Below are 57,671 nucleotides of genomic sequence, written 5' to 3'. Positions count from 1 at the left end.
TCCGGGTAATCCTGGTCAAGCTGGCCGACCGGCTGCACAACATGCGCACGCTGGAAGTGCTGTCCGGCGAAAAACGCCGGCGCATCGCCAAGGAAACCCTGGAAATCTACGCGCCCATCGCCAACCGGCTGGGCATGCACGCCATTCGCATCGAATTCGAAGACCTCGGCTTCAAGGCCATGCACCCGATGCGTTCGGCGCGCATCTACCAGGCGGTCAAGCGCGCCCGGGGCAACCGCAAGGAAATCGTCAACAAGATCGAAGAGTCTCTGAGCCATTGCCTGGCGATCGACGAAATCGAGGGCGAAGTCAGCGGCCGGCAGAAGCACATCTACGGCATCTACAAGAAGATGCGCGGCAAACGCCGGGCCTTCAACGAGATCATGGACGTGTATGCGTTCCGGATCATCGTCGACAAGGTCGATACCTGCTACCGCGTGCTGGGTGCTGTGCATAATTTGTACAAACCCCTGCCGGGCCGCTTCAAGGACTATATCGCGATCCCCAAGGCCAACGGCTACCAGTCGCTGCACACCACGCTGTTCGGTATGCATGGCGTGCCCATCGAGATCCAGATCCGCACCCGCGAAATGGAAGAGATGGCCAACAACGGCATCGCCGCGCACTGGCTGTACAAATCCAGCGGCGACGAGCAGCCAAAGGGGACGCATGCCCGCGCCCGCCAGTGGGTCAAGGGCGTGCTGGAAATGCAGCAACGTGCCGGCAATTCCCTGGAATTCATCGAAAGCGTGAAGATCGACCTGTTCCCGGACGAGGTCTACGTGTTCACGCCCAAGGGCCGCATCATGGAGCTGCCAAAAGGCTCCACGGCGGTCGACTTTGCCTACGCGGTGCACACCGACGTCGGCAACAGCTGCATCGCCTGCCGCATCAATCGGCGTCTCGCGCCGCTGTCGGAACCGCTGCAAAGCGGCTCCACGGTTGAGATCGTCAGTGCTCCAGGCGCACGCCCAAACCCGGCGTGGCTCAACTTCGTGGTCACCGGCAAGGCACGTACGCATATTCGCCATGCCCTGAAACTGCAGCGTCGTTCCGAGTCCATCAGCCTGGGCGAACGCCTGCTGAACAAGGTGCTCAACGGCTTCGACAGCGCCCTGGACAAGATCCCGCAGGAACGCGTGCAAGCGATGCTCCACGAATACCGCCAGGAAACCATCGAAGACCTGCTGGAAGATATCGGCCTGGGCAACCGCATGGCCTACGTGGTCGCCCGCCGTCTGCTGGGCGAAGGCGAACAGCTGCCGAGCCCGGAAGGCCCGCTGGCGATTCGTGGTACCGAGGGGCTGGTGCTCAGCTACGCCAAATGCTGCACGCCGATCCCTGGCGACCCGATTGTCGGGCACTTGTCCGCGGGCAAAGGCATGGTGGTGCACCTGGACAACTGCCGCAACATCACCGAAATCCGCCACAACCCGGAAAAATGCATCCAGCTCTCGTGGGCCAAGGATGTCACCGGCGAATTCAACGTCGAACTGCGGGTGGAGCTGGAACACCAGCGCGGGCTGATTGCCTTGCTGGCCAGCAGCGTCAACGCCGCCGACGGCAACATCGAGAAAATCAGCATGGACGAACGTGATGGTCGCATCAGCGTGGTCCAACTGGTGGTCAGCGTGCATGACCGCGTGCACCTGGCCCGCGTGATCAAGAAACTGCGTGCCTTGACTGGAGTCATCCGCATCACCCGTATGCGCGCATGACCCTTCAGATCACTCATCACCCATTACAAGGAGTCACTCATGACCAAGACAGTTATCACCAGCGATAAAGCCCCAGCCGCCATCGGCACCTACTCCCAGGCGATCAAGGCGGGCAACACCGTCTACATGTCCGGCCAGATCCCACTGGACCCAAAGACCATGGAACTGGTTGAAGGCTTCGAAGCCCAGACCGTACAAGTCTTCGAAAACCTCAAGTCCGTGGCCGAGGCCGCCGGCGGTTCGTTCAAGGACATCGTCAAGCTGAACATCTTCCTCACCGACCTGAGCCACTTCGCCAAGGTCAACGAGATCATGGGCAAGTACTTCGAACAACCCTACCCAGCCCGCGCCGCTATCGGCGTCGCCGCCCTGCCAAAGGGCGCACAGGTTGAGATGGACGCCATTCTGGTCATCGAGTAAAACACCCGGCGCAGCTCCCAACAGGCTGCGCCGACTTCGTTTCAGAAGGATTTCGTAATGCGCAAAGCGCTTGTAGCCTCTTCGTTGCTCGCCCTGTTGCTGGGCGGCTGTGCCAGCAATCCCGCCGACCTGGATGTGAGCGGTACCTGGATCAACCAGGCCGCCATCGATGCGGCAGCCAAGGGCGGCCCTTTGCGTGAAGCCCTGCAGTCCTATGGCCCCAACCTTGAGTGGGAGGTCAACACCAAGGCTTTGCAGGCGCGTTACTACAATGGTTTTGAAGTAGCGGAAGGGAAGTTGTCGGGCGAGAAGCCCGGCGCCTGGAGCGTGGATTTCTACGGCAGCTCCGCCACCGAACTCAAGCGCAAAGGCAAACAACTGCTGCAAGTGGCCAATGACAATGAGCCAGAGCAACTGTTCGGCCGCGCTGAAGCGCCAGCCCCCGAAGGCGCGCCATTGGGCGCCAACTTCGAGCGGTCACTGTACGCAGCCTACATGGGTGGCGACTGGAAGATCACCGACGGTACCGGCAGCGGCGCCACGGTGCAGTTCCAGGCTGATGGCAAGGTCGCCGGCCTGCCTGGCGTTGATCGTTACTCGCTGTGCCTGGCGGGTGATTGCGCCTCCATGAGCGGCGGCTACGACAGTATCTGGCTGCAACTGAACGGCCAGGGCAACCCGTGGATCTTTGCGCGCAAAGGTGAGCAACTGGAAATCTTCCAGGCGATCAATACCGCGCAGGCCGATGAAGTGCCTCAGTTCACCCCAGGCCCGCGCCAGTGGCTGCTTGAAAAGCCATAACAGCATCACCTGAATCCAAATGTGGGAGGGGGCTTGCTCCCTCCCACATTCTCAGATTGATTTCAGCCCTTGAGTATCGCGGCATACCCTTCACGATAGGTCGGATACTTGGGCACCCAACCAAGGGCCTTTACCCTGGCATTGCTGCATTGCTTGCTGCCCGCACGCCGCACACTGGCGTCATCAGCCCATTCGGTCACACCCAGGTACTCGCGCAACCAGCCCACCACCTCGGCCAATGGCGCCGGCGCATCGTCGACACCGATGTAGACTTTGTCCAATGTACCGCCCTGCTCTACGTGGCGCAGTAAAAACGCCAGCAGCCCGGCCGCATCGTCGGCGTGAATCCGGTTGCCATATAAAGGCGGGTCAATCGCCACCCGATAACCTTGGCGCACCTGGGTCAACAACCACTCACGCCCCGGACCGTAAATCCCGGTCAGCCGCACGACACTGGCGGGAATGCCGCTGTCGAGCGCCACTTGCTCTGCCTCCAGCATCACCTGCCCGGAATAACCCTTCGCTTGCGTCTCTGACATTTCGTCGACCCACTCACCGTTCTGCTGCCCATACACGCTGCTGCTGGATACGAACAACAGGTGTTTCGGCTCCTGGCCGTAGTCCTTCAACCACTCAAGCACATGCTGCAGCCCTTGCACGTAAGCGGCGCGATAGCCGGCTTCGTCGTGGTCGGTGGCAGCGGCGCAATACACCAGATAATCCACTCCACCAATGGGCCAGGTGTCAGGGCAGTCTTTGTCGAACAGGTCGCCGGCGATGCCAATCACCCCCTCGGGCAGGCGCGAAATATCGCGGCGCAGGCCATGAACCTCCCATTCCGAGGCCAGCAATTGGCTAGCCAGCCGACTACCCACATCGCCGCAACCGGCAATCACAACAGAAGGCACAGACATCACAAAACTCCGTTCTTAAAGGCGCAGATTAGCCGCCAGACATGACCAGCGGCCAGAAAAAGCACAAATAAAGTTACTGTATTACTTCTGTTAACAAGAATTACTTGCAATAATAACCACCCATTTGTCCTCGACCCCTTGGGTCTGGAAGGACGATCACCCATTTTTTCTCTCAGGTCCGGCCAGCATGACACGTAATACAAACCCCGCTTCGCCAACCAAGCCTCACAGCCCATCCCGCGCCTGGCGTGCGATCGCTGCGATGCTGTTCAGCGTACTGCTGGCACCGACCGCCGCATTCGCAGATGCCACCGCCCCCGCAGCTCCGGCTGCCACTGAGCAAAATGCTGCCGCCCCGGCGGCAGCTCCAGCTCCGGCGCCAGCCGCTACCGACCCGGCCCAGGCTGCGGGCGATGCCGCTCCCGCCAATGAAACCGGCGTCGTGCTGGAAGAAGACAACACCCTGGGCATGGCCCACGACCTTTCGCCATGGGGCATGTACCAGAATGCCGACGTGGTGGTGAAGGCCGTGATGATCGGCCTGGCCATTGCCTCGATCATCACCTGGACCATCTGGATTGCCAAAGGCTTCGAGCTGCTGGGCGCCAAGCGTCGTCTGCGTGCTGAGATCGTCCACCTGAAGAAAGCCACCACCCTCAAGGAAGCGAGCGAAACCGCGACCAAGAAGGGCACCCTGGCCAACACCTTGGTACACGACGCACTGGAAGAAATGCGCCTGTCGGCCAACACCCGCGAAAAAGAAGGTATCAAGGAGCGCGTGGCATTCCGCCTTGAGCGCCTGGTTGCCGCCTGCGGCCGTAACATGAGCAGCGGCACCGGCGTACTCGCCACCATCGGTTCCACTGCTCCGTTCGTCGGTCTGTTCGGCACCGTATGGGGCATCATGAACAGTTTCATCGGCATCGCCAAGACCCAGACCACCAACCTCGCCGTCGTTGCCCCCGGCATCGCCGAAGCCCTGCTGGCGACCGCTTTGGGCCTGGTTGCGGCGATTCCTGCGGTGGTGATCTACAACGTCTTCGCCCGTTCGATTGCCGGCTATAAGGCCCAGGTATCCGACGCGTCGGCAGAAGTCCTGCTGCTGGTCAGCCGTGACCTCGATCACCAGCCTACCGAGCGCAGCTCGCAACCGCACATGGTGAAAGTGGGGTAATCGGCCATGGGCCTGCATTTGAACCAAGGCGACGACGAGCTCGTCGAGAACCACGAAATCAACGTCACGCCGTTTATCGACGTGATGCTGGTGCTGCTGATCATCTTCATGGTGGCGGCACCGCTGGCCACTGTGGACATCAAGGTAGACCTGCCCGCATCCAGCGCCAAGCCGGCGCCGCGGCCGGAAAAACCGATCTTCCTCAGTGTCAAGGCAGACCAGCGCCTGTTCCTGGGCGAAGAAGAAGTCAAGGCTGAAAGCCTGGGCCCGGTGCTCGATGCCAAGACTCAGGGCAAGAAAGACACGACGATCTTCTTCCAGGCCGACAAAGGCGTGGACTACGGCGACCTGATGAGCGTGATGGATGCCCTGCGGGCAGCCGGCTACCTCAAGGTGGGCCTGGTCGGACTTGAGACGGCAGCCAAGAAATGATCACGACGCGCCACAAACTGACGCGTTATGGCACCAGCCTTGCCGTCGTGCTGGGCGTGCATGCCGTCGCGATCATCATCGCGCTCCAATGGTCCGCGCCGCAGGTAATCCAGCTGCCACCCGCCGCCATGGTCATCGACCTGGCGCCGATGCCAGCGCCGCCGCCTCCGGCACCGCCCAAGGTGGTGACGCCGCCGCAGCCGCCTGCCCCGGTGGAAGAGCTGCCCCTGCCGAAAATGGCCGAGGCGCCCAAGCCAACGATCCAGGTGCCCAAGCCGGTCAAGCCCAAGCCTAAACCGAAACCGCCCAAGCCGGTGGAGAAGAAGCCCGAGCCACCCAAGGAAAAACCTTCCGAGGAGCCACCGAGCGAAACTCCACCGACCAATACACCGGCGGAAAAATCGGCCCAGCCCGCGCCTGGCCCATCGGCACAGCAGATAGCGGCCCAGGCGTCCTGGCAAAGCACCCTGCTGGCGCACCTGCAGAAGTACAAGAAGTACCCACCTGCTGCACAACAGCGCGGCAAGGAAGGTATGAACCGCTTGCGCTTCGTGGTCGATGCCGAAGGCAACGTATTGTCCTACGAGTTGGAAGGCCGCTCCGGCAACGCCGATCTGGACCGTGCGACCCTGGAGATGATCCGCAAGGCCCAGCCGCTGCCCAAGCCACCGGCCGACCTGTTGAAAAACGGCAGCGTCGAACTCGTTGCGCCGTTCGTCTACAACATCGACAAGCGCCGCCGTTAAACACATCTACAAGCAATGCGGGAGGAAGTTTTACTCCCGCATTCGCCGTCGGCAAATCAGCAAAATTTCCGACATTCCCCACTCAATCCCCAGCAAACTTCTGATAACGTGCGTCTATCGATTGCAGCCGGTATGCTTGGCCTGCAACCTCATGGACGCCCGCTATGACCCTTACAGAATTACGCTACATCGTGACCCTCGCCCAGGAACAGCATTTCGGCCACGCGGCCGAGCGTTGCCATGTCAGTCAGCCGACGCTGTCGGTGGGCGTGAAAAAGCTTGAAGACGAACTCGGTGTGCTGATTTTCGAGCGCAGCAAGAGCGCCGTGCGCCTCACTCCGGTGGGCGAAGGCATCGTGGCCCAGGCGCAGAAGGTCCTGGAACAAGCGCAAAGCATTCGCGAACTGGCCCAGGCCGGTAAGAACCAGCTCACCGCACCGCTCAAGGTCGGCGCGATCTACACTGTCGGCCCGTACCTGTTCCCGCACTTGATCCCGCAACTGCACCGCGTCGCGCCGCAGATGCCGCTGTATATCGAAGAAAACTTCACCCACGTGCTGCGCGACAAACTGCGCAACGGCGAATTGGACGCGATCATCATCGCCCTGCCGTTCAATGAGGCGGACGTACTCACGCTACCGCTCTACGACGAGCCGTTCTACGTGCTGATGCCGGCCTCCCACCCGTGGACCAAGAAGGACACCATCGACGCCGCCCTGCTCAACGACAAGAGCCTGCTGCTGCTGGGCGAAGGCCACTGCTTCCGCGACCAGGTATTGGAAGCCTGCCCGACCCTGACCAAAGGCAACGACGGCGCCAAGCACACCACGGTGGAATCCAGCTCACTGGAAACCATTCGCCATATGGTCGCTTCCGGTCTGGGCATCTCGATCCTGCCGCTGTCAGCCGTAGACAGCCATCACTACGCCCAGGGCGTAATCGAAGTGCGCCCGCTCACACCTCCGGTGCCGTTCCGTACCGTAGCGATCGCCTGGCGCGCCAGCTTCCCGCGCCCCAAAGCGATTGAGATCCTCGCCGATTCGATCCGCCTGTGCTCGGTGGCCAAGCCGCCCGTTGCGAGCTAAGCAACCGTATGACTGAGCTGTCGCAGGTGCCGGTGACGGCACTCAAGGGTGTCGGTGAGGCCATGGCCGAGAAGCTGGCCAAGGTCGGCCTGGAAAACCTCCAGGACGTGCTGTTCCATTTGCCCCTGCGCTACCAGGATCGGACTCGCGTGGTGCCCATCGGCCACTTGCGCCCAGGGCAGGACGCGGTGATCGAAGGCACCGTCAGCGGCGCTGACGTGGTGATGGGCAAGCGCCGCAGCCTGGTGGTGCGCCTGCAGGATGGCACCGGCGGCTTGAGCCTGCGCTTCTACCATTTCAGCAACGCGCAGAAAGAGGGCCTCAAGCGTGGTACCCGCGTGCGCTGCTACGGCGAGGCGCGCCCTGGCGCTTCGGGCCTGGAAATCTACCACCCGGAATACCGCGCCATTACTGGTGACGAGCCGCCACCGGTAGACACCACCCTCACGCCAATCTACCCGCTGACCGAGGGCCTGACCCAGCAACGCTTGCGCCAATTGTGCATGCAGACGCTGACCATGCTCGGCCCGCAAAGCCTGCCCGACTGGCTGCCCCTGGAGCTGGCTCGCGACTATCAGCTGGCGCCCCTGGCTGATGCGATCCGCTACCTGCATCACCCGCCCGCCGATGCCGACGTGGACGAACTCGCCCTCGGTCATCATTGGGCCCAGCATCGCCTGGCCTTCGAAGAGCTGCTGACCCACCAACTGTCCCAGCAGCGCCTGCGTGAAAGCATGCGTTCCCTGCGCGCCCCGGCAATGCCAAAGGCCACCCGGCTGCCGGCGCAATACCTGGCTAACCTCGGCTTTGCCCCGACCGGCGCACAGCAGCGCGTGGGCAATGAAATCGCCTACGACCTCAGCCAGCAAGAACCGATGCTGCGCCTGATCCAGGGCGATGTAGGCGCAGGCAAGACCGTGGTGGCTGCCCTCGCCGCCTTGCAAGCACTGGAGGCTGGTTATCAAGTGGCGCTGATGGCGCCCACTGAAATCCTTGCCGAACAACATTTCATCACCTTCAAGCGCTGGCTCGAACCCCTGGGCCTGGAAGTGGCGTGGCTGGCCGGCAAGCTCAAAGGCAAGAACCGCGCAAGCGCCCTGGAGCAGATCGCCGCGGGCGCCCCTATGGTGGTGGGCACCCATGCGTTGTTCCAGGACGAAGTGCAATTCAAGAACCTTGCCTTGGTCATCATCGACGAACAACACCGCTTCGGCGTGCAACAGCGCCTGGCCCTGCGCCAGAAAGGTGTGGGCGGACGCATGAACCCGCACCAGTTGATCATGACCGCCACCCCGATCCCACGCACCCTGGCCATGAGCGCCTACGCCGACCTCGACACCTCGATCCTCGACGAACTGCCGCCCGGGCGTACGCCGGTCAATACCGTGCTGGTCACCGACACCCGGCGCGTCGAAGTGATAGAACGCGTGCGCGGCGCCTGTGCCGAAGGCCGTCAGGCCTACTGGGTGTGCACCTTGATCGAAGAGTCCGAAGAGCTGACCTGCCAGGCCGCCGAGACCACCTATGAAGACCTCACCAGTGCGTTAGGCGAACTCAAGGTCGGGCTGATCCATGGGCGCATGAAACCTGCGGAGAAGGCCGCAGTGATGGCCGAGTTCAAGGCCGGCAACCTGCAATTGCTGGTGGCTACCACCGTGATCGAAGTGGGCGTGGACGTGCCCAACGCCAGCCTGATGATCATCGAAAACCCCGAGCGCCTGGGCCTGGCGCAACTGCACCAACTGCGCGGCCGGGTCGGCCGCGGCAGTGCTGCCAGCCATTGCGTGTTGCTGTATCACCCGCCGCTGTCGCAGATCGGTCGACAGCGCCTGGGGATCATGCGCGAAACCAACGACGGTTTTGTCATCGCCGAAAAAGACCTCGAACTGCGCGGTCCGGGTGAAATGCTCGGCACGCGCCAGACCGGCCTGCTGCAATTCAAGGTCGCCGACCTGATGCGCGACGCCGACCTGCTGCCTGCGGTGCGCGACGCGGCGCAAGCCCTGCTCGAACGCTGGCCCGATCACGTCAGCCCGTTGCTGGATCGCTGGCTGCGACACGGGCAGCAATACGGCCAAGTGTGACGCCGGACGCACTTATCCGACCAACACCTGTATCAAGCTGGTTATACTCCAATGAATGTAAGAAATTGGAACAGGCCATGTCAGAAGTTGCCCTCGCCACAGCCCCACTGACCGCCCCGCCGGTCATTCGGGCGCTGCTCGCCAAGCTCGCCATCCCCTACACGGAAGTCATCGAACAACCTGGCATGAACCCTGCGCAAAAGGTCCAGGCGGTGTTGCTTGAAGATGCGGTTGGCGCACTCATGGTGCTGTTCCCCCAAAGCCAGTTGCTCGACCTCAACCGCCTCGCCGAACTCACGGGTCGCCGCCTCACGGCCGTTGCCCCTGAGCGCGTCGAACGCATGCTCGGCAAGCATGCCCTGAGTCTGCTGCCGGGCCTGCCGGCACTCACCAGTTCACCGTGCCTGTATGAAGGCAGCCTGCTCAACGAGCCGAGCCTGCTGGTGCATTCGGGCGAAGCCGGACTGTTGCTGGAAATCCCCGGCGACGCGTTCAAGGGCATGCTGACCAAGGCCAGCGCCGCGCAGTTTGGCGAACCGCTGAGCAATATCCGCCCAAATCTCGACCGCCCCAATGATGACCGCGAGGAAATCACCCAGGCGATGCAGGCGTTCACCGCCCGCCGTATCCAGCAACGTCTTGAGGCGACCATCGAGATTCCACCGCTGGCCGACACGGCGCAAAAGATCATCAAGCTGCGCGTCGACCCCAACGCCACCATCGATGACATCACCGGCGTGGTGGAAACCGACCCGGCCCTCGCCGCCCAGGTGGTGAGTTGGGCCGCGTCGCCCTACTACGCATCGCCGGGCAAGATCCGTTCAGTCGAAGATGCCATCGTGCGCGTACTGGGCTTCGATCTAGTGATCAACCTGGCGCTCGGCCTGGCCCTGGGCAAAACCCTGAGCCTGCCCAAGGACCGCCCGCATCAGTCCACGCCGTACTGGCACCAATCGATCTACACCGCTGCCGTGATCGAAGGCCTGACCCGTGCCATGCCCCGCGCCCAGCGCCCGGAAGCCGGCCTGACCTACCTGGCGGGCCTGCTGCACAACTTCGGCTACCTGCTGCTGGCCCACGTGTTCCCACCGCACTTTTCGCTGATCTGCCGACACCTGGAGGTCAACCCGCACCTGTGCCACAGCTATGTCGAACAGCACTTGCTGGGTATCACCCGCGAGCAGATCGGTGCCTGGCTGATGCGCTATTGGGACATGCCGGACGAACTGTCCACCGCCCTGCGCTTTCAGCACGATCCGACCTATGACGGGCAATACGCTGAGTATCCGAACCTGGTGTGTTTGGCCGTACGCTTGTTGCGTAGCCGGGGGATTGGCTCGGGGCCGGACGAGGCGATTCCCGACGCACTGCTTGAGCGGCTGGGGTTGAGCCGTGAGAAGGCTGAGGAAGTGGTCGGCAAGGTGCTGGATGCCGAGGTGTTGTTGCGCGAACTGGCTTCCCAGTTCAGCCAGGGCTGAATGTGTAGCCCCTCAGGTCGCTATCGGGAGCAAGCCCCCTCCCACATTTGACCGAGTTCCAACTTTGGAATGCAGACAAATGTGGGAGGGGGCTTGCTCCCGATGAGTCCAACTCGGTTTTACTGAAAAACTTCAGCTCTTCTTTTTCTTCGGCTTCAAATACTTGGTCAACCCCTGGAACCAGATCACCAGCGCGGGGTTGCCCTTGATCTGGATCGACTTGTCCTGAATCCCCGTCATGAACGCCAGTTGCTTGTTCTTCGCCTGCATCGTGGCAAACCCGTAGGCGGCATCCTTGAAGGCAATCGCAAAGGCAGGCTCAGGGTGAACACCTGAACGGCTGGTGATGCGCTGGTTTTTGACAATGAAGTGACGGGCAACCTTGCCGTCGAGGGTCTGCAGCTGGAAGGCCAGGTCTTTGTCACCCAGTTGCTGCTGGAAGGCGGGGTTGGTGCGGCTGGCTTTGCCCATCATCAGGCCAAGCACCCACAAGAGAAGACGAAATTTCATGCACACGGCCTCGGTGTATTTATTGGAGTGGCCGCAGCAGTGTAACGATTTGAAAAAACGAACGCCACCGATCTCGCGCTTTAGACGCAGATCGGCGGACGTTTAACGCTTATAGCAACAAGTGCTTAGACGTTAGGGCAAGGCACCGGCGCCCAGTCGACCAGGTTCGGGTTGGTGCAGTTGAGCTTGAGCTGCGAATCACCTGCATTGGCAACCTGCTTGCTTTCAGCCTGCTTGGCCTGGGCTGTCTGGAAGGTTTTCTCGGTGGTGACCGCTTCTTTCGGCACGGTTGGCAGCACCGGCTTTTTCGGTGGCTTGGTGCCGCCTTTCTTCTTCGTCGACGTCACAACGGGGGCTGCATCGGCCTGGGCCACGGTGACCACGTCGGCACGCTGTACGCCGACTTGTTGCAGGTCTTTTTCGTAGGCCTGGGTGTAGTTGTTCAGGTCTTCGCTGGCTTTGCCGTTGACCGCAACGATCAGGTCATTGGATTCCTTCAGGCCCGCAACGATTTCCGCCAGGCGCTTGCGGCCTTCGGTGTCGTTGACGGTCTTGGCCTTGCGGTCGGCCACCAGCTTGGTGAACGCGCTCTGGTAGCACTGTTGCGAGGCCTTGGCGTAGGCGGTGCTGCGGTCGATGTCGGAGACGCTTTTGTTCACATCAGCGGCATAGGAGGCAATGCGCTGGTTGTCATCGGCGATCTGCTTTTGACGCTCGGTGTAGTAGCCCGCCGCGCCGCCAGCCAGGGCGCCGCCCGCAGCGCCGATGGCGGCGTTACGGCCACGCTTTTCCTTGTCGCCGGTCAAGGCGCCCAGCAAGGCACCGCCGGCCGCGCCGATGGCGGCACCGGTTACCACCGACTTGGTCATGTTCGAATCGGTAGCGCGCAGGTGCTGCACCGGCTCGTAGCAGTTGGGGTAGTACTCGACCTTGGTGCTCGACGCGACCTTGGACGCAGGCGACGTAGCGCAACCAGTCAACACGGTGCTGAAACCGGCTGCGATCAGCAGCAGGTGACGCTTGGAAACCGCCTTACGGGAAAAAAGCATAGGTGTGATCTCTATTAAGTTTGACTTGCCCAGCACGGCCCACCGCCGCCTGAGTCCCTTCCAAGCTCGCTAGACAGCCAACGATCAAGACCGCTGACCGCTCGCTGCGAGCAATTCCTTCAAGATCGTTGCCGGGTCGGCCCGCTGTTGCTTGCGGTAGTTGCCGACATGGCGAACGAACAGTGTCGCGCGCGTCACCAGACTCTTGCCGAGCACTGGCTTGCGATCCAACTCTTCCTTGATTCGTTGAAACTGCGCCTGGATCACCGCATCGGTATAGCGCGTGCCGGTGGCCAGGTTGTCGATATAGATAGCCACCGCGCCGTCGAGAGCGCTGCGTCCATTGGTAATGGCCGTGGCGAACAGCTGCGCACTGGCCTCGTCCTTGCTGTCCACAGCCTGCTGGCGACTCTTCTGCAGGTTGGCCAGGCGGATGTTGTAATTGCTGATGGTCTCGGCCACCAACGCCGCCGACTGGATCAGGTTGCCCGCCGCTTCTTCACGTTGCTGGGCGATCAGCGAAACGTTGCGCTTGAGTTCTTCGTTGACCAGGCCCAGTTCGGCTTGCAGCTTGGGGTCGACGCTGGCGGCGATGATGCTGTCCAGGCGCTTGGTCGGGTCCTGGGTATCGTCGATGGCGTCGGTCAGTGACGCCAAACGACCTTCCTTCTGCCATTGGGCAAACAATTCCTTGTAGCGCGAGCGCGGCGCCGACAACGCGCCGATCGCCACGCGAAAGCCGGTGGTCTCGTTGCTTTGTTCGGTGCCGTCGGCGGCGAACAACGGATACTCTCGGCGCATGCCGGTAAACAGCGTGCCCTCGCCTTCCAGGTAGTTGCCGCCCTTGACTACAAAGCCGCCATAGGTGCCCTGGCGCCGGCCGGCATGCACCAGCTGGAAGGATTCCTGGACCATTTCCGCAGCGTTGCCGATCACGTCGAACAGGCCGATGGGGTTGGGCAACTTGGTGCCGATGGGCATCAGTCGTGCTGCCTGACCAGTGCCGCCGGCCACCTGGTTGAACACTGCGTAGTCGGCCAAGGGGCCATCGCTTTCGCTGCCCTCTGCGCGGCGTGGGTACAGGCGCCCTTCCAGGTCCTGGCGGCTGACCGCCTGGGCACCGCGCGCGGCGTACTCCCATTCCACTTCGGTGGGCAGGCGTACAAAGCCCAGGCCGCCGTCTTCGGCCGACGAACCGCGCCCACTCACCGGCAGCAATTCACGGTGGTATTTCATCAGCCAGGCGCTGTACACCGCCGAAAACCGCTCGGCTTCAAAGCGCGACAGCTTCACCTTGGGTAAACGCCCGGCCATACCGGCAGGCGCGTCACAGGCCGGGGCCGGCTCGCCGCTGGCCAGGGACTGCGCCTGGGCCATCACCTGGGCGTACTGGCGCGCGGTCACTTCGTATTTGCCGATGAAATACAGCATGGGCTTGAGCGGGGTCTTGGCGTCGGTCTTCGGCATCAGCGGCGCAATGACTTTATTCCAGTCCTTGGGCAAGTCCTTGAGGGTGAACTGGCCATTGATGAAGTCGCGGCGATAGCCGGAAATAAACGACTGCTGATAACCGGCCTCGCCTTCGGCAAAGGGGTAGCCGAGGCTGATCTCGCGGTCATCCAGGGTGCCCTGGGCCAATACATAGGCGTAGCGGAACACCATGTTGCCGTCGCAGGGCAGCGGCAGGCTGACGTCATCGGGCAATGGCTTGGGGTTGTCGAGCTTGTCACTTGCCTCATCCGCCCAGGCCAGCGAGGCCAGGCTCAGCGCCACACAGGCGCCCAATAACTTATACATCTCTGATTCCCTCAGAAGCCTGGATACGCGCCACCCGCCAACCACCACTGGCAGCCGCCACGGCGCTGACGCCGAGCACAGCAGCCAGGGCCAGGCCGTAATGACGCGCCAACAGGTGGCTGGCGTATTCGCCCGGCACCTGCACAAAAAGCTTATTCAGCGCGGCCTCGGCCAGGCCATACAGCCCACCACTGAGCACGGCGGCAAAGCCCGCGCTGTACAGCGCCTGCAGCAGCACAAACAACAACAGCGCCCCGGTGGAAAACCCCAGCAGACGCAACACCGATAATTCCCGGCGCTTGCGCGCAACCGCCGCGAGGGTTGCGGCGAAGATCGCCGCAAATGCACCGGCCAAGGCCAACCCGGCGATGATCCAGAACACAATCGACAGGTTGCGGCTCAACGATTGCACCTGGGCGATGGTGTTCGCCTGGGTCGACACCAGCAGATTCTGCCCGGTGAAGAACACCCGCAACGGCTCTACATCCGCGAGGCTGCGCGCATACAAGCGAAACGCCGGATACACTCGCTGCTCGCTCAACCCCACCGCATCACCCGCCCAGCCCAACGCCGCTACTGCACGGCCATCGCGGTAATCTTCCGCCGCTTCCAACAGGCCTAGGCCTGCAAACAAACCGTCACGGGCGAACGCTTCCAGCGGCAACACGGCCAATACCTGCAACCGCGTGTGCTGGGCTTGGACCTGCCCGACCACCTGCCGCGCAAAACTGGTTTCCAACCAGTCGCCAGGCCTGGCCGCGAGCTTTTCAGCAGCGGTATGGCTCAGCACGATCTGGTCGAGGCCGTGGGGTATCGGCAAGCCGGCCAACAACGGATCACCCGGGGCGGTCGGCAGCATTTCCAGGGTCAGCGTGCCCACCTGGGCGGTTGCTGCGATCTGCCGGGTACGTGGCAGGGCAAACGCCACATCGCTGCGCTGCCCCAGCTGCTCGATAAACGCCGCGCTGAATCGTCCACCCCCCAACGGGATGATTTCACGGGTGGCGGGGTCAGTCTCCAAGCGTTCGGTCAAACTGCTGACCAGTCCAAATTTCAGGCCGAATAACACCAGCAACGGCGCGATAACCGCCACCAGCGCCAGCACCGAACAGGCCGACAGCCAGCGATCGTTGCGGTAGTCCTGCCAGGCGAGCGATGTGATCAGGCCGATGCGCATCAGCACACCTCCCCGAGGGTCGCGGTAACGCCGCCGTCAGCATCGCGACGGCAACTGATACGCCGCACCTGCAAGCCACTGGCACGGGCCAGGGGTTCGTCGTGGGTGGCGATCACACAGGCCGTACGGTGTTCGCGGGCCTGGGCCAGCAACGCCTGCATCACACGCTCGGCGTTGAGCGGGTCGAGGGACGCAGTCGGCTCATCCGCCAGCACCAGTTGCGGTGCATGGGCCAAGGCCCGGGCACAGCTCACACGCTGGCGCTGGCCCACCGATAACGCGGCCGGGCGCTTACCCAACTGGTCGCTGATCTGCAACTGCTCGGCCAGGCGCGCCACGCGGCCGTCGTCTTTCAAACCCAGCAATTGCCGGGACAAGGCGATATTGCCGCGCACATCGAGAAACCCCAGCAAGCCACCGGTTTGCGGCACGTAGCCCAGATGCTGACTGCGCAATGCAGCCAGTTCGGATTGCCGGTCGGCACGCCACAGCGCGCCGATGTCCTGCTGGTTGAAGTCAAACTGCCCGGCCTGATCCGGCGCCAGGACCAGCGCCAGCAGGTCCAGCAAAGTGCTTTTGCCGCAACCGCTGGGCCCGACAATCGCCAGTTGTTCACCTGCGCCCAGGTGCAGCGCCGCAATCACCAGGCTATAGCGCTGGCTGCCGACACCCCGGCTCTTGTGCACCGCGTTCAGGCTCAGCATCACGGCAGCGTCGACAGCGGCACGCGGTACAACGCATCGCCCGGTTCGGCATCGCCGAAACGGACCCAGTTGGCCACGTCGTTATGGAAGGTTTCATACAGGCGGATCTTCGAATCCAGCTCGTCGATAAAGTCTTCCTGCTCGGCCACGCTCAACGACAACCACAAATCCTGGGTCATGTTCAGCGACTTGCTGCGATACGGCAGGCCCTCGAGGTATTCGCCGAGCAAACCGCCGTCGGCCAGGTTGCCGCCCTTGCGCAGGGCTTGCGGGTCGCGGCTCATATAGGCCGAAGCGCTGGCGATTTCCTGGAAAAAGTCCTTGGGTGAGCTTTGAGTCTTGCGCGCCGCATCCACGATCAACTTCAGCGACTGCTGCAGGTCGTTGAGTTGCAGCTTGGTCAGCATCACGCACACCTGGAACGCCGGCAGCGTCGGGTTGGTCAGGTCGCGGTCGGCGGTCCAGGCGCTGACCAGTTGCGGCGCCTGGCTGGCGGTTTTGCGCCCGAGGAAATCCATGTGCATGGCATAACCGACGGCTGCGGATTTGTCCGCCAGGCTTGGCGCCGAACTCAGCAGCGGCACCGGTTGTGGCGTGTTACTGCGCACCTGATGCACCAGGTTGGCAAACACCGTACCGATCTCATCCACACGCTCGCCCAGCTTGCGCACATCGCCACCCGGCACCGGCGTATAGAGGTCGCCGATCTGCGGGTTGGCGTCGGCGGTAAGGATGCGGTATTGGCTCTCGGCGCCGGCGTGGGTTTTCTTGCCGGCGTCGGTGCGCAGGTGCAGCGCATAGATCTTGATCTGCTTGCCCAGCGCCGCCTGGCGCACTTCGGCTTCGTTCATCTGGGTGGCGGCGAACGGGTCGTTCTTGCGCAGCGCACCCGCGTCGGTGACCAGCAGAATGATGCGGCCGCCGTAGCCCGACCAATCCATGCCGTCCACCGCCTGCATCACGCCGGCAAACGCGTCTTCGTTGAAAGAGTGGCTGGAGACAGTCGAAGCCTTGACCTGACGCGCCATGTCGAGGAAGCGTTGCGGGTCGCGGCCTTGGTCGAGGCTGATCAGGGTTTTGGCGACATATTCCAGGCCCGGGGTTTTCTTGATGCTGCTGCGGAAACCCACCAGGCCGAAGCTGACACTGTCCAGCTCGCCGCGTTCGGCAATGCGGGTTTGCAGTTCGTGAACCACATCGCGCACCTGATCGATATACGGCTGCATCGACACGGTGGTGTCCACCACCAGCACCACGGCGGTGCGGAAGGCGTCGGCGTTGGCGCTGATCACCGGCGTGGCCGGTTTGGCCTGCGCGCTGCTGCCCGGGTCGATGGAGGCGATATTGAGCAACTGCACCGGCTGGCCGTTCTCGTCGAAGCTCTCTTTGGAATCGAAGATTGGCAGCAGGTAGAACTGGTCCTGCGGCACCGCGCTGGCGGTGGGTTCCAGGGCCAGGACTTGCTGGTTGTCTTCAGGGTTGTTCTGGGCCTTGGCCAGCACGCTTTTCGCCGCGGCAGGATCGGCCAGCAGCTTTTCAACTTCGGCGGATTGACGCAGGAACATCACCGGCGCGCGACCCGAGCGCTCGGTGAACTTGAGCACCAGGCTTTGTTTCCAGTCGCTGACCTGGGAGGCCGGCAGCCATCCGTCGCTGCGGCCATCGGTGGCCGCGCCGACGCGCACCCACGAACTGCCATCGACGTCCTTGCGCTGGTACACGTAGAGCACCGAGAACGCTGGCAAGGCTTTGCCAGGCACACTGCCAGCGTCGGTGGAAAGCTTGGCGCCGGGCTTGCTGAGCACGCGCTGGAATAGAGTTTTCTTACCCGCCATCAGCAAGGGTCGCTGGCCACCGTCCACTTCAGCGGCGGCCACGGGTGGTGTCACTTTCGGCACGACGGCAGCCGGCGGCTGAGCCGGCTCATCGCTGCCACTCAACCACCAGTAACTGGCGCCCCCAATGGCCAGGGCCACCGCGACCGCCACGGCAGCCAATGCCAACACCGGCCCACGGCGCTGCTCGGACGGTGCGTTGTGCTGCGTCGGCGTCACCACCGGCTGGCGCACTATCGGCTGCGGCTGTGGTTTATCGGTCGGAATGTCGATGGTGACGGGCGTCATGCCCGCCAGGTCAAAACTTAATGGAATCGGCAGCGGCCGCACCAAGGTGGCTTCTGCCGAGTCCGCCGGCAGTTGCTCCAGTGCCTCCAGCAACGCCGCCGCATTCGGGAAGCGCTCCGCCGGGTCCTTGGCCAGCAACTTGCGCAGCACGCCCTGATAACGCCCGTGGTGCACCGGCAGCTCCGGCAACGGCTCGGTCAGGTGCGCCAGTGCGGTAGAGAGCGCATCGGTGCCGCTGTAGGGCAGCTTGCCGACGAGGATTTCGTATAACACCACGCCCAACGCATAGAGGTCGGCGCGACCATCGATCTCCTGGCCACGCGCCTGCTCCGGGCTCATGTAGCTCGGCGTGCCCACGGCAAACCCGGCCTGGGTGAATTGGGTGCGGTCGTCCAGTGACTTGGCGATGCCAAAGTCCGAGAGCACTGCGGTGCCGTCGGCGCGAAACAGGATGTTCGCCGGCTTGACGTCGCGGTGCACCAGGCCTTGGGCATGGGCATAACCCAGCGCCGAGGCAATCTGGCGGATCAGCGTCACGCCCTGCTCCGGCGTCAGGCCGGCGGCGATGCGCTCCTTGAGCGTGCCGTTGGGCAGGTATTCCATGGCCATGTAATACAGCTCACCGACGTTGCCGATGTCATGGATGGTCACCGTGTGCGGGTGCGACAAGCGCGCCAGGGTCTTGCCCTCGCGCAGGAAGCGTTCGCAGAACGTCGGGTCGGCCGCCAGCGCCGCCGCCATCACCTTCAACGCCACTTTGCGTTCCAGGGAGCGCTGGGTTGCCAGGTACACGCTGGCCATGGCGCCTTCGCCGATCTCGCCTTCGATGTCGTAACCCGGAATGACGATGTTCATGACGAGGCCTTCACGACAATGGCGGTGATGTTGTCCGGTGCGCCGCGATTGAGCCCCAGGTGCACCAGGCTGCGCACGATTTCATCCGGCGCGTCATGGCTGAGCACCTCGCGGATTTCATGGTCTTCGACGGTCTTGTTCAGTCCATCGCTGCACAACAGGTAGCTGTCGCCGGGGGCGATCAACAGGTCCACCGAGGCGACATCCAACTGGGCTTCCACGCCGACAGCGCGGGTGACGATATTGGAGCGTGGATGTGTGCGGGCGTCGGCTTCACTGAGCAAGCCGCTGTCTTGCAAATCCTGGACGTAGCTGTGGTCGCGGGAAATGCTTTCCAGCACACCGTCGCGCAGGCGATACAGGCGACTGTCGCCGGCCCACAGGCATACACCGCGCAAGCCGCGTGCAGCAAACACCACCACGGTGCTACCCATCATGGTCACACCACGGTTGGCGGTTTCTTCACGCACAGCGGTGTTGATGCGCAGCAAGTCGTTGCGCAGCGCCGCCGCGTATTCATCGAGGGAACGGCCAGCCGGTACGTTGCGCAGGCTGTCGACGATCAAGCTGCTGACATAGTCCCCCGCCGCATGCCCGCCCATGCCATCGGCCACCACCCACAGACGATTTTCCGGCAGGTCCAGACAGGCATCTTCATTGACTTGGCGAACCATGCCCACATGGCTTTTGCTCGCAGATTTGTACGTTGCCCCCATCTACACCACACCTTCTTTTCCGAGCAAAAACTGCGCAAAGTCGTTGGCGGCAGGTAAGCCCTGGCACCGTAATAAACCTGGGGAAATATGCTGCGAACCCCGGCCCCACCACAGGCTCGCGCCCTCGCACGCCTGTTCGGCCAGTGCGGTCATGCGCTGATGGGGCTCGCTGGCTGCCACCCGTTGCAGGCTGGCGAAACGGCTGTCCACTGCACGCGGCTCAGTCGCCGGCACGCCCAGGGTATCGAGGCCAGCGTTGAAGCTTTCGAAGGTGGCGCCGCTGTCCAAGGTACCGAGCAATAGCGCTTCGGCCTGCTCGAACCAAGTGTCAGGGCCGCCCACCAGGGACGCGGGGTTGGTGTCGTGATCCAGCAAGGTAACCACCGCCAACGGAAAATACCGCCCGACCCGATCAATGCTCGGCATCACCACGCCCGCCGCCGCGTCGGGTCCGCATACGCCCGGCGCCAGGACAAAACGCCACAACGGGCTGACCAGATACGCGTTGAGCCAGTCGCCACCCAGGCGGTTCTGGCTGGCGAGCAAACCCGCCGCCAGCCAGCTGTCCCAGGGGCCGATAAAACTCTGGGGCAAGGCGCGGCTGACAAAGTCCCCGCGGCTGGCCACCTTGCCGTAGAAACCCAGGGTCGTCATAGCCGCTCCGGCAGGCTGAAGCCGCTGAGCACCCGGCTCTTGAACGGGTTGAAGGCACTGTTGGCACGCAATTCGTAGGCGATGCTCGCGCCGTCGACGCGCAAGCGCAGGTTGAAGCGATCCGGCGAGTTGCCGGCGGTAAGATCCGATTGCTCCAGCAGGCGGAACCAGGCCCATGGGCCGTCCAGGGTGATGCCGGAGCGACCACTGGCCGACGGTGGCATGATGGAAATGCGCACCACGCCAATGCTGCCGGGGTTCGGCCATTGCATCGCCACCGGGCGGCTCGGGCCGTGGTCGTAGCTCAATTGCTGGCCGTCCAGATCGAGCAGGAACTGGGTGATGGTCGGGTCCATCGACACCGGCTTGAGCTCGAAACGCACGATCGGCTGGGTGCCCCCGGATCTAAAGAACGCATCACGGATAGTCGCCGCTCGCTGGAAGGTTTGCAGCACGCCCGGGGCAATCCCCAGCTTCTGCGCCGCGCCCGGCTGCCAGCGCCAGGTCTGTGCCGATGTATCCACATAGGGCTGCAGGTATTTGCGGAAGTAGTTATCCATCACCCCGCCCACGCCGAAGAACTGGCCGAAGTCATCCAGGGTGGCGTCCCGTGCACTGCCCGGCGACATCGGGTAACGCCCCGCCAACGACTGGCGATACACGTTGACCACCTCGCTGACCCAGGCCGCGTTCAACTGGTTGCGCACCCCGCCCATCATGCTGTTGGTGGTGGAATTGACCACCGACTTGACCATGCCCTGCACCAGCGGCGGCTGGCGCTCGGCATTCAGGCTGACCCGCGTGGCCGCAGCCGCTGCCTGGTTCTTGGCCTCGCCGAGCAGCGCATCGCCGCTGGCGCCGACCATGGCGCTGACTTGCACATACAGCGCATTCATATCCGAAAGCAGGCCGTCGATGGCGGCCGGCTCGCCTTCGTTTTTACTGACGGTGCTGTTGAGTTCGGCAAAGTGCGCGGTCACTGGATCATCCGCAACCACCGGGGCATTCGCCGTGGGTTGTTCCTGGCCGAGCAAACTGCCGAGGCGCTCCTTGAGTTTGTCGACGCCGCCCTCCACCGGCACACCTTTGGCGGCCAATTGACGTTCTTCGGTTTGCAGATCGGTTTCCTTGGCCACCGCCACCAACAGTTTTTTCAGTGGCGAGGTCGGCCCGGAAATCACCCGCAATACGTCGGCAGCCTGGGCCACGCTGGTGATCGGCACGAAGTCGATGTCGGCGAGCAGCGCATCCCACTGGCGCTGGTAGTCCTGGAAATACAGGCGGCGCACATCAGCGGCCAGGCTCACCACGTTCTGCTGATCGGCCTGTTCATGGCCCAACACCCACTGCTCCTCGGCCAGGGTGCCGGTCTGGTTCAGGCTGCTCAGCAGGAACGCCTGACGATAGCCCTTGGCGGTGAAGAACCCACTCAGCGGCTCACCCAAGGGTTTGCCGCTTTTGCGGCTGAACACCAGCGCGGCATCACGGCCAGCGGCTTCGTTGAGGCGAAAGTCCGGGATACCTTCCGGCAGTTTCTGGCGCTTGACCCGGTCATATACACGCTGCGCCACCGGCAGTTGCTGCAACTGGCGGCGCAGGTCATCAATAAGGCGCGGGTCCAGGCGCGCACTCGGCGGGTGCCGTTCGAACAGTGCCTGCAAGTGTCCGGCCAGGGCCTGGCGCTGGTCGGCCGGCAGGTCGCGGGGCAGGTTGCGGTCCCAGTCCAGGGCGATCCAGGCCTTGATAAAGTCCGGGTCGTAATGCTCGGTGTCGGCGAACATCAGGTAAGCCTTGAGGCCCTCATAGAGGAAGTCAGAGTTACCGCCGCCGTGCAGTTGCTCTTCGATACGCGTCACCAGGCGCGGCGCGAACACGGCGATCAACAACTTGCGATAGACGCTGGCGGACTCGGCTTCGAGCATATCGCCTTGATACAGACCCAGCCCTTCGGACCAGCTTGGCGAGTCCCCCGCCAGGTTCTTGACCGCATTGAGCAACGGCAGCACGGCAAGCACTTCCCGTTGTGCCGGGCTCAGGTTTTGTACCGTCTGCCCCAGGGGCGCGACCTTCTGGTCGACCTGGGTGATGTACGCCTGATTGGCGCGATAACTCACCCACCATAAGCTGCCGACCACTACGACCAAGGCGACGGTGGCGGCCAGTACGCCACGGGCGATCCACTTGCGGCGCCGTTCGACTTTCGGGTTCACCCCCACCAAGCCACGCTCGGCGAAGGCCACGGCGGTGAAGAGTTTTTCGATGAAGTAACTGCGCCCGGTGCCGCTCTGGCGCGCCAGGTGCTGGCGATCCAGGTTCATGCTCTGGGCCATGGCACCGATCAAGCGGTCAATCGGGCTGCCTTCCTGGGTGCCGCTGGTGAAATACACACCGCGCAGCAACACGCGCTCTTCAAAGGCGTTGGGTTTGAACACACCTTCGAGGAAGCTTTGCAGACAGTCCTTCAATGCGCCGAACTGCTGCGGGAAACCGTAGATCAGGTCGCGCCGCGCCGGGTCGCGTTCCTGTTGCAGGCGCTCGACCAAGCGTTCATTGAGGCGCCGCTCCAGCCCGGCAAATTCACTTTGCAGGTGCGCCAAGGGGCTGTCGCTATTCTTGCCGTCGTCCAGGGCAAAGGTCATGCCCCACACCTGGGCGCGCTCTTCCTTGCTCAGGTTGTCGAAGAACTCCATGAAGCCCGGCACCAGGTCGAGCTTGGTGAGCATCAGGTAGATCGGGAAACGCACGCCCAGCTGGGTGTACAGCTCCTGGATGCGCAGGCGTATTGCGGCGGCATGGGCAGCGCGCTCGGCGTCTGTACCCAACAGCAGATCCGACAGGCTGATGGCGATAAACGCACCGTCGATGGGCCGGCGCGAGCGCTGCTTTTTCAGCAGGTCGAGGAAGCCCAGCCACGCGGCTTTGTCCACCGTGGAGTTGCTGTCCTGGGTGGTGTAGCGGCCAGCGGTGTCGAGCAATACCGCTTGATCGGTAAACCACCAGTCGCAGTTGCGCGTGCCGCCGACGCCGCGCACCGCACCGGCACCCAATTGTGCCGCCAGCGGAAAATGCAGCCCGGAATTGACCAACGCGGTGGTCTTGCCCGAACCCGGCGGGCCGATGATCACGTACCATGGCAGCTCGTAGAGGTTGCGCCGCTCATCGCCACCAAGCTTGGCTTTTTTCAGCAGCATCAGGGCTTCGTCCATGCGCTGGCGCAGGGTCGACAATTCTTCGGCAGTGGCGACGCTGTTGGGGTCGGCTGGGGTTTCGGCGGCCAGGCTGCGCATCACTTCGGCGGCCTGGCGGCGGGCCTGGATGATGCGGAACACGCGGTAGGCGACCCACAGCGCAAATACCACGATGATCAGCGCCCAACGTCGACCCTCGGGCATCAGCACATCGAGCAACGGCCCGACAAACCAGATGATCAGGCTCAGGGCAATCAGGCCCAGCACGGGGATCACCCAGCGAATCATGAAACTGAAAAACGCCTTCACTCGACGCCCTCCGCCAATACGGTGATTTCAACCCGACGATTGCGGGCACGGCCTTCGGCAGTGCTGTTGGTCGCCAACGGCTCGGTGTCGCTACGGCCTTCGGCGCTGAAGCGATCACCCTGGCCGGTCTTGGCCGCGAGGATCTCCAGCACCGACTTGGCCCGGGCTTCGGACAGCGCCCAGTTCGACGGAAAGCGCAACGTGGCAATCGGGCGGTTATCGCTGTGGCCGGTGACGCGCACCTGGCCCTTGACCTTGCGAATGGCGTCAGCGATACGCAGCATCAGCGGCTGGTAGGCATCGACGATGCTGGAGCTGGCGGACGCGAACAGCTCATCGCCACGAATGGTCACCACCGAGCGGTCCACCTTGTCTTCCACGGCCACGCGACCTGCCTTGATGTCTTCGGCCAGGAAGCCGGCCAGGCGCGGCCGCTCGATGACTTTCGGTTGCGCCACCGGACGGTCGATGGCCTGCACCGGGATCTCACCCAGGGCATGGATATTCTTGAATACCGGCTCGGCATCCGAGGCCAGCTTCATGCGCAGGCCGAACAGCAACACCAGCAATAGCGCCAGGCCAATCGCCACGGCGATCCACGGCGGCATGAATTGCGCCAGGCGGTCACGGGCCACGGTCACGCCGCGCCAGTGCGGCGACAGCTCACGCTCGTGTTCGCCACGGGCACTGCGAATCGCGGCGGCGGTGCGCTCGCGCAAGGCTTCCAATTGGCTGCGCCCATCGGTCATCACGCGGTAGCGGCCTTCGAAACCCAGGCACATGCACAGGTACAGCAGCTCCAGCAGGTACAGGCGTTCCCGTGGGCTTTGCAGGCAGTGGTCGAGCAGCTGGAAGACCTTTTCACCGCCCCAGGCTTCGTTGTGCACGGTGATCAGCAGGCTTTGTTTACCCCAATCGCTGGTGCTGCCCCACGGTGTACTCAGTACCGCTTCGTCCAATGCAGTGCACAGCGCGTAACGGGCCAGCAGCACTTCATTGCGCGCTACGCCGGCGGCTTCGGCGCGCTCTTCGAACTGGCGCAGGTAGGCCAGCAGCTGCGCACGCAGGCTGGCTGGCGCCGGGTGAGCGATGGTGTTGCGCAGCCGCGTCAGCAGTGCCAACAGCGGGCCGGCGGCGCTTTCCAGCGGGTTCAGGCCTTGGCTTTTGCCGGTAAGAATCGGCGCGGCCGGCATCGACAAAGGTGCCGGCTCTGCACGTGCAGGTTCTGGCGCACGGCCTCCCGGGCGCGGCATGAACTGGGTGCGGTCATCATCATTGGGATGCATCGCGGATTATCCTCGGATCGCCCAGAAGGCCAGGTTCAAGCCCGGGAACTGCCCGGCGATATGGAAGGCAAAACCGCCGGAATTGCTCAACTGCTGCCAGTGCTCGCTGCCCCGGTCCAGCTCGTAGTAGGTGCTGCCGGCGTGGTACGGCAGTTGGCGCGGCGCTACCGGCAACGGCAGCAGGCCAATGCCCGGCAGTTGCAGGTTGACCATGTCGCGGATGTGCTCCACCGAGCCGACCTTGCTCTGCTGGCCGAAGCGCGCACGCAGGGTTTCGCCGGGCACATCGGCACGCACCACGAGGATGAAACTGGCATTGTCGAGCAAGGTCTTGTCGGCCAGCATCGCCACGTGGATGCCATAGGCCTTTTCCACAATCGGAATCGGCGTGGCCTTGCTGTCGATCAGCATCGACAGCGCCTCACGCAAGGCGGCCATAACCGGAGCGAAGCTCAGGGCCAGGTCGTCGTGCTGGTATTGCGGGTATTCCTGGGGGCGCCGACCTGAAGTTGAGAAGGTGGAAAACTCACCGGCCAGGCTCACCAATTCACTGAAGAAGCGTTCCGGGTGCAGCGGACTCAACTGGTTGAAATGCTGGATCAGCGGCTGGGCGCGATTGACCAGTTGCAACAGCATGAAGTCGGCAATCTCCGAGGCGCCGCCCGCGCCGGAAGCCACAACGCGGCCGGCCAGGGCTTCGCCACGCTGGTGCAACAGGCCGAGCAGTTCGCTGCGAAAGGCCGTCAACGGTTTGCTTGCGGCCACATCCAGCACCGGCGGGATATAGGTGTCATCCAGCACCAACGCACGGTCAGCGCGTTTTTCCTTGATGCGTACCAGGCCGATGGCGGCGTAGTCGCTGATGCCGTCCTGCGCCGTCAGCAGGCGCAACGCCCGCGAGCCCACGGCCACTGGTGCGCGGTTTTCGAAAGGCGCGTTGTCGTCGCGTACTTCGCGTACCTGGCTTACATAACGAGCAGCCTCCAGGGCTTCGCCCTCGTCGACGGTGTCGCGGGCCCCCGCACGCTTGAGCGGCAGGGCCAGGTACACCAGGCCGTCGCGCAGGTTGTCGTCGATATTCAACGGGCTCGGCGCCAGGTCATCCTGGGGGATATTGAACGGCGTGCCGTCCGGCAACAGGCCACGGGCCGACACAATCGCCAGTTTGCCCTGGGCCAGCAGGCCCTGATCGATCAGCAATTCGGAAAAGCCCCAGGCCCCGGCCGACAACGGGCGGCTGCGGGCGTCGATCAGGTTTTCCAGGTAACGGTCATGCTGCTGGAAGTGCTGCGTTCCGATGAACATGCCTTCCGACCAGACCACGCGATTGTTCCAGGACATGGGGGCTCCGATTGCTTGTTATTGGGCAGGACTGGATGGGGGAGCCACGACATCGGCGCGCACGGCACGCACATCGAGGCTGATCTGGTATTCACTGGATTGGCGCGGCGGCACGTTGATGACGGTGCGCCATTGCGCACGGTCCAGCTCGCGATAGCCCACCAGCACGCCGATCTGGCGCGTGGCCGGGTCAAGGTCGCGCTGGATGCTCAGTTGCTGGCCGGGTTGCACCATCACTTCATCCTGATCCAGCAGGTCGAGGCCGAGGGTGGATTGCGCACGGTCCGCCAGGGCGAAGTAATCGGAGCGGGAAAAGGTCGCAGCGTTTTTCAGTTCGAAAATGCGCACCCGCACCGGCGCGGCCTGGCCGTTGGCACCGGGGTTAAGCCCGGCAATCGCGTGAAAGTGCAGCTCGACGGCGGTGGTGCTGGGTTGCGCGCCGGCAACCGCTTCGGGTTTGACCGCGTCGTTGGCACACGCCGTCAGCAGCAGCGCGGTAGCGGCTGCGAGTAAAAACCTGGGAATCATCCTGCGTCCTCAATGACGTACTTAGCTATCCGTTATATCCATTCGTACAACGCGCTTTTAGCGTCGCTGTCGTGCGCTGTGTTCTTCGTAGGCCCGGCTGAATTCGCGGCCGAACAGGTCCTGGAAATCCTCCTGGGCCTCGCGGGAAATATTGCTGTAGAGCTCGGTGAACTGCTGCCAGTACTGGGCCTGGCGCGAGCCGTTGAAAATACTCGAAAGGCCACCGGGCTTGCCCATGCGCTCTTCCAGCTGCGCCGGTTCAAAGCGCATGAGCAGGTGCTTGATCGCCGCTTCCACCCCGGCCATCACCGCCAATTGGTGGGCGCGCAAGTCGTCGAAGCTGTCACGCACCGCAACGTCCGGCGCCATGAACGCTTGGTTGCCGTGACGAAGCAACAGCAGTAAGGCTTCATCGGCATTCGGGGCGAACTTCAACGGGTTGTTTTCGGCAGGACGGATCATCGTCTGCTGCATGCGGAACTCGCCCTTGAGGCTGGCCCGGGCGCGCAATACGTCAATCAGGCCCTCGACCATCAGCCGGTAGCTGCGGCCAATGTTTTCCATCTGGGCGCAGGCGTCGGTTTTATCCAGGCGCAGCTGGTCAAGGCCGGCACCGCGCAGGAAGGCTTGCAACAGGTCGGGATGTGGCTCGGTGCCGGCCACGGGGAGCGCAACAGGCTCGACCACAGGTGGCGGTGGGACAATAGGGGCAGGAGGCGGCGCAGTATTGACGACCGGCGCGGGTGCGTCACCGAACAGGTCCCAGTCTTCGGGAATAACCGAGCCTTGCACCTGAGCTTTTTCAGGCTCGGGCGCAGGCACAGCAACCGGCGCCGGCGGGCGGAAATCGTGCTGCTCGGACGGCACATGGTCGGCCACGGTGGGCGGCGGCACGGCGGTGGGGCTGAGGAAGTCGAACAGGTCGGGCAAGGTTTCCATCGACGAGGCGCCGTGGAACTGCGGTGCAATCATCGGCGTTGGCGCGGGCGGGCTCGCCACAGCGCCCATCAACGCTTCAAAGCTGTTTGGCGAATCACCGGCAAACGGCTGGCTGCCAACGGCCTGCACGTTGAAGTCGATCCGCGCCTGGATTTCATAATCGCCAATGCGGATCAGCTCGCCATCTTGCAGCGGCTCGCTATTACCCCTGCGCAAACGAATACCGGCGTTAACCAGTTCCACACCGTTGGTACTGTTATCAGTTAAGTAATAACGACCATCTTTGTATTGAATAACGCAATGTTGGGAGGAGACGAGACGTTCCGGGTCAGGCAATACCCAGTCATTCTCCGAACTGCGGCCGATAGCCATCACGCCCTGATCCATGGACTTCTCGGGGCACTGCCCAGGGGTAATCTTGTGATAACTAGTGATAGTCAAACACAGCGCCATCTTGCCTCCTTGCTGATACATCGCGCGCGGTCTATCCAAAGGGACACGCTTCCCTGAAGACTTGCCCACGGTCGCGCAAAAACGACCGCCAAAACTGCCTTTACCAGCATGATCGATGATCTTAACTGGCTTGCATGACAAAAATCCTCTACGGGCACGCCTTTCGACCCGTCAGTCGCGCAGGTTGTTAAACACCGCACATCTGTCACAGAGGGCGAATAGCTTACCTTGACAAGGCATAAGTACTACACCAAAAATGCACAACTTCTTGAACATCAGTGATGGCGCACTAGTGGCACCCTGATGTTATGACCAAGAAAACATGCAAAGTTCATCGCGTAACTCATGCATGCGTTGCTCGCCGTTCAGCGGGCTGATAAGGAGATCGAATTCAGTGGATGTGCCGTTGTTGCTCACCGCCGTTTCTGCGACTTCGCCTTGTGGCGAAGACATGGAGTATGACGCGCAATTCTTGCAACTGGAGCGTGATGCCAAGGGCCAGCCCGAGCGCAGCATGGGCGACTCGATCCTGCCCGCTGAACCGCCGGAATGGCGTAGCATCCAGCAGCAAAGTCTCGACCTGTTGCAGCGCAGCAAAGACCTGCGCATCACCCACTTCCTGCTGCAAAGCTCCCTCGCCCTCCAGGGTGTGGCCGGGCTGGCCGAAGTCCTTACGCTGATCAACGCCCTGCTGCGCGAATACTGGGCCGACCTGCATCCGCGCCTGGATGCCGACGACGATAACGACCCCACCGTGCGCATCAATGCCCTGTCCGGCTTGACCAGCGACACGACGATTCGCCTGCTGCGCGAGAGTATTCTCACGCGCTCGCGCACCTTCGGCCCCGTGAGTTTGCGCGCCGCGCTCAACGCCAGCGGCCTGCTGAGCTTCCCCGATGAGCAACTGGGCAGCCAGCAGCTCAATGCCGCGTTCCTCGACAGCGACCCCGAACTCCTGCAAGCCACTCGTGACGCCTTGAGCGCAGCACGTACGGCCTGTGAAGCCATCGAACAGCAGGTCAATGACCAGGTCGGTTCCGCCCAGGGCGTGGACCTCAGCGCCTTGAAGCAGCCGCTCAAGCAGGCCCTGCAAATCCTCAATCAAGCGGTGCCCGGAACCGACAGCAGCAGCGATCCCGAGGCCGTCAGTGACGACAATGCCCCCTCGGTCGATTACGCCGCTGCGCCCGCAGCCCCACGCCCGACGGGCGATATCGCCACCCGCGATGACGTGCTGCGCAGCCTCGACAAAATCCTTGCGTACTACACCCGGCACGAGCCATCGAGCCCGCTGCCGGTGTTGTTGAACCGGGCCAAGAACCTGGTGCACGCCGACTTCGCGGCCATCGTGCGCAATCTGATTCCCGACGGCATGTCCCAATTTGAAAACCTGCGCGGCCCGGACAGCGACTAAGCCGCCGGACCGTGCAGTAACAACACCGTCGCTCAAGCGACCAGGAGCAGCAACGTGGCGAAGCAAAGTTCTCAGAAATTCATCGCGCGCAACCGTGCGCCTCGAGTGCAGATCGAGTACGACGTCGAGCTTTACGGCGCCGAGAAAAAGGTCCAGTTGCCCTTCGTGATGGGTGTGATGGCCGACCTCGCCGGCAAACCCGCCGAGCCTCTGGCTCCCGTGGCCGACCGCAAGTTCCTTGAAGTGGATGTCGATAACTTCGACTCGCGCCTCAAGGCCATGCAGCCGCGCGTGGCGTTCCACGTACCCAACGAGTTGACCGGCGAAGGCAACCTGAGCCTGGACATCACCTTCGAAAGCATGGACGACTTCAGCCCGGCCGCCGTCGCGCGCAAGGTCGATTCCCTGAACCAGCTGCTCGAAGCCCGCACCCAGTTGGCCAACCTGCTGACCTACATGGACGGCAAGACCGGCGCTGAAGAAATCATCATGAAGGCGATCAAGGACCCGGCACTGCTTCAGGCACTTGCCAGCGCGCCCAAGCCTGCAGGGGAGCAGTAAGCATGACTGACAATACCGTACGCGAAGGCGCATCCAGCCTGGGCGCCACCGAAGAAACCAGCGAGTTCGCCTCGCTGTTGATGCAAGAGTTCAAGCCCAAGACCGAGCGTGCCCGCGAAGCTGTGGAAACTGCGGTGCGCACCCTGGCCGAACAGGCCCTGGCGCAAACCGACCTGGTGTCCAACGACGCGATCAAGTCGATCGAATCGATCATCGCCGCCATCGACGCCAAGCTCACCGCCCAGGTCAACCAGATCATCCACCACCAGGATTTCCAGCAGCTGGAAAGCGCCTGGCGTGGCCTGCACTACCTGGTCAACAACACCGAGAGCGATGAGCAGCTGAAGATTCGCGTGCTCAACATCTCCAAGCCGGACCTGCACAAAACCTTGAAGAAATTCAAGGGTACCGCGTGGGACCAGAGCCCGATCTTCAAGAAGATGTACGAAGAAGAATACGGCCAGTTCGGCGGCGAACCTTATGGTTGCCTGGTAGGCGATTACTACTTCGACCAGTCGCCACCCGATGTGGAACTGCTGGGCGAGCTGTCGAAAGTCTGCGCCGCCATGCACTCGCCATTTATCGCTGCCGCCTCGCCGACCGTAATGGGCATGGGCTCCTGGCAGGAACTGTCGAACCCACGCGACCTGACCAAGATCTTCACTACGCCGGAATACGCCGGCTGGCGCTCGCTGCGTGAATCCGAAGATTCGCGCTACATCGGCCTGACCATGCCGCGCTTCCTGGCGCGCCTGCCGTATGGCGCCAAGACCGATCCGGTGGAAGCCTTTGCCTTCGAAGAAAACACCGACGGCGCCGACAGCTCCAAGTACACCTGGGCCAACGCCGCGTACGCGATGGCAGTGAACATCAACCGATCGTTCAAGCACTACGGCTGGTGCTCGCGCATCCGTGGCATCGAGTCCGGCGGTGAAGTGGAAAACCTGCCGGCCCACACCTTCCCGACCGATGACGGCGGCGTGGACATGAAGTGCCCGACCGAAATCGCCATCAGCGACCGCCGTGAAGCGGAACTGGCGAAGAACGGTTTCATGCCGCTGCTGCACAAGAAAAACACCGACTTTGCCGCGTTCATCGGAGCGCAGTCGTTGCAGAAACCGGCCGAATACGACGACCCGGACGCCACCGCCAACGCCAACCTGGCCGCACGCCTGCCGTACCTGTTCGCCACCTGCCGTTTCGCCCACTATCTGAAGTGCATCGTGCGCGACAAGATTGGTTCCTTCAAAGAGAAGGACGAGATGCAGCGCTGGTTGCAGGACTGGATCCTCAACTACGTCGACGGCGACCCGGCCCACTCCACCGAAACCACCAAGGCCCAGCACCCGTTGGCGGCTGCCGAAGTGATCGTGGAAGAAGTCGAAGGCAACCCGGGGTATTACAACTCCAAGTTCTACCTGCGCCCGCACTACCAGCTTGAAGGGCTGACGGTGTCGTTGCGCCTGGTATCGAAGCTGCCTTCGGCAAAAAGCGCGTAATTAATCGGACCGGCTCGCTTTCTGTAGGAGCGAGCTTGCTCGCGAAAAACTTAAAGACGCCGCGTTCATTCAGGATGCCAGCGTCATCGTTAACGACCTTCGCGAGCAAGCTCGCTCCTACAGAGGTCGGTGGCGTTAATACATTCAGTGGCTGAGTCCACACAGGGAGAAAACATGGCTGTTGATATTTTCATCAAGATCGGCGACATCAAGGGCGAGTCCATGGACAAGGCCCACAAGGACGAAATCGACGTATTGAACTGGAGCTGGGGCATGGCCCAGTCCGGCAACATGCACGTCGGCGGTGGCGGCGGTGCGGGCAAAGTGAATATCCAGGACCTGTCGCTGACCAAGTACGTCGACAAGGCTTCGCCCAACCTGATGATGCACTGCGCCAGCGGCAAGCACATCGACAAGGTCAAGCTGACCGTGCGCAAGGCCGGTGGCGAAAGCCAGGTCGAGTACATGGTGATCAACCTGGAAGAAGTGCTGGTCACGTCCCTGAGCACCGGCGGCTCGGGCACCGATGATCGCCTGACCGAGAACGTCACCCTGAACTTCGCCCAAGTGATGGTCGACTACCAGCCGCAGAAAGCCGACGGCACCAAAGATGGCGGCGCGATCAAGTTTGGCTGGAACATCCGTTCCAACACCAAGCGCTGATAGCCCCTGTAGCCGTGGCCCTGCGCCACGGCCACAGATACCTTGTCCCTCTCGCAACCCGTCCGTGGAGCTGCTTTGGTGGTAACTGAAATCGCTTCCCGCGACCGTCTGCAACCGTCCCTGCTGGACCGGTTGACCGACGACGACCCGACCAACCCCAAGGAAAGCGCCGACAAACGCGTGCTGTCCCTGACCCAATTGAAAGCCTCGGTGCTGCGTGACCTGGCGTGGCTGCTCAACACCACGTCGTTGCTTGATGCCGATGCCACGCTGCACACTCCGGCCGGCACATCGGTGGTCAATTACGGCCTGCCGGCGCTGGCGGGCAACAGTGTTTCCAGCGTCGATATCAAGGCCCTCGAAGCGCTGATCTACCAGGCCATCGCCACCTTTGAACCACGCATCCTGCGCCATACCTTGCGGGTCAAAGCCCGGGTCGGCCATGGCGAAATGAACCACAACGCCCTGAGTTTCGAGATCGAAGGCGACCTGTGGGCACAGCCAGTGCCCTTGCGCCTGTTGCTGCAAACCGACCTGGACTTGGAGTCGGGCCATGTCCGCGTGGTCAACGCCGACCAGCGGAGACGCCCATGAACCCGCGCCTGCTGGAGCTGTACAACCAGGAACTGCACCATGTGCGCGAAAGCGCCGCCGAGTTCGCCAAGGAATACCCGAAGATCGCCAGTCGGCTGACCCTGTCCGGCATGGACTGCGCCGACCCCTACGTCGAACGTTTGCTGGAGGGTTTTGCCTACCTGACTGCCCGGGTGCAGCTCAAGCTCGACGCCGAGTACCCGACCTTTACTCATAACCTGCTGGAAATCGCCTACCCGCACTACCTGGCGCCGACGCCGTCGATGACCGTGGTGCAGTTGCAGACCGACCCGGATGAAGGCTCCCTGGCCGGCGGTTTCCCGCTGCCCCGTGACACGGTGCTGCGTGCCGCCCTGGGCCGTGAAACCCAGACCTGCTGCGAGTACCGCACCGCGCACCCGGTGACGCTGTGGCCGTTGCAGGTCAGCAACGCCGAATATTTCGGCAACCCCGCCGCCGTGCTCGGGCGCCTGGCCGCCAGCGAGCCGAAAGCCAAGGCCGGCCTGCGTCTGACCCTGCGCACCGGTGCCGAGCTGCCGTTCAACAGCCTCGACCTGGATACCTTGCCGCTGTACCTGAGCGGCGCTGATGAACAACCGTTTCGCCTCTACGAACAACTGCTGGGCAATGCCTGCGCGGTATTTGCGCGCCAGCCCGGTGGCGATTGGGTCGAGCGCCTGCCCCAGGGCGCGTTGCGCTCGCGAGGGTTCGACGATGCCGACGCAGCCATGCCGGTGGTGGCGCGGGCATTCCAGGGCTATCGCTTGTTGCAGGAATACTTCGCCCTGCCCCATCGCTTCCTGTTCGTCGAGTTCGCCGAACTGAGCCGTGCAGTCAAGCGTTGCGACGGCCAGGAGCTGGAGCTGATCGTGCTGTTCGACCGTCATGAGCCGAGCCTGGAAGGCAGCGTCGGTGCGGCGCAGTTCCTGCCGTTCTGCACGCCGGCGATCAACCTGTTCCCCAAGCGCGTGGACCGCATCCACTTGTCCGACCGGGTCAACGAACACCATGTGATCGCCGACCGCACACGGCCAATGGATTTCGAGATTCACTCATTGAGCGGCATCACCGGCCATGGCACTGGGCCGGAGCAGCCGTTCTTGCCGTTCTATGCGGTGCGTGACCCGTCGCGCTATGGCCGTGAGCTGGCTTACTACACCGTGCGCCGCGAGCCACGGGTGTTATCCAGCGACCAGCGCCGCAACGGCCCGCGCTCCACCTATGTGGGCAGCGAAACCTTCGTCAGCCTGGTGGACAGCCGCCAGGCGCCCTACGGCCATGACCTGCGCCAGTTGGGTGTCACTGCGTTGTGCACCAACCGCGACTTGCCGCTGTTCATGAGTGTGGGTAACGGCAAGACCGACTTCACCCTGGCCGACAGCGCCCCGGTGCTGTCTGTGCGCTGCGTCGCCGGACCAAGCCGGCCGCGCGCCAGCCATGCCCATGACGCTAAGGCCTGGCGCCTGATCAGCCAGTTGTCGCTCAACTACCTGTCGTTGAGCGAACAGGGCCAGGGGGCCGGGGCCTTGCGTGAACTGCTGCGCCTGTACGGCGACAGCAACGATGCCGCCCTGCAATTGCAGATCGAGGGCCTGCGCGAAGTCAGCAGCAAGGCCGTGACCCGACGCCTGCCGATGCCTGGCCCGATTGTGTTTGGCCGTGGCTTGGAAATCACCTTGGAATTCGATGAAAACGCGTTTCGCGGCACCGGTGTGTTCCTGCTCGGCGCGGTGCTGCAGCGTTTCCTGGCACGTTATGTGTCGATCAACAGTTTTACCGAAACGGTGATCCGTACCACCGAACGCGGCGAGATCATGCGATGGAAAGCCAAGCCCGGACGGCGTCCGACCCTGTGAATACCCTGGATGCGATGCATCAGGAGCCCTGGGAATATGACTTCTTCCAGGCGTTGCGGCGTATCGAGTGCGAATCGCCGGACCTGCCGCGCCTGGGCCATTCCCTGCGCCTGGCGGATGACCCGTTGCGCCTGGGGCAACAAGCCGATTGCACCTTTGCCCCGGCCACGCTGGCGTCAGTCGACCCCGGTGGCGACGGCAAGCCGGCGCGGCTCGAGCAATTCTTCTTCGGCCTGGGCGGCCCCAACGGCCCGCTGCCGTTGCACATCACCGAATACGTACGCGAACGTCAGCGCAACAACGCCGACAGCACCAGCAAGCAATTCCTGGATGTGTTCCACCACCGCTTGCTGAGCCTGTTCTATCGGGCCTGGGCCGAGGCGCGGCCGACGGTCAGCCACGACCGCCCGGATGATGACTACTGGTCTGCACGCCTCGCCGCCTTGAGTGGCCGTGGCATGCCAAGCCTGCAGAATCAGGGGCTTATCCCGGATACTGCCAAGCTGCACTACAGCGGCCACCTGTCGGCACAGACCCGCTACCCGGACGGCTTGAAAGCCATTCTCAGCGAATACTTCGGCCTGCCGGTGAAGATCGAAGAGTACGTCGGCCAATGGCTGGAACTGCCCGAACGTAGCCGCGTGGGCGTGAGCGCCAATAGGCTGGGCGTGGACTTTTGCCTGGGCCGCTTTGTGTGGGACCGCCAGCACAAGTTCCGTATTCGCCTCGGCCCGCTGAAACTCAATGACTACATGGGCATGCTGCCCGGCAGCCAGCCGTTCAACGAGCTGGTGGCGTGGGTGGCCGAGTACCTGGGCCATGAATTGGACTGGGACTTGAACCTGGTTTTGCAACAACCCGAAGTACCGGCGCTGCAACTCAACGGCCAGTTCCGCCTGGGCTTCAACACCTGGCTCGGCCGCCCGGCACATGACGCCAACGACCTAATCCTGGCCCGGCATTATGCCGATCACGCCACCACCTCAAGGAATCCAGAGCATGGGTGAAATCAGTCGCGCCGCACTGTTCGGCAAACTCAACAGCGTGGCCTACAAGGCCATCGAAGCCGCCACCGTGTTCTGCAAGTTGCGCGGTAATCCGTATGTGGAACTGGCCCACTGGTTTCACCAGTTGCTGCAACTGCAGGACTCGGACCTGCACCGCATCATCCGCCAGTTCAACGTCGAACCGGCGCGCCTGGCCCGAGACCTGACCGAAGCCCTGGACCGCCTGCCACGCGGCTCCACCTCGATCACCGACCTGTCCTCCCATGTGGAAGAAGCCGTGGAGCGCGGCTGGGTGTATGGCAGCCTGATGTTCGGTGAAAGCCAGGTGCGCACCGGCTATCTGGTGCTGGGCATTCTCAAGACGCCGAGCCTGCGCCATGCGCTGCTGGGGTTGTCGGCCGAGTTCGACAAGATCAAGGTCGAAGCCTTGAGCGAGCGCTTTGACGAATACGTCGGTGACTCGCCGGAAAACGCACTGACGGCCAGCGACGGTTTCAATGCCGGCGCCGTGCCGGGCGAAGCCAGTGGCGCGATGGCGCCAAGTGCGATGGGCAAGCAGGAAGCGCTCAAGCGCTTCACTGTCGACCTGACCGAACAGGCCCGCAGCGGCAAGCTCGACCCTATCGTCGGCCGTGACGAAGAGATCCGCCAACTGGTGGATATCCTCATGCGTCGGCGCCAGAACAACCCGATCCTCACCGGTGAAGCCGGGGTAGGCAAGACTGCCGTGGTCGAGGGTTTCGCCCTGCGCATTGTCGCCGGTGACGTACCACCGGCCCTGAAGGATGTAGAACTGCGCAGCCTCGACGTGGGCCTGCTGCAAGCCGGCGCCAGCATGAAAGGCGAGTTCGAACAGCGCCTGCGCCAGGTCATCGAAGACGTGCAGGCGTCGCCCAAGCCGATCATCCTGTTTATCGACGAAGCCCATACCCTGGTGGGTGCCGGTGGTGCTGCCGGCACCGGCGACGCGGCCAACCTGCTCAAGCCCGCCCTCGCCCGTGGCACCTTGCGTACCGTGGCCGCCACCACCTGGGCCGAGTACAAGAAGCACATCGAGAAAGACCCGGCCCTGACCCGCCGCTTCCAGGTGGTGCAGGTTGCCGAGCCGTCGGAAGACAAGGCGCTGCTGATGATGCGCGGCGTGGCCTCGACCATGGAAAAACACCACCAGGTGCAGATCCTCGATGAAGCCCTGGAAGCCTCCGTGAAGCTGTCGCACCGCTACATCCCGGCGCGCCAGTTGCCGGACAAATCCGTGAGCCTGCTGGACACCGCCTGCGCCCGCGTCGCCATCAGCCTGCACGCGGTGCCCGCCGAAGTGGACGACAGCCGCCGCCGTATCGAAGCGCTGGAGACCGAGCTGCAGATCATCGCCCGCGAACATGCCATCGGCATTGCCATTGGTGCGCGCCAGAGCAACAGCGAAGCCTTGCTGAGCGCCGAGCGCGAACGCCTGGCGACCCTGGAAGGCCGTTGGGCCGAAGAGAAAGCCCTGGTGGATGAACTGCTCGCTACCCGTGCGACGCTGCGCGAAAAGGCCGGCGTGGTGGACAGCGGCAACGATGAACTGCGCGCGCAACTGGTCGACCTGCAACAGCGCCTCACCACCCTGCAAGGTGAAACCCCACTGATCCTGCCGACCGTGGATTACCAGGCGGTGGCCTCAGTGGTCGCCGACTGGACCGGCATCCCGGTGGGCCGCATGGCCCGCAACGAATTGGAGACCGTGCTCAACCTCGACCAGCACCTGAAAAAACGCATTATCGGCCAGGACCACGCCCTGCAGATGATCGCCAAGCGCATCCAGACCTCCCGCGCCGGCCTCGACAACCCGAGCAAGCCGATTGGCGTGTTCATGCTCGCCGGCACCTCGGGGGTGGGCAAGACCGAAACCGCCCTGGCCCTGGCCGAAGCCATGTACGGCGGCGAGCAGAACGTGATCACCATCAACATGAGCGAGTTCCAGGAAGCCCATACGGTGTCCACTCTCAAGGGTGCGCCACCGGGCTACATCGGCTACGGCGAAGGCGGTGTGCTGACTGAAGCGGTACGGCGCAAACCCTACAGCGTGGTGCTGCTGGACGAGGTGGAAAAAGCCCACCCGGACGTGCACGAGATTTTCTTCCAAGTGTTCGACAAGGGCGTAATGGAAGACGGCGAAGGCCGGGTGATCGACTTCAAGAACACCTTGATCCTGTTGACCACCAATGCCGGGACAGAGCTGATATCCCAGGTGTGCAAAGACCCGGCGAACATCCCTGAGCCGGAAGAGATCGCCAAGGCCCTGCGCCAGCCTCTGTTGGAGATTTTTCCGCCGGCACTGCTCGGGCGCCTGGTGACCATTCCGTACTATCCGCTGAGCGACGAGATGCTCAAGGCGATCACGCGCCTGCAACTGAACCGCATCAAGAAGCGCGTGGAGAACACCCACAAGGTCGCGTTCGACTATGAGGACGCAGTAGTCGATTTGATCGTCTCGCGCTGCACTGAAACCGAAAGCGGCGGGCGCATGATCGACACCATCCTCACCAACAGCCTGCTGCCGGACATGAGCCGCGAGTTCCTCACGCGCATGTTGGAAAGCAAGGCACTGGCGGGGGTGCGGATCAGCAGCCGGGATAATGAATTGCACTACGACTTCAGCGATTGACCTGACGGAATGCGATAAAAATTGTGGGAGGGGGCTTGCTCCCGATAGCGGTGAATCAGTCACCCAATGCATAACTGACACACTGCTATCGGGAGCAAGCCCCCTCCCACACTTGGACTCGGTTTCTTCAGTTATTACGACACTTACGGGTTAACCGATGCTATTCAACCAAGCCTCACGCCTGGCCAAGATCACCAGCCCCCTCGGGCCGGATGTGTTGTTGCTCAATGAAATGGGCGGCGGTGAAGAGCTGGGCAGGCTGTTCAACTATGAGCTGCAACTGACGTCCCTGGACGCCAACATCGACCTCAACCAGTTGCTCGGCAAGCCCATGAGCGTGGGCCTGCAACTGGCGGACGGCGGCGAGCGGCATTTCCACGGCATCGTCGCCCGTTGCAGCCAGAATATCGACCAAGGCCAGTTCGCCAGTTACCAGGTGACCTTGCGCCCATGGCTGTGGTTGCTCAGCCGCACCTCAGACTGCCGGATTTTCCAGAACCTGAGCATCCCGCAGATCATCAAGCAGGTGTTCCGCGACCTGGGTTTTTCCGACTTCGAAGACGCCCTGAGCCGACCGTATCGCGAGTGGGAATACTGCGTGCAGTACCGCGAGACCAGTTTCGATTTCGTCAGCCGCCTGATGGAACAGGAAGGCATCTACTACTTCTTCCGCCACGAACAGGACCGCCATGTACTGGTGCTGGCCGACGCCTACGGCGCCCACACCACGGTGCCAGGCTACGCGTCGATCCCCTACTACCCCAAGGACGAGCAACAGCGCGAACGCGACCATATGCACAATTGGCATTTGGCGCAGGAGGTGCAGCCGGGCTCACTGGAGCTGAACGACTACGACTTCCAGCGCCCCAGCGCCAGCATCGACGTGCGCTCGGCCATGCCGCGCCCGCACACCGCCGGCGACTACCCGCTGTACGACTACCCCGGCACCTACGTGCAAAGCGCAGATGGCGAACACTACGCACGCACCCGCATCGAAGCGCTGCAAACCCTGCATGAGCAGATCGAGTTCGCCGGCAATGCGCGGGGCCTGGGCTCCGGCCATCTGTTCAGCCTCACCGGCTTCAGCCGCCAGGACCAGAACCGCGAATACCTGATCGTCGGCTGCCGCTACTACATCGTCCAGGAAAGCCTGGAAAGCGGCGGTGGCTCGGGCTCGGCCCAGTTCGAAAGCAGCCTGACCTGCATCGACGCCCAACAGAGCTTCCGCCCGCTGGCCAACACCCACCGCCCCATCGTCAAAGGCCCGCAAACCGCCTTGGTGGTCGGCCCCAAAGGCGAAGAAATCTGGACCGACCAATACGGCCGCGTGAAGGTGCACTTCTACTGGGACCGTCACGACCAGTCCAACGAGAACAGCTCGTGCTGGATTCGTGTGTCGCAATCCTGGGCCGGCAAGAACTGGGGGTCGATGCAGATTCCACGGATCGGCCAGGAAGTGATCGTCAGCTTCCTCGAAGGCGACCCCGACCGTCCGATCATCACTGGCCGCGTCTACAACGCCGAGCAGACCGTGCCCTACGATCTGCCGGAAAACGCGACCCAAAGCGGCATGAAAAGCCGCTCGAGCAAAGGCGGCACGCCGGCCAACTTCAATGAAATCCGCATGGAGGACAAGAAGGGGCTGGAGCAGTTGTACATCCATGCCGAGCGTAACCAAGACATCGTGGTGGAGGTGGATGAAAGCCACTCGGTGGGGCATGACCGCAATAAGAGTATTGGCCACAACGAGACGGTGACCATTGGAAATAACCGCCTGCGGGTGGTGCGCAACAACGATACCGTGATTGTGGGTGGGGCCAAGTCGGACAGCGCCGCCACGCACTACACCATCGAAGCCGGAGAGTGTCTTCGCTTGGTGTGCGGGGACAGTGTGATCGAGCTCAAGGCAGGCGGGGACATCAACCTGACCTGTGGCTCGTTCAACCTGTTTTCCACCGGCAGCAGCAAGATCCAGACGAAGGGCAAGCTGGATATCAACCTGGGCAGCGACAAGGGCACATCGCCCGGCGCCCAAGGCGTGCAAGACACGATCAAGTCCGCCGTCGAATCAAAATTCCCCGGCAAGCCCGGCGCTGGTCAATAACGAGATTTCTTCACCATGAATTACCTGATCAACGAAGCACAGTTCACCTTGCCGGACACTGAGGTACAAGACACCTCGATCAATATCCTCAAGTTCGCCAAGTTGGGTACTACCCTGGTGGTGAGCCGCAGCCCGTTGGCGGATGGCGAGAGCCTGCAAAGCAATTTCGAAGGCCAGCTGAAAAAACTCGAACAGCAGGTCAAGGACCTTCGCTATTCCCCGGCCCAGGCGGTTAAGGTCGGGCCGGCGCAGGACATCGACGCCTTTGAAGTGCAGAACCGTTTCAACAAGGGCAGCGACAATATTTACCAATATCAGTTGGCAATGCAGATACCCGGCACACGCAACCTGGTCGCCCTGAGTTACGTCAAGACCCAGCCCCTGGGGCCTGCCGAGGCGGCGCATTGGGCAACGCTGAAAAACACGCTCACCTTTTGCGCTACGCCTTGAGTCGAGCCTGAGCAATGAGTGATGACCTCTGGGCTGCCCGAGAAGGCGACGCACTGCTGCACACCTCGGTGATGGCCGACATTCTCGGAGGTGTGCTGGAAGTGGCCGCCTATGCGGCGATCACCTACGTGGGCTGTCTTGCCGTCGCGGCGGCGGTTGCCATCACGACCGGCGCAACCATCGCCACCGGCGGCGTTGCCCTGGTACTGGTGGTCGGTGCTGTCGTCGGTATCACCGCAGGACTCACGGGCGCCGACCTGAAAATATCCAGTTGGTGCGAGTCCGCCGCCAACTGGGTATTTCCGCCAGTGATCGACGCCTTCATCACCAGCGGCTCGGAAAACGTCTTCATCAATGGTAAAAAGGCTGCCCGCGCAGCTGGCAAGATGACCGCTGTTTCAGTTCCGCCCAGCGAACCCTCGGCCCCCAGCTTCCTGGACATGGCCGGCGAGTTTTTCTCGCAGATGTGGCGCCCGACCGTCGCCTCCCCCGCCCCCGGCACCAAGCCTTGCCCACTGGACACCGTGGCGTGCAACAAGCACCCGCCCATGCCGCTGCAATTCATTGCCGAAGGTTCCAGCTCGGTATTCATCAATGGCCAGCCTGCTGCGCGCAGCGGTGATCGCAGTACCTGCGATGCCAAGATTGGGACGGCCGAGGGCCTGATTTCTCCGGATGTGCGCATTGGTGGCGAGACCATTGTGGTGCAGGAGATTCGGAGTGGGAAAACACCGGGGGTGGGCCTGGCGATTACTGCTTTATTGATGCTGCGCGGCAACGTGAGATGTTTCTGGAGCAAACTACCCTGCCTGTTCGGCAGCGTGCTGGTAGGGGCAGGCGTCTCCTATGGGACCAGCAAGATAACCTCTGCCCTCAAAAACGCCATGAACGGCTCGCCCAACCCGGTGCACAGCGCGACCGGTGCCAAGATTCTAGGCGATGAGGATGAACTGGATTTTGTGCTTGCAGGCCTGCTCCCAATAGATTGGCAGCGTTTCTACAGCAGTCTCGACACACGGAACCACGGACTCTTGGGTGCGGGGTGGAGCGTCGCCTATGAGGTATCCGTCGAGATCGATATAGACGAAAAACTGTTTTACATTGATGAGCAGGGGCGCCGCCTGGATATCGGTTACGTCCCCCTGTCAGGCGGGGCGTTCGACCCAGTCGAGGGTCTTGTGGTCAGGCGCAGCGGCGACGGCGCGGTCTTGATCGAGAGTATCGACGGCCTGTATCGGCTGTTCGAGCCCGACCCGCTGAACGGCTCTCGGATGCGCCTGCAGTTGCTGGGTGATCGCAACGAAGGGCGAATCTTTCTCGACTATGACACTCAGGGGCGGCTGTATCGCCTGCGCGATACCCACGACTTGATGCACGTCGAACTGAACTATTCGGCCCAACACCCACGGCGCGTGAGCCATATCGAACGGCGTTACTTGCGCCAAGAGCATTTTGACGCGCGCAGCGACGTGCTGGTCAGCTATCGCTATGACCACAACGGCGACTTGGCCGAGGTCATGGATGCACAAGGCGTGACCCAAAGGCGCTTTGCCTACGACAGCGCGCGGCGCATGATCGAACACCAGCGTTCAAGTGGTTTGCGCTGCTTCTACCAATGGGCTGAGGTGCTTGGACCGCAAGGCCCGGAATGGCGCGTCAGTCGCCACTGGAGCGATGCAGGTGATCAATACACGTTCGACTACGATCTGGACGCTGGTATCACCCACGTCACTGACGGGCTTATGCGGGTCAGCACCCGGCATTGGAACCCGCAGTACCAGATCACTCGCTACGTCGATAACCTGGGCCATACCTGGCAATTCGATTGGAACGAAGAACGCCAATTGGTGGGTGCCATTGACCCGCAAGACGGCCAGTGGCACTTCAACTACGACGCGTCAGGCAACTTGAGTGCAGTCATCGACCCACTGGCCAGAACCAGCGGCACGCAGTGGCTGGAACACTGGGCATTGCCCCAAGTGGAAACCGACCCGGCGGGTAACAGTTGGCACTATCGCTATGATCAGCGTGGCAACTGCATCGAAGAAATCGACCCCCTCGGACACTGCACCCGCTACGTGTATGACGGTTTCGGGCAGCCCGTACGCATCATTGATGCGACGCAGAAAACCAGGACACTGCATTGGAACGAATGGGGCCAACTGGTCGAAGAGGTAGATTGTTCGGGCTATCCGACCCGTTATCAATACGACGCGTTTGGCAATCTGGCGTTGCAGACCAATGCCGAAGGCGAATCGGTACGCTACCGATACGGCCCTCAGGGGCTACTTCTGGAATGTCGGCTTCCGGATGGCCGCGTCGAACTGTTCGAGCGCAGCGCAAATGGTTATCTGACTGCCCATGTTGACCCTGCCGGCAGCACCACACGCTATGCCTATGACGTTCGCGGCCTGGTCAAACAACGCTGGGACGCGCATAACCGTTCGGTCAAATTCGATCATGATGCCTACGGACGACTGTGCAAGCTGACCAATGAGAATGGCGAGAGCTATCGTTTTGAGTGGGACGCAGCCGACCGCATGGTGCAGCAGCAGGATCTGGATCAAACCCGGCGCTGTTACACCTACGACTCACTGGACGACGTTGTAGCCGTGAACTATCTACCGGGGACCGAGGGCGAGCCGGTAACACCGCTGTCGCACCAGTTCGAGCGTGATCCCGTTGGACGCCTGGTCAGTAAAACCACCGCGGACGGCACCACCGTTTATGAGCACGACCTGAACGACCAACTGGTCGGTGTCACCTTCACCGCCCCTGACGGTCGCCAACAGGTACTCGGTTTCAACTATGACGCGCTGGGACAACTGCTTGAAGAGCAAAGCTCGGCAGGGTCTGTGCAGCATCGTTACGATGAACTGGGAAACCTGATCCAGACCGGCTTGCCCGACGGTCGATGGTTGAACAGGCTCTACTATGGCAGCGGTCACCTGCATCAGTTGAATATCGATGGCAAAGTCATCAGCGACTTCGAACGTGATCGCTTGCATCGCCAAGTGCAGCGTACTCAGGGCCAAATGAAGACGAGTACCGCCTACGATCGAAGTGGCAGGGTTCGCTCACGCCAGCGCCGCAGCATCGATCAGCCTTGGCAACTTCCGCCTTTGGTCGAGACCGACTACAGCTACGACCCTAGTGATAATCTGATCGGCCGGCGTCGCGTTGACCGCCAGCACGATCGCCAAGAGCACCTGGGTTACGACAGTACCGATCGGGTTCTTTTAAGCCATCAGGCTGGCCGCACCGAAACCTATGCCTATGACGACGCAGCCAATCTGCTGGACAGCCCAAATCATGGTGGTCTCGTACGGCATAATCGCCTACTTACCTATCAAGACAAACGTTATGCATACGATGCTTTAGGCCGGATGATCGAGAAGCGCAGCGCTGCTCATGGCTTGCAGTGCTTTGCCTACGATGCTGAAAGTCGGCTGGTTGAAGTGCGAAATGACAACGGCAACGTGGTCAGAATGACTTATGACCCACTCGGACGGCGCATCAAGAAAACTGAGCACGATTACAATGACCATTTGTTGAGCCAGACGGATTTCATCTGGGATGGTTTACGCCTTTTACAGGAGTACAAACACAGCCAGACCAGTCTTTATATATACGAAGGGGACGGCTATGAACCTCTGGCCCGAATCGACGGCAGCGGGTCATTGCAAAAGATCCGCTACTACCACAATGACTTGAACGGACTCCCGGAGCAACTGACCGAGGCCGATGGGCAAGTTACCTGGCGGGCGTGTTATGAGGTGTGGGGCCGCACATTGGCGGAGGTTCGGGAACCCCATTACATTGAAGAGCAAAACCTACGGTTTCAAGGGCAGTACCTAGACCGGGAAACGGGACTGCATTTCAATACATTTCGGTTTTATGATCCCGATGTGGGGCGTTTTACAACGCCGGACCCTGTCGGGCTGGCAGGAGGTTTTAACCTTTATCAGTATTCTCCTAACCCTTACGGATGGATCGATCCGTTGGGATGGGCCCCGTGCGGCTCAACCACTGCTAAGCTGCAGGCACACGCCAATGCGGCTAGAAAGGCTATCTACAGTAACCCACAAAGGTCGTTGACCCCGAGACAGAGAGCGGCAGTTAAACGGGCCTATGACAGAGGTGATCTCGGACAAGCACGTTCTCGCTATCGCCGGTACGTAGGGCAGCGAATTGATGCAAACTTCAAAACCAGGGTGAAAAATGACCCATCACTGGGTCACTTGGAGGTATCGAAGTCAGGACAACGTCTTCCCGATGTGTATGAAACTAAAACTAAAACCTGGTGGGACCTTACGACGAAGGCTGATTGGAAAAGAGGCACGCATCAGCGGCGTTATGGGGACTGGGGCAATGGTTATGAAGGGATATTATGGTGAGTAACAAAATGCCATCAGCCGTGTTGTCCGGCGTACAGCAGGACGGGCTCGTGTTACCAAAAAAAACGCTCTTTGAAAAAGAAAGCATCATCGACTGTAAATTAAGAGATGCGAAACTCTCCGATCCGATTTTTGATCAATGCGTGTTGGAAAGCTGCATGTTTGAGAAGAGTGATTTCTCCGGCTCAAGATTTTTCAATAAAACCCTGCTGACCAATTGCTCTTTCAAGACTGTAGACTTTCAGGGATCGGGTTTCAGCAACAGCCAATTCAAGGATTGCACGTTCATAAAATGCAACTTCAAAGAGGCGTCTCTGAAAGACTGCGAGTTCAGCAACTGCACATTTACCCAGTGCAAAATCATTGACAACACGTTCAACGCCAGCAAAATAACTTCCATTGAGTTTTCGGGAAAGCTACAAGAAGTAGCTTTCATAGCCGATCAACCCAACACCCCTCTTCTTGTTGACTTTAAACTGTGCAAGCTGGATTGGGTAACATTTGAGAACTGTGATCTTTTACAGATTATCCCCCCCGCGGATACCCAGCACATTTTTTTAAAAGATGTATCTATTCGCGCGCGCAAAGCGCTCGCCTCGATAGCGTCCGAGCCAGACAATCAAACCAATAAACTATTGATGCGCCGACTGCAAAAACTTACTACGCAACGAGGTGCCCTTTTCAATATCAAAAATCTTGAGGCGTATGAAGGGCCGGAATTCACCAAACAATTCATCGCACTACTTCAAGATTTTTAAAAAAGGCATAACCCGCGCTTAACACGGTTCCCTTTAATACTTTTGAAGCTCATGTCAACCTGGGCTTTCGCCACCTTCTGGGTGAAGCAAGCGAGAGGGGAAAATTTATTCAGACCCTCTTGGCCGAGGTATCTGAACGCGGACAGATTTATCTAAAATAACCATCCCGATAAATCTGTCCGCTGTTCTCAACCTCGCGCCCATCTCACTTCAAGTTAACACTTATGCTTATTATGCGTTTGACTGCATCACGGCCCGCGCTGCCTTGAGTTTTTTCAAAATGTAGGTGTAGCGTCTTTCAATATTGTCCATACGAGCCTCTTCAGTCGATGGCTCGGATGAGTCAGCAGGCACATAAGGATCGTACTCGAATTTATGACGTTTGGTTAAGTCCGGCAAATGCTCTTCCATTATGTCCATCCTTTCCTCAAGGTTGTCCATACGTTCCTCTGGAGTAGCATCTGGCGCGTCGTCGATATCCTCGAAAGCACTGCCGTCTTTACCTTCGCTGAGAAAAGACATCATGACGGTGGCAAACTCAAGTGAGTTTTTAGCACCTTTTAGCCGAGCATCCATTATTTGTTCCTGCGTCGCGGAAGGATCTACAGTGCCAATCGTACCGTCCTCGTTCTGCACTGTTGCTCCAGGCATTTCAGCCTGTGCCGCCTCTTTTTTACGGAAGTAGTCAGACGTGATCTGCTCTCCTACATTAAAGAAAGAGCTGACGCCGTTGTTTACAGTTGAAGTTATCAAGGTATTCATGAAAGTGCCTGCCGGTGAAGAAGGTGAAGGCGGGGGTGGCGGCAGATTGATATTATCTTGCAACTTAGTGAGTGTATCGTTGTTACTATTTGGGTTACTCGCTGTATTAGGCTTTACTGGTCTGCTTGCGTTATTTCCAGATCCGACGGGCTCACTTGTTTGCGGCTTATCGCTTGTAGGCTTAGGCTTAGACTTTGTAGTTGTAACCGGCTTAGTTTTAACCGGTGTAGTTTTAACTTGTGTAGTTTTAACTGGTGTAGTTTCAACCTCCGTAGGTGTATCCTTTGTATTTTTACTCCCCTTAGCTTTGACCGACTTTTTAACTTTCCCGGCTCTTCCATCGCTTCCAAGGCTCAGCGCAGCGGCCTCCTCAGAAGTGAGGCTATTAGCAACAGCGTTATCCGCACGTCTGTTTTTAGCATTTATCTCTTCAGGCGTTGCAGCAGGGTATTTAAAGGCCTTCTCGTTAGCCAAACTTGATTCAGATTCAACGTTGGAGCGGTCTGGGGCTAACTCAGCGTGCCCCGAAGCCGGGGAACCGCTTTCTTGCGTCTTTTTCTGTTCGGGTAGCAGGTAAGAAGACGGAACTGAAGCCTGATCAACTTTCATATATACACCTCTAGAAATACGTTTAGAGAGCGCATTCCTTGCTATCTCGCGCTATATGTGTCAATCGTCAGAATTTGGTTCCAAATCAATCGAATAATTTTAAAAAAACCGATGTCGTTCGGCCTGATACAACCTCGACCGCGATTCTCGCAACAATGCAATAAGCTTCTACTTTTGCGCCCGCGAATTTCCCTGCCAAAACAAAAATGGGCACGCCAACCCAGTCGGCGTACCCATTTTTTTTTCCGCCCGCCTCCCTTCGAGACGGCCTCACTAGTTACGGGTTGACGCTATCCTTGAGCGACTTGCCCGGCTTGAACGCAACGGTGTTGCTGGCCTTGATCTTCACCGGCTCACCGGTTTGCGGGTTCTTGCCGGTGCGGGCGCCACGGTGGCGTTGCAGGAAGGTGCCGAAGCCAACCAGGGTAACGCTGTCCTTGCGGTGCAGGGCGCCGGTAATTTCTTCGAGAACGGCGTTGAGTACGCGGTTGGCCTGCTCTTTGGTGAGGTCTGCTTTTTCAGCGATGGCGGCTGCGAGATCTGGTTTACGCATATGAAGCCTCTTTGACGGTTTTTTGTTGTTATGTCCGTGCTGCTCTCTGTTGGAGCAGCGCCCAAGGCGCCGCAGGCTCTACTCTGCGGCAGACGGGAGTGAGGATGGCATGCCATCGGGCGCCGCGCCAGTCTCGCGGCGACCTTTCTCGGGGCTTGAACGTGCTGATTCCGACAGAACGACCGGTATTTACGCCAGCAGTGGAGGAAGTTCTTTGTTCAGGGCCAGTTTTTCCATGACTGCGCTGCCGGTCAGCGCGTAACCCAGCAGGCGACCGCTGGCGTCGCGGCACAGGGCCTTGATGTCGGCGCCCTGCCCTTCGACGCTCCATGCGCCTTCGGAGCCCCGTGGCGCAGGTGATACCACCAGCGGGCAGATCGGGGTTTTCACCGTGATCGGCATTGGCCCGTAGCTTACAGCCGTGGCGTTACCGGCCAAGGTTTGCGCCAGGGCGCGAGCGCAGCTCATGAGCGGCATCACGTAAAGCAGGTTCAGGCCATCGACCTCGGCGCAGTCGCCCAGGGCATAGATATTGGCATGAGAGGTCTTGAGGTGGCGGTCCACCATGATCCCGCGATTGATTTGCAGGCCGGCCGCGGCGGCCAGGTCTACGCGAGGGCGCAGGCCGATGGCGGACACCACCAGGTCGCAGTGGATCACTTCACCGTCCGACAGGTGTGCCTCAAGGCCATCAGCCGTGCGTTGCAGGCGATTGAGCACCGGGCCCAGGTGGAAACGCGCCCCGATGCCCTCCAGCCCGGCCTGCACCGCCGCAGCCGCCGCCGGGTGCAGCAAGGTCGGCATGACCTGCTCGCACGGAGCAACCAGGTCGATTTCATAGCCGCCGAGGATCAGGTCATTGGCGAATTCGCAGCCGATCAGGCCAGCGCCAAGCAGCAGTACGCGACGTTTGCCGGCAGCGGCGGCGCGGAATCGTGCGTAGTCTTCCAGGTCGTTGATCGGGAAAATCAGTTCAGCCGCATCGCCTTCGACCGGTACACGCACAGTTTCTGCGCCCCAGGCCAGGACCAGGTCGCGGTAGGCCACCGCTTCCTCGCCGATCCACAGGCGCTTGTGGCCCGGGTCGATGCCGCTGACACGTGTGTGGGTGCGCACTTCGGCCTTGAGCTGCTCGGCCATGGCGCCGGGCTCAGCCATGCTCAGGCCATCGGCTTCCTTGTTCTTGCCAAAGCCGGTGGAGAGCATGGGCTTGGAGTAGGAGCGCCCGTCATCCGCGGTGATCAGCAGCAATGGGGTCTCGCTGTCGAGCTTGCGAAACTCCCGGGCCACGTTGTAACCGGCCAATCCTGTGCCGATGATCACGACAGGTGCGTTCATTCCTTTCTCCTTGTAGTACGTGTCTTAAACTAAGAATTAGCCGATTTCGATCATTTCGAAATCCATTTTGCCCACGCCGCAGTCAGGGCACAGCCAGTCTTCCGGGACGTCCTGCCACAGGGTACCCGGAGCGATTCCGTCATCCGGCCAGCCGTCTTTTTCGTCATAGATCAGGCCGCAGACTACACATTGCCACTTCTTCATTACTTGCTTCCTCAGGGTCAGGCATCTTGGCCGGCGGTCGGTGGATCCAGCGTTGCCGCACGGCTCAGGGCGTTTTGTACTGATCGGGGCCGGCAGATGCAAGCACGATCGGCTCAAACGGCCGGTTTGGCGCGGCAAATGTTCAGGGTGCCATGGTAAGCTCGCCGCCTCTTTTGCTGCTAATACTGACTCACCGTGCCGCACTCAATCGCCCTTCCCGATGCTGGCCAATGGCTGACCCAGAGCCTTCTGAGCCCCTTGCCCATGCCCCTGATCCTCAATTGGCTGTTTGACGAAGGCTCGCTGACGCGACGGCTGACGTGGCTGTCCAACGACGGTTTCAGCGTGACGCCGCTGTTCGAAGGCTGGCAGCCATTGCGCGATGATGAATGCGCCGCCCTGGGCCTGGCCCAGGCCAGTGTCGGCTGGGTGCGTGAGGTGTATTTGCGTGGGCATGACCAGCCGTGGGTATTTGCCCGCAGCGTGGCGGCACGCAGTGCCTTGCAGGGCGACGGCCTGCATATGGACGAGCTGGGTAGCCGTTCGCTGGGCGAGTTGCTGTTCTGCGACCACGCTTTTACCCGCCAGGCCATCGAGGTGTGTCGCTATCCACGCCCATGGCTGCCAACAGAGGACCAGACCGACGGCTTGTGGGCGCGCCGCTCACGCTTTGACCGCGGATCGCTGAGCGTGCTGGTGGCGGAAGTCTTCCTGCCGGGTTTCTGGCACGCGCTGCATGACCATCCGGAGAACTGCTGATGTATCAACGTCTGCTCAAGTCCCTGAACCGCCTGAATCCCAGGGCCTGGGATTTCATTCAGTTGACGCGCATGGACAAGCCGATCGGCATCTATCTGCTGCTATGGCCGACGCTATGGGCGCTGTGGATCGCCGGCAAGGGTTCGCCGTCTCTGCTCAATATTGTGATCTTTGTACTCGGTGTAGTGCTGACCCGCGCCGGCGGCTGTGTGATCAATGATTGGGCCGACCGCAAGGTTGACGGCCATGTGAAGCGCACCGAGCAACGCCCACTGGTGAGCGGCAAGATCAGTTCGAAAGAAGCATTGGTGTTTTTTGCCGTGCTGATGGGCATCAGTTTCCTGCTGGTGCTGCTGACCAACGCCACTACTATCCTGCTGTCCCTGGGCGGCCTGGCGTTGGCAGCCAGCTACCCGTTCATGAAGCGCTACACCTATTACCCGCAGGTGGTATTGGGTGCGGCGTTTTCCTGGGGCATGCCGATGGCATTTACCGCAGAAACCGGCCACCTGCCCGCTACGGCATGGTTGCTGTATATCGCCAATCTATTGTGGACGGTGGGCTACGACACTTATTACGCGATGACCGACCGCGATGACGACTTGAAGATTGGGGTGAAATCCACCGCCATTCTGTTTGGCGATGCTGACCGGGTGATCATCCTCACGCTGCAAGGGCTGTCACTGGTGTGTCTGTTACTGGCCGGTGCACGGTTCGAGCTGGGCGGGTGGTTCCAACTAGGGTTGTTGGCGGCGGCGGGCTGTTTTGCCTGGGAGTTCTGGTACACCCGTGATCGGGACCGTATGAAGTGCTTCAAGGCGTTTTTGCACAACCATTGGGCGGGGTTGGCGATTTTTGTCGGGATTGTGGTGGATTACGCAGTTCGGTAGTGCAGGACTGACGCCATCGGGGGCCAGCCCCCGATGGATCCAGCAGCGCAGCAGACTTAAGGCTTGATGATGTGCCAGGCGCCACCCTTGCCATCCCCGGTCTTGTCCCCGGCCTTCTTGTCGTCCTTGTAGGTGTAGACCGGCTTGCCTTTGTAGGCCCACTGGCTGGTCTGATCGTCACGGGTAATCACCGTCCAATCGCCGGTCTTCGTATCTGTGGATTCAGCTTTTAACGGTGGCCAGTTGGTCGCGCACTGGTCCTTGCACACTGACTTGCCATCAGCATCCTTATCGAAGGTGTAGAGCGTCATGCCCTTGTGATCCACCAGCAGACCACCTTGGGTCATCGCCGGCTCTGCCGCAAACGCCAAGCCCGGCAGGGTCAACACCGCCGTAACCAGCAGGGCTTTCCAGGAAACAGTGCTGTAAGTCATCGGAACCTTCCTTTTGTGGTTGTCAGGATTCGGACCCAAAGGGTAGACCAGAGTGCCATGAATTGCCCAAGCGACTAAATTACTGTCACACGACTGCAATAATTCCGTTATCTAATGCGGCGCAAGACAGTTAAATGACAAGAGGATTTTAGGCATGGTTGGCAGGAGCATTCTGATTGTTGACGACGAAGCGCCCATTCGCGAGATGATCGCCGTCGCGTTGGAAATGGCCGGCTATGACTGCCTGGAGGCGGAGAACTCCCAGCAGGCCCACGCCATCATCGTCGACCGCAAGCCGGACCTCATCCTGCTCGACTGGATGCTGCCCGGCACCTCGGGTATCGAGCTGGCCCGACGCCTCAAGCGTGACGAGCTGACCGGAGATATCCCGATCATCATGCTCACCGCCAAGGGCGAAGAGGACAACAAGATCCAGGGCCTGGAAGTCGGCGCCGATGACTACATCACCAAGCCGTTTTCCCCACGGGAACTGGTCGCACGCCTGAAAGCCGTGTTGCGCCGAGCCGGCCCGACCGATGGCGAGGCGCCAATCGAAGTCGGCGGCCTGCTGCTCGACCCGATCAGCCACCGCGTGACCATCGACGGCAAGCCCGCCGAGATGGGCCCGACCGAATACCGCCTGCTGCAATTTTTCATGACCCACCAAGAGCGCGCTTACACCCGTGGCCAATTGCTGGACCAAGTGTGGGGCGGCAACGTTTATGTGGAGGAGCGCACCGTTGACGTGCATATCCGTCGCCTGCGCAAAGCCTTGGGCGATGCCTACGAGAATCTGGTACAAACCGTGCGCGGTACCGGCTATCGGTTTTCCACCAAAAGCTGAGCCAGCCCCCCCCTCTCTTAACAGCTGACAAGGACGCATGTTTAAGTGAACCAGAACTGGCATGGCACCCTGATCCGCCACATGCTACTGCTGCTCACGGCTTGCCTGCTGGTGGGCCTGGTCAGCGGCTATTACGGCTGGAGCCTGGCTGCCGGCATCGCCCTGTACCTGGGCTGGACCCTCAAGCAATTGCTGCGCCTGCATGAATGGCTGCGCCAGCACAAACCCGACGAAGCACCGCCCGATGGCTACGGCCTGTGGGGCGAAGTGTTTGACAGCATCTACCACCTGCAACGCCGGGACCAACGGGTCCGCGGGCGCTTGCAAGCGGTGATCGACCGGGTGCAGGAATCTACCGCCGCGCTCAAGGACGCGGTGATCATGCTCGACAGCGACGGCAACCTGGAATGGTGGAACCGCGCCGCCGAGACCCTGCTGGGCCTCAAAACGCCCCAGGACAGCGGCCAGCCGGTGACCAACCTGGTGCGCCACCCGCGCTTCAAGGAATACTTCGAGCAGGACAACTACGAAGAAGCCCTGGAAATCCCCTCGCCTACCAATGACCGCGTACGCATCCAGCTGTACCTGACGCGCTACGGCAACAACGAACACTTGATGCTGGTGCGCGACGTCACCCGCATCCACCAGCTGGAACAGATGCGCAAGGACTTCGTCGCTAACGTCTCCCACGAGTTACGCACGCCCTTGACGGTGATCTGCGGTTATCTGGAGACGCTGCTGGACAACGTCGACGAGATCAACCCGCGCTGGAGCCGCGCCCTGCAGCAGATGCAGCAGCAGGGGTCGCGCATGCAGACCCTGCTCAACGACCTGCTGTTGCTGGCCAAGCTCGAGGCCACTGATTACCCCTCGGATAACCAGCCAGTGGCCGTACACAGCTTGCTGCAGACCATCAAGAACGACGCCCAGGCCCTTTCCGGTGAACGCGGCCAGCAGATCAGCCTGGAAGCCGACCCACAGGTGTTGCTCAAGGGCAGCGAAGGCGAGTTGCGCAGCGCGTTTTCCAACCTGGTGTTCAACGCGGTGAAGTACACCCAGGACCAGGGCAATATCCGTATCCGCTGGTGGGCCGACGAACAGGGTGCGCACCTGAGTGTGCAGGATTCCGGCATCGGCATCGACGCCAAGCACCTGCCGCGCCTGACCGAACGTTTCTACCGCGTGGATTCCAGCCGCAACTCCAACACTGGTGGCACCGGGCTCGGCCTGGCCATCGTCAAGCATGTATTGTTGCGCCATCGGGCACGCCTGGAAATCAGCAGCGTGCTTGGACATGGCAGTACGTTTACCTGCCACTTTCCGACGACGCAGGTCACGCGTTCGCGGCTCGCCGGAAATGATGAATAACTTAAATATTGCACAAAACCAACTGTGGGAGGGGGCTTGCCCCGATAGCGGTCAACCAGACACAGATGTGCTAATTGACACACTGCTATCGGGAGCAAGCCCCCCTCCCACATCGGATTTGTATGCTTTTGGAGAACAGGTTCCAAGCCCGCCCGGCAGCAGGCACTAGGCAAGCGCGCCGTCAGCCGCTACATTGGCCGACTTGCGCCTGCTTTTCAGGCCCGCCTGCCATCCCTTATTGAACACACGGAACCTGCAAAACCCCATCATGGACCCTTCCCCTGGTATCACCCTCGCGACACTCTTCGCCGATTTCGGCATGATTCTTTTTGCACTGGTCCTGGTACTGCTCAACGGTTTCTTCGTTGCGGCGGAATTCGCCATGGTCAAGCTGCGCGCCACCCGGGTCGAGGCCATCGCCCACAAGAACGGCTGGCGCGGGCAGATCCTGCGCACCGTACACAGCCAGCTCGACGCCTACCTGTCGGCCTGCCAGCTGGGTATCACCCTGGCTTCCCTGGGCCTGGGCTGGGTCGGTGAGCCAGCTTTTGCGCACATCCTGGAGCCTATGCTCGGCGCCATCGGCGTGCAGTCGCCGGAAGTGATCAAGGGCGTGTCGTTCTTTGCCGCCTTCTTCGTGATTTCCTACCTGCACATCGTGGTCGGTGAGCTGGCGCCCAAGTCCTGGGCGATTCGCAAGCCCGAGCTGCTGTCGCTATGGACGGCGGTGCCGCTGTACCTGTTCTACTGGGCGATGTACCCGGCCATCTACCTGCTCAACGCCAGCGCCAACGCCATCCTGCGCATCGCCGGCCAAGGCGAGCCTGGCCCGCACCATGAACACCATTACAGCCGCGAAGAACTCAAGCTGATCCTGCACTCCAGCCGTGGCCAGGACCCGAGCGACCAAGGCATGCGCGTACTGGCCTCGGCAGTGGAAATGGGCGAGCTGGAAGTGGTCGACTGGGCCAACTCCCGGGAAGACTTGGTAACCCTGGACTTCAACGCCCCGCTCAAGGAAATCCTCGCGCTGTTCCGTCGCCACAAATTCAGCCGTTACCCGGTATATGACGCGGTCCGCAATGAGTTCGTCGGCCTGTTGCATATCAAGGATTTGCTGCTGGAACTGGCCGCCCTGGACCACATCCCCGAATCGTTCAACCTGGCCGAACTGACCCGCCCGCTGGAGCGCGTCTCGCGGCATATGCCGTTGTCGCAACTGCTGGAGCAGTTCCGCAAAGGCGGCGCGCACTTCGCCCTGGTGGAGGAAGCCGACGGCAAGATCATCGGCTACCTGACCATGGAAGACGTGCTGGAAGTGCTGGTGGGGGATATTCAGGACGAACACCGCAAGGCCGAACGCGGCATCCTCGCCTACCAGCCGGGCAAACTACTGGTGCGTGGCGACACGCCGTTGTTCAAGGTGGAACGCCTGCTGGGCGTCGATCTGGATCACATCGAAGCCGAAACCCTGGCCGGGCTGATCTACGACACGCTCAAGCGCGTGCCGGAAGAGGAAGAAGTGCTGGAAGTTGAAGGCCTGCGGATCATCATCAAGAAGATGAAAGGGCCGAAGATCGTGTTGGCCAAAGTGCTGCTGCTGGACTGACAGCAGGTGCGCGAACTCAATGTGGGAGGGGGCTTGCCCCCGATGGCGGAGTATCAGTCACTGCATCTGGTGTCTGACCCATCGCTATCGGGAGCAAGCCCCCTCCCACATTTTGTGTCAGGTGCCGCTGTGAGAATTACGCACCCGGCACAAAATGCTTCTGCGCCGTACCACGCGCGATCAGGCGCGAGATGTAGTCCAGCTTCTGCGCGTCCTGGTCGATAAAGCGGAAGGTCAGCTGCAGCCAATCACTATCCGGCCTGGGTTCGAAGGCGACGATGGCGTGCAGGTAGCCATTGAGGCGTGCGACTTCGGCGTTGTCACCCTGCTCAAGGTCGAGCACGGCGCTTTCCAGGACCTGGGGCAGCACTTCACCACGCCGCACCACCAGCAACGCTTCCTTGATGCTCAGGGCCTTGATCACGCATTGTTGGGTGCCACTTGAAAGGCGCAACTGGCCCTGGCCGCGACCGCCAGCCGGCGACGCTGCCGCTGGCGCTTGTACGGGTGGGTTGTTGAGCAGGCCTTTGCTGGGGGCCACCGCGACGGGAGCCGACTTGACCGCTTCGGGCTTGCCGCCGGTCAGGGCGCTCAGGGAATCGTTGCCGAAAGCCGAGTTCATCTTGGTCGGCGCGCTGGCGATCAGTGCATCGAGGCGGCCGATCTTGTGCAGGGCCTGCTTGACCTTGTTCAGCAACTGCTCGTTGGTGAACGGCTTGCTCACATAACCGGAAACGCCGGCCTGGATCGCCTGCACCACGTTTTCCTTGTCGCCACGACTGGTCACCATCACGAACGGCATGGCCTTCAGATGGGCTTGCCCGCGGCACCAGGTCAAGAGCTCAAGGCCGGACATCTCCGGCATTTCCCAGTCACACAGCACCAGGTCGAAGGTCTCGCGCATCAGGATGGATTGCGCCTTTTTGCCGTTCACCGCATCTTCGATCTTGATCCCGGGGAAGTAATTGCGCAGGCACTTCTTCACCAGGTCGCGAATGAACGAGGCGTCATCCACCACCAACACACTGACTTTGCTCATCGACCCTTTATCCTATAAAAACTTCGGCACGCAAAACGCCTGACTGATGGCATTTTGCCAAAACTCGCCAGTCACAGCGGGGCTTTTTTCACTATCGCGTTCAAATTCAGCCCGCGCAAAAAATTCGGTGCCACAAACGAAAACGCCCGGCCAAAGGCCGGGCGTTAATTTCTCGGGCAACTTACTTATCGTCAGTTTCACCCGGAACATTAGGGATTAGATCAGCAGTGCCTTCAACTTCGGCTTTCATGCGCTTGAGGCCCATGTGCCGTACGTCGGTGCCGCGCACCAGATAAATCACCAATTCCGAGATATTGCGTGCGTGGTCGCCGATACGCTCCAGGGAACGCAGCACCCAGATGATGTTCAACACCCGCGAGATCGAGCGCGGATCTTCCATCATGTAGGTGGCCAGTTCGCGCAACGCGGTCTTGTATTCGCGGTCGATGGTCTTGTCGTACTGGGCCACCGACAACGCCAGTTCGGCGTCAAAACGGGCGAAGGCGTCAAGGGCATCGCGCACCATGTTGCGCACCTGGTCACCGATGTGGCGCACTTCCACGTAGCCGCGGGGCGCTTCACCTTCTTCGCACAGCTGGATGGCGCGGCGGGCGATCTTGGTGGCTTCGTCGCCGATACGCTCCAGATCGATCACCGACTTGGAGATGCTGATGATCAAACGCAGGTCGGAGGCCGCCGGCTGGCGACGGGCGAGAATGCGCAGGCACTCCTCGTCGATATTGCGCTCCATCTGGTTGATCTGGTCATCGATCTCGCGCACCTGCTGGGCCAGGCCCGAGTCGGCCTCGATCAGCGCGGTGACCGCAT

General features: G+C 61.2%; 47 protein-coding genes (2 of these 47 cut by a window edge). 26 read left to right on the top strand and 21 right to left on the bottom strand.

Annotated elements, in window-relative coordinates; genetic code table 11:
- The 3 genes in view from spoT to KVH01_RS05750 are tightly spaced (at most 57 nt apart) and all read left to right on the top strand, a layout consistent with a single transcriptional unit that may run on beyond the window.
- Positions 1–1,718, top strand: partial view of a bifunctional GTP diphosphokinase/guanosine-3',5'-bis pyrophosphate 3'-pyrophosphohydrolase gene (gene spoT, locus KVH01_RS05760; protein ID WP_015886535.1) — the 3' portion only. The gene continues 388 nt to the left of window position 1, outside the view; 1,718 of the gene's 2,106 nt are visible here — the last part of the coding sequence; its start codon lies off the left edge, out of view; it ends in the stop codon at positions 1,716–1,718.
- A gap of 39 nt (positions 1,719–1,757) precedes the next feature.
- Positions 1,758–2,138: a RidA family protein gene (locus tag KVH01_RS05755; protein WP_003176922.1), complete on the top strand. Its 381-nt coding sequence runs from the start codon at positions 1,758–1,760 to the stop codon at positions 2,136–2,138.
- Positions 2,139–2,195: 57 nt separating this feature from the next.
- Complete coding sequence (locus KVH01_RS05750; protein ID WP_217880744.1) at positions 2,196–2,939, top strand: hypothetical protein; 744 nt, start codon at positions 2,196–2,198, stop codon at positions 2,937–2,939.
- A gap of 62 nt (positions 2,940–3,001) precedes the next feature.
- Here KVH01_RS05750 and KVH01_RS05745 read toward each other — a convergent pair whose 3' ends face one another.
- Positions 3,002–3,853 carry an SDR family oxidoreductase gene (locus KVH01_RS05745; protein ID WP_217880743.1) on the bottom strand — a complete coding sequence of 284 codons (852 nt, stop codon included), beginning with the start codon at positions 3,851–3,853 and terminating at the stop codon, positions 3,002–3,004.
- 187 nt (positions 3,854–4,040) lie between these two features.
- Between KVH01_RS05745 and exbB the strand changes: the two genes are divergently transcribed.
- The 6 genes from exbB to KVH01_RS05715 all read left to right on the top strand — a co-directional run bounded on the left by exbB (position 4,041) and on the right by KVH01_RS05715 (position 10,852).
- Positions 4,041–5,027, top strand: coding sequence for a tonB-system energizer ExbB (gene exbB / locus KVH01_RS05740; RefSeq protein ID WP_217880742.1), 987 nt, complete (start codon positions 4,041–4,043; stop codon positions 5,025–5,027).
- 6 nt (positions 5,028–5,033) lie between these two features.
- Positions 5,034–5,459 (top strand): TonB system transport protein ExbD, encoded by a 426-nt coding sequence (exbD, locus tag KVH01_RS05735; RefSeq protein ID WP_043048077.1) that lies wholly within the window; start codon positions 5,034–5,036, stop codon positions 5,457–5,459.
- Complete coding sequence (locus tag KVH01_RS05730; RefSeq protein WP_043048079.1) at positions 5,456–6,205, top strand: energy transducer TonB family protein; 750 nt, start codon at positions 5,456–5,458, stop codon at positions 6,203–6,205. Before exbD ends, KVH01_RS05730 begins: the two co-directional genes overlap by 4 nt.
- 164 nt (positions 6,206–6,369) lie before the next feature.
- Positions 6,370–7,290 (top strand): hydrogen peroxide-inducible genes activator, encoded by a 921-nt coding sequence (locus KVH01_RS05725; RefSeq protein WP_043048080.1) that lies wholly within the window; start codon positions 6,370–6,372, stop codon positions 7,288–7,290.
- A gap of 8 nt (positions 7,291–7,298) precedes the next feature.
- Positions 7,299–9,374, top strand: coding sequence for an ATP-dependent DNA helicase RecG (recG, locus tag KVH01_RS05720; RefSeq protein ID WP_217880741.1), 2,076 nt, complete (start codon positions 7,299–7,301; stop codon positions 9,372–9,374).
- Between the two features lie 77 nt (positions 9,375–9,451).
- Positions 9,452–10,852: an aminoacyl-tRNA deacylase and HDOD domain-containing protein gene (locus KVH01_RS05715; RefSeq protein ID WP_217880740.1), complete on the top strand. Its 1,401-nt coding sequence runs from the start codon at positions 9,452–9,454 to the stop codon at positions 10,850–10,852.
- A 132-nt stretch (positions 10,853–10,984) separates the two neighbouring features.
- Here the strand turns inward: KVH01_RS05715 and KVH01_RS05710 are convergent, their stop codons facing one another.
- From KVH01_RS05710 to tagH, 13 genes are all read right to left on the bottom strand, one after another.
- Complete coding sequence (locus KVH01_RS05710; RefSeq protein ID WP_043048085.1) at positions 10,985–11,362, bottom strand: hypothetical protein; 378 nt, start codon at positions 11,360–11,362, stop codon at positions 10,985–10,987.
- Positions 11,363–11,487: 125 nt separating this feature from the next.
- Complete coding sequence (gene tagQ / locus KVH01_RS05705; protein ID WP_124379954.1) at positions 11,488–12,411, bottom strand: type VI secretion system-associated lipoprotein TagQ; 924 nt, start codon at positions 12,409–12,411, stop codon at positions 11,488–11,490.
- 84 nt (positions 12,412–12,495) lie between these two features.
- Positions 12,496–14,208, bottom strand: a complete 1,713-nt coding sequence (locus KVH01_RS05700) for a formylglycine-generating enzyme family protein (RefSeq protein WP_217880739.1) — start codon at positions 14,206–14,208, stop codon at positions 12,496–12,498.
- Entirely contained in the window at positions 14,201–15,385 is a 1,185-nt protein-coding gene (locus KVH01_RS05695) for an FtsX-like permease family protein (RefSeq protein WP_217880738.1), read from the bottom strand. Before KVH01_RS05695 ends, KVH01_RS05700 begins: the two co-directional genes overlap by 8 nt.
- A complete protein-coding gene (locus KVH01_RS05690; protein ID WP_217880737.1) occupies positions 15,385–16,089 on the bottom strand; it encodes an ABC transporter ATP-binding protein in 705 nt (234 codons plus the stop codon). Before KVH01_RS05690 ends, KVH01_RS05695 begins: the two co-directional genes overlap by 1 nt.
- Positions 16,089–19,067, bottom strand: a complete 2,979-nt coding sequence (locus KVH01_RS05685; RefSeq protein WP_217880736.1) for a serine/threonine-protein kinase — start codon at positions 19,065–19,067, stop codon at positions 16,089–16,091. Before KVH01_RS05685 ends, KVH01_RS05690 begins: the two co-directional genes overlap by 1 nt.
- The gene (locus tag KVH01_RS05680; RefSeq protein WP_043048092.1) at positions 19,064–19,783 is read right to left on the bottom strand and encodes a PP2C family protein-serine/threonine phosphatase; all 720 of its coding nucleotides are present in this window, start codon (positions 19,781–19,783) and stop codon (positions 19,064–19,066) included. Before KVH01_RS05680 ends, KVH01_RS05685 begins: the two co-directional genes overlap by 4 nt.
- On the bottom strand, positions 19,784–20,437 hold the full coding sequence (tagF, locus tag KVH01_RS05675) for a type VI secretion system-associated protein TagF (protein WP_217880735.1): 654 nt from the start codon (positions 20,435–20,437) through the stop codon (positions 19,784–19,786).
- Positions 20,434–23,934: a type VI secretion system membrane subunit TssM gene (gene tssM / locus KVH01_RS05670; protein ID WP_217880734.1), complete on the bottom strand. Its 3,501-nt coding sequence runs from the start codon at positions 23,932–23,934 to the stop codon at positions 20,434–20,436. The genes tagF and tssM overlap by 4 nt, the downstream gene beginning before the upstream one ends.
- Positions 23,931–25,220, bottom strand: coding sequence for a DotU family type VI secretion system protein (locus KVH01_RS05665; protein ID WP_217880733.1), 1,290 nt, complete (start codon positions 25,218–25,220; stop codon positions 23,931–23,933). The genes tssM and KVH01_RS05665 overlap by 4 nt, the downstream gene beginning before the upstream one ends.
- Positions 25,221–25,226: 6 nt before the next feature.
- Entirely contained in the window at positions 25,227–26,561 is a 1,335-nt protein-coding gene (gene tssK, locus KVH01_RS05660) for a type VI secretion system baseplate subunit TssK (protein WP_217880732.1), read from the bottom strand.
- An 18-nt stretch (positions 26,562–26,579) separates the two neighbouring features.
- The gene (gene tssJ, locus KVH01_RS05655; protein ID WP_217880731.1) at positions 26,580–27,089 is read right to left on the bottom strand and encodes a type VI secretion system lipoprotein TssJ; all 510 of its coding nucleotides are present in this window, start codon (positions 27,087–27,089) and stop codon (positions 26,580–26,582) included.
- A 57-nt stretch (positions 27,090–27,146) separates the two neighbouring features.
- Positions 27,147–28,481, bottom strand: coding sequence for a type VI secretion system-associated FHA domain protein TagH (tagH, locus tag KVH01_RS05650; RefSeq protein ID WP_217880730.1), 1,335 nt, complete (start codon positions 28,479–28,481; stop codon positions 27,147–27,149).
- A gap of 394 nt (positions 28,482–28,875) precedes the next feature.
- On the opposite strand from tagH, the gene tssA reads away from it, so the two are divergent.
- The 12 genes from tssA to KVH01_RS05590 all read left to right on the top strand — a co-directional run bounded on the left by tssA (position 28,876) and on the right by KVH01_RS05590 (position 46,434).
- Positions 28,876–29,895, top strand: coding sequence for a type VI secretion system protein TssA (gene tssA, locus KVH01_RS05645; protein ID WP_124402345.1), 1,020 nt, complete (start codon positions 28,876–28,878; stop codon positions 29,893–29,895).
- A 54-nt stretch (positions 29,896–29,949) separates the two neighbouring features.
- A complete protein-coding gene (gene tssB, locus KVH01_RS05640) occupies positions 29,950–30,456 on the top strand; it encodes a type VI secretion system contractile sheath small subunit (protein WP_003195557.1) in 507 nt (168 codons plus the stop codon).
- Positions 30,457–30,458: 2 nt separating this feature from the next.
- Positions 30,459–31,955 (top strand): type VI secretion system contractile sheath large subunit, encoded by a 1,497-nt coding sequence (tssC, locus tag KVH01_RS05635; RefSeq protein WP_043048103.1) that lies wholly within the window; start codon positions 30,459–30,461, stop codon positions 31,953–31,955.
- Positions 31,956–32,129: 174 nt separating this feature from the next.
- Positions 32,130–32,618: an Hcp family type VI secretion system effector gene (locus KVH01_RS05630; protein WP_005792512.1), complete on the top strand. Its 489-nt coding sequence runs from the start codon at positions 32,130–32,132 to the stop codon at positions 32,616–32,618.
- A gap of 78 nt (positions 32,619–32,696) precedes the next feature.
- Positions 32,697–33,212 (top strand): type VI secretion system baseplate subunit TssE, encoded by a 516-nt coding sequence (gene tssE, locus KVH01_RS05625; RefSeq protein ID WP_005792513.1) that lies wholly within the window; start codon positions 32,697–32,699, stop codon positions 33,210–33,212.
- The gene (gene tssF, locus KVH01_RS05620) at positions 33,209–35,068 is read left to right on the top strand and encodes a type VI secretion system baseplate subunit TssF (RefSeq protein WP_217880729.1); all 1,860 of its coding nucleotides are present in this window, start codon (positions 33,209–33,211) and stop codon (positions 35,066–35,068) included. Before tssE ends, tssF begins: the two co-directional genes overlap by 4 nt.
- Positions 35,032–36,075 carry a type VI secretion system baseplate subunit TssG gene (tssG, locus tag KVH01_RS05615; RefSeq protein WP_217880728.1) on the top strand — a complete coding sequence of 348 codons (1,044 nt, stop codon included), beginning with the start codon at positions 35,032–35,034 and terminating at the stop codon, positions 36,073–36,075. Before tssF ends, tssG begins: the two co-directional genes overlap by 37 nt.
- Positions 36,068–38,725 carry a type VI secretion system ATPase TssH gene (gene tssH, locus KVH01_RS05610; protein ID WP_217880727.1) on the top strand — a complete coding sequence of 886 codons (2,658 nt, stop codon included), beginning with the start codon at positions 36,068–36,070 and terminating at the stop codon, positions 38,723–38,725. Before tssG ends, tssH begins: the two co-directional genes overlap by 8 nt.
- 157 nt (positions 38,726–38,882) lie before the next feature.
- Positions 38,883–40,829: a type VI secretion system Vgr family protein gene (locus KVH01_RS05605; protein ID WP_217880726.1), complete on the top strand. Its 1,947-nt coding sequence runs from the start codon at positions 38,883–38,885 to the stop codon at positions 40,827–40,829.
- Between the two features lie 15 nt (positions 40,830–40,844).
- Positions 40,845–41,279: a DcrB-related protein gene (locus KVH01_RS05600; RefSeq protein WP_046070121.1), complete on the top strand. Its 435-nt coding sequence runs from the start codon at positions 40,845–40,847 to the stop codon at positions 41,277–41,279.
- A gap of 14 nt (positions 41,280–41,293) precedes the next feature.
- Positions 41,294–45,676 (top strand): RHS repeat-associated core domain-containing protein, encoded by a 4,383-nt coding sequence (locus tag KVH01_RS05595; RefSeq protein ID WP_217880725.1) that lies wholly within the window; start codon positions 41,294–41,296, stop codon positions 45,674–45,676.
- Positions 45,673–46,434 (top strand): pentapeptide repeat-containing protein, encoded by a 762-nt coding sequence (locus tag KVH01_RS05590; RefSeq protein ID WP_217880724.1) that lies wholly within the window; start codon positions 45,673–45,675, stop codon positions 46,432–46,434. Before KVH01_RS05595 ends, KVH01_RS05590 begins: the two co-directional genes overlap by 4 nt.
- Before the next feature lie 231 nt (positions 46,435–46,665).
- Here the strand turns inward: KVH01_RS05590 and KVH01_RS29720 are convergent, their stop codons facing one another.
- The 4 genes from KVH01_RS29720 to KVH01_RS05570 form a co-directional block, all read right to left on the bottom strand.
- Positions 46,666–47,805 (bottom strand): type III secretion effector protein, encoded by a 1,140-nt coding sequence (locus tag KVH01_RS29720; protein WP_225924063.1) that lies wholly within the window; start codon positions 47,803–47,805, stop codon positions 46,666–46,668.
- A 277-nt stretch (positions 47,806–48,082) separates the two neighbouring features.
- Complete coding sequence (locus KVH01_RS05580; RefSeq protein WP_003195589.1) at positions 48,083–48,358, bottom strand: HU family DNA-binding protein; 276 nt, start codon at positions 48,356–48,358, stop codon at positions 48,083–48,085.
- 189 nt (positions 48,359–48,547) lie between these two features.
- Positions 48,548–49,696, bottom strand: coding sequence for an NAD(P)/FAD-dependent oxidoreductase (locus KVH01_RS05575; protein WP_217880723.1), 1,149 nt, complete (start codon positions 49,694–49,696; stop codon positions 48,548–48,550).
- Positions 49,697–49,732: 36 nt separating this feature from the next.
- Complete coding sequence (locus tag KVH01_RS05570; protein WP_003213373.1) at positions 49,733–49,900, bottom strand: rubredoxin; 168 nt, start codon at positions 49,898–49,900, stop codon at positions 49,733–49,735.
- 195 nt (positions 49,901–50,095) lie between these two features.
- Here KVH01_RS05570 and KVH01_RS05565 point away from each other — a divergent pair, with 195 nt between their 5' ends.
- Positions 50,096–50,659, top strand: coding sequence for a chorismate--pyruvate lyase family protein (locus KVH01_RS05565; RefSeq protein ID WP_217880722.1), 564 nt, complete (start codon positions 50,096–50,098; stop codon positions 50,657–50,659).
- Positions 50,659–51,549, top strand: coding sequence for a 4-hydroxybenzoate octaprenyltransferase (gene ubiA, locus KVH01_RS05560; RefSeq protein ID WP_124379977.1), 891 nt, complete (start codon positions 50,659–50,661; stop codon positions 51,547–51,549). Before KVH01_RS05565 ends, ubiA begins: the two co-directional genes overlap by 1 nt.
- Before the next feature lie 56 nt (positions 51,550–51,605).
- On the opposite strand, the gene KVH01_RS05555 is transcribed toward ubiA, so the two are convergent.
- Complete coding sequence (locus KVH01_RS05555) at positions 51,606–51,983, bottom strand: COG4315 family predicted lipoprotein (protein ID WP_217880721.1); 378 nt, start codon at positions 51,981–51,983, stop codon at positions 51,606–51,608.
- A 154-nt stretch (positions 51,984–52,137) separates the two neighbouring features.
- On the opposite strand from KVH01_RS05555, the gene phoB reads away from it, so the two are divergent.
- From phoB to KVH01_RS05540, 3 genes are all read left to right on the top strand, one after another.
- Positions 52,138–52,827 carry a phosphate regulon transcriptional regulator PhoB gene (gene phoB, locus KVH01_RS05550; RefSeq protein WP_016703132.1) on the top strand — a complete coding sequence of 230 codons (690 nt, stop codon included), beginning with the start codon at positions 52,138–52,140 and terminating at the stop codon, positions 52,825–52,827.
- Positions 52,828–52,908: 81 nt separating this feature from the next.
- The gene (gene phoR, locus KVH01_RS05545) at positions 52,909–54,195 is read left to right on the top strand and encodes a phosphate regulon sensor histidine kinase PhoR (protein WP_264083549.1); all 1,287 of its coding nucleotides are present in this window, start codon (positions 52,909–52,911) and stop codon (positions 54,193–54,195) included.
- 268 nt (positions 54,196–54,463) lie between these two features.
- Positions 54,464–55,804 carry a hemolysin family protein gene (locus KVH01_RS05540; protein WP_043048122.1) on the top strand — a complete coding sequence of 447 codons (1,341 nt, stop codon included), beginning with the start codon at positions 54,464–54,466 and terminating at the stop codon, positions 55,802–55,804.
- Positions 55,805–55,940: 136 nt separating this feature from the next.
- Here KVH01_RS05540 and KVH01_RS05535 read toward each other — a convergent pair whose 3' ends face one another.
- Both KVH01_RS05535 and phoU read right to left on the bottom strand, forming a co-directional pair.
- A complete protein-coding gene (locus KVH01_RS05535) occupies positions 55,941–56,843 on the bottom strand; it encodes a response regulator (protein ID WP_217880719.1) in 903 nt (300 codons plus the stop codon).
- 181 nt (positions 56,844–57,024) lie between these two features.
- Positions 57,025–57,671: the 3' portion of a phosphate signaling complex protein PhoU gene (gene phoU, locus KVH01_RS05530; RefSeq protein ID WP_043048127.1), read on the bottom strand. Its footprint extends 115 nt past the window's final position; the window shows 647 of its 762 coding nt (coding positions 116–762); the start codon falls outside the window, past its right edge — the gene reads right to left on this strand; it ends in the stop codon at positions 57,025–57,027.

Source organism: Pseudomonas khavaziana (assembly GCF_019145205.1).
GTDB lineage: Bacteria > Pseudomonadota > Gammaproteobacteria > Pseudomonadales > Pseudomonadaceae > Aquipseudomonas > Aquipseudomonas khavaziana.
The sequence above is the reverse complement of the archived record's forward strand: the minus strand, read 5'-3'. Positions and strand labels throughout refer to the sequence as shown.

What these genes read in the sequence shown, in the direction of transcription:
- tssJ (WP_217880731.1), bottom strand. Translation starts at nt 27,089, where the DNA reads ATGATTCCCAGGTTTTTACTCGCAGCCGCTACCGCGCTGCTGCTGACG.
- tssC (WP_043048103.1), top strand. Translation starts at nt 30,459, where the DNA reads ATGACTGACAATACCGTACGCGAAGGCGCATCCAGCCTGGGCGCCACC.
- KVH01_RS05580 (WP_003195589.1), bottom strand. Translation starts at nt 48,358, where the DNA reads ATGCGTAAACCAGATCTCGCAGCCGCCATCGCTGAAAAAGCAGACCTC.
- KVH01_RS05535 (WP_217880719.1), bottom strand. Translation starts at nt 56,843, where the DNA reads ATGAGCAAAGTCAGTGTGTTGGTGGTGGATGACGCCTCGTTCATTCGC.
- KVH01_RS05710 (WP_043048085.1), bottom strand. Translation starts at nt 11,362, where the DNA reads ATGAAATTTCGTCTTCTCTTGTGGGTGCTTGGCCTGATGATGGGCAAA.
- KVH01_RS05750 (WP_217880744.1), top strand. Translation starts at nt 2,196, where the DNA reads ATGCGCAAAGCGCTTGTAGCCTCTTCGTTGCTCGCCCTGTTGCTGGGC.
- recG (WP_217880741.1), top strand. Translation starts at nt 7,299, where the DNA reads ATGACTGAGCTGTCGCAGGTGCCGGTGACGGCACTCAAGGGTGTCGGT.
- tagQ (WP_124379954.1), bottom strand. Translation starts at nt 12,411, where the DNA reads ATGCTTTTTTCCCGTAAGGCGGTTTCCAAGCGTCACCTGCTGCTGATC.
- KVH01_RS05540 (WP_043048122.1), top strand. Translation starts at nt 54,464, where the DNA reads ATGGACCCTTCCCCTGGTATCACCCTCGCGACACTCTTCGCCGATTTC.
- KVH01_RS05700 (WP_217880739.1), bottom strand. Translation starts at nt 14,208, where the DNA reads ATGTATAAGTTATTGGGCGCCTGTGTGGCGCTGAGCCTGGCCTCGCTG.
- tagH (WP_217880730.1), bottom strand. Translation starts at nt 28,481, where the DNA reads ATGGCGCTGTGTTTGACTATCACTAGTTATCACAAGATTACCCCTGGG.
- exbD (WP_043048077.1), top strand. Translation starts at nt 5,034, where the DNA reads ATGGGCCTGCATTTGAACCAAGGCGACGACGAGCTCGTCGAGAACCAC.
- KVH01_RS05575 (WP_217880723.1), bottom strand. Translation starts at nt 49,696, where the DNA reads ATGAACGCACCTGTCGTGATCATCGGCACAGGATTGGCCGGTTACAAC.
- KVH01_RS05755 (WP_003176922.1), top strand. Translation starts at nt 1,758, where the DNA reads ATGACCAAGACAGTTATCACCAGCGATAAAGCCCCAGCCGCCATCGGC.
- tssG (WP_217880728.1), top strand. Translation starts at nt 35,032, where the DNA reads ATGGAAAGCCAAGCCCGGACGGCGTCCGACCCTGTGAATACCCTGGAT.
- KVH01_RS29720 (WP_225924063.1), bottom strand. Translation starts at nt 47,805, where the DNA reads ATGAAAGTTGATCAGGCTTCAGTTCCGTCTTCTTACCTGCTACCCGAA.
- ubiA (WP_124379977.1), top strand. Translation starts at nt 50,659, where the DNA reads ATGTATCAACGTCTGCTCAAGTCCCTGAACCGCCTGAATCCCAGGGCC.
- KVH01_RS05680 (WP_043048092.1), bottom strand. Translation starts at nt 19,783, where the DNA reads ATGGGGGCAACGTACAAATCTGCGAGCAAAAGCCATGTGGGCATGGTT.
- tagF (WP_217880735.1), bottom strand. Translation starts at nt 20,437, where the DNA reads ATGACGACCCTGGGTTTCTACGGCAAGGTGGCCAGCCGCGGGGACTTT.
- tssH (WP_217880727.1), top strand. Translation starts at nt 36,068, where the DNA reads ATGGGTGAAATCAGTCGCGCCGCACTGTTCGGCAAACTCAACAGCGTG.
- KVH01_RS05665 (WP_217880733.1), bottom strand. Translation starts at nt 25,220, where the DNA reads ATGCATCCCAATGATGATGACCGCACCCAGTTCATGCCGCGCCCGGGA.
- KVH01_RS05595 (WP_217880725.1), top strand. Translation starts at nt 41,294, where the DNA reads ATGAGTGATGACCTCTGGGCTGCCCGAGAAGGCGACGCACTGCTGCAC.
- tssF (WP_217880729.1), top strand. Translation starts at nt 33,209, where the DNA reads ATGAACCCGCGCCTGCTGGAGCTGTACAACCAGGAACTGCACCATGTG.
- KVH01_RS05555 (WP_217880721.1), bottom strand. Translation starts at nt 51,983, where the DNA reads ATGACTTACAGCACTGTTTCCTGGAAAGCCCTGCTGGTTACGGCGGTG.
- KVH01_RS05715 (WP_217880740.1), top strand. Translation starts at nt 9,452, where the DNA reads ATGTCAGAAGTTGCCCTCGCCACAGCCCCACTGACCGCCCCGCCGGTC.
- KVH01_RS05725 (WP_043048080.1), top strand. Translation starts at nt 6,370, where the DNA reads ATGACCCTTACAGAATTACGCTACATCGTGACCCTCGCCCAGGAACAG.
- KVH01_RS05605 (WP_217880726.1), top strand. Translation starts at nt 38,883, where the DNA reads ATGCTATTCAACCAAGCCTCACGCCTGGCCAAGATCACCAGCCCCCTC.
- KVH01_RS05730 (WP_043048079.1), top strand. Translation starts at nt 5,456, where the DNA reads ATGATCACGACGCGCCACAAACTGACGCGTTATGGCACCAGCCTTGCC.
- phoB (WP_016703132.1), top strand. Translation starts at nt 52,138, where the DNA reads ATGGTTGGCAGGAGCATTCTGATTGTTGACGACGAAGCGCCCATTCGC.
- KVH01_RS05690 (WP_217880737.1), bottom strand. Translation starts at nt 16,089, where the DNA reads ATGCTGAGCCTGAACGCGGTGCACAAGAGCCGGGGTGTCGGCAGCCAG.
- tssK (WP_217880732.1), bottom strand. Translation starts at nt 26,561, where the DNA reads ATGTCCTGGAACAATCGCGTGGTCTGGTCGGAAGGCATGTTCATCGGA.
- exbB (WP_217880742.1), top strand. Translation starts at nt 4,041, where the DNA reads ATGACACGTAATACAAACCCCGCTTCGCCAACCAAGCCTCACAGCCCA.
- phoR (WP_264083549.1), top strand. Translation starts at nt 52,909, where the DNA reads ATGCTACTGCTGCTCACGGCTTGCCTGCTGGTGGGCCTGGTCAGCGGC.
- KVH01_RS05600 (WP_046070121.1), top strand. Translation starts at nt 40,845, where the DNA reads ATGAATTACCTGATCAACGAAGCACAGTTCACCTTGCCGGACACTGAG.
- KVH01_RS05695 (WP_217880738.1), bottom strand. Translation starts at nt 15,385, where the DNA reads ATGCGCATCGGCCTGATCACATCGCTCGCCTGGCAGGACTACCGCAAC.
- KVH01_RS05630 (WP_005792512.1), top strand. Translation starts at nt 32,130, where the DNA reads ATGGCTGTTGATATTTTCATCAAGATCGGCGACATCAAGGGCGAGTCC.
- KVH01_RS05570 (WP_003213373.1), bottom strand. Translation starts at nt 49,900, where the DNA reads ATGAAGAAGTGGCAATGTGTAGTCTGCGGCCTGATCTATGACGAAAAA.
- KVH01_RS05685 (WP_217880736.1), bottom strand. Translation starts at nt 19,067, where the DNA reads ATGAACATCGTCATTCCGGGTTACGACATCGAAGGCGAGATCGGCGAA.
- KVH01_RS05745 (WP_217880743.1), bottom strand. Translation starts at nt 3,853, where the DNA reads ATGTCTGTGCCTTCTGTTGTGATTGCCGGTTGCGGCGATGTGGGTAGT.